This is a genomic window from Janthinobacterium sp. PAMC25594, from assembly GCF_019443505.1.
Classification (GTDB): domain Bacteria; phylum Pseudomonadota; class Gammaproteobacteria; order Burkholderiales; family Burkholderiaceae_D; genus Janthinobacterium.
This window is the reverse complement of the sequence record NZ_CP080377.1, coordinates 3,720,544-3,777,574: the sequence shown is the minus strand read 5'-3', so window position 1 is coordinate 3,777,574 and position 57,031 is coordinate 3,720,544. Positions and strand designations below refer to the sequence as shown.

The following is a 57,031-nucleotide window of genomic DNA, read 5'->3' as shown; positions in this document are numbered from 1 at the left end:
CTACAACGATGAAGTGGTGCGCACGCTGGACAACCCCTTGCTGGCCGATGGCGGCATTTGCGTGTTGCGCGGCAACCTGGCGCCGCGCGGCGCTGTCTTGAAACCATCGGCCGCCTCGCCGCATCTGATGCGGCACCGCGGCAAGGCCGTCGTCTTCGAAGACTTTGAACATTACAAATCGCGCATCCTCGATCCCGACCTGGACGTCGACGCGAACTCCGTGCTGGTGATGAAAAATTGCGGCCCGAAAGGCTATCCGGGCATGGCCGAAGTGGGCAACATGGGCTTGCCGCCGAAGCTGCTGGCGCAGGGCATCACCGACATGGTGCGCATCTCGGACGCGCGCATGAGCGGCACCGCGTACGGCACCGTCGTGTTGCACGTGGCGCCGGAAGCGATGGCGGGCGGCCCGCTGGGCATCGTCAAGGATGGCGACATGATCGCCCTCGATTGCCATGCGGGCAGCCTGAATATCGACATCAGCGATGCGGAAATCGCCGAGCGCCTGGCGAAACGCGAGCTGGGCAGTGCGCCCGGACCGAAGAGCGGCTATCAGCAGCTGTATATCGAACACGTGTTGCAGGCCGACGAAGGCTGCGATTTCGACTTCCTGGTCGGCAATCGCGGTTCCGCCGTGCCGCGCCACTCACATTAAGCGGAGAATCCCATGCTGTTGCTGCAATTTACGAATGAACACGGCGGCCGCCTGGTCGGCCTGCTGCAAGACGACCAGATCCGCGTTATCGAAGGCTACAACACGACGTATGCGTTGGCGCAAGACGCCATCCGCAAGAAGGTCAACCTGGCCGAGCTGGTCAACGCCACCGTCGGCAATACCATGCACTTGTACGCGGACGTGGCTGCCAGCGGCCGCCTGCTGGCGCCGCTCGATCACGCGGACGAAGCGCACTGCTACGTGACGGGCACAGGCCTGACCCATCTGGGTAGCGCCGGCGCGCGCGACGCCATGCACAAGAAGATCGGTGGCGATGCGGAGTCCTTGAGCGATTCGATGAAAATGTTCCGCCTGGGTGTGGAAGGCGGCAAGCCGGCCGATGGCACGGCCGGCGCCCAGCCCGAGTGGTTCTATAAAGGCGATGGCTCCATCGTGCGCCCAAGCGGCCAGCCCCTGCGCATGCCGGACTTTGCCCTCGATGGCGGTGAAGAGCCGGAAATCGCCGGCCTGTACGTGATCGGCGACGACGGCCAGCCCTACCGCGTCGGCTACGCCATCGGCAATGAATTCTCGGACCACGTCACGGAACGCCAGAATTATCTGTACCTGGCCCACTCGAAGCTGCGCATGTGCAGCGTGGGCCCGGCCCTGCTGGTGGGCGAATTGCCCGCACACATCGATGGCGCCTCACGCGTGCTCGACGCTGCCGGCAATGTGCGCTGGGAAAAGGCCTTTGTCAGCGGCGAAGACAATATGTCGCACACGATTGCCAACCTGGAACACCATCACTTCAAGTATCCGCTGTTCAAGCGCCCTGGCGACGTGCACGTGCACTTCTTCGGCACGGCCACCCTGAGCTTTGCCGATGGCGTGAGCGTGGCGCCGGGCGAAACCTTTGAAATCGAAGCGCCGGCCTTTGGCCCTGCCTTGCGCAACCGCCTCGACGTCTTCCCAACCGCATTTGCGAAAGTGAGTACATTATGAGTTTCAATATCACCGGTGATGCATTGATCGGCGGCGCAGCCGTTAGGGGCAATGGCGGCTCCTTCGAAGCGTGGGACCCGGCCGCGCGCGCCCACATCGCGCCCGCCTTCCACATGGTGGACGTAGCGCAAATCGACGCAGCCTGCCGTCTGGCGCAAGCCGCGTTCGACCCGTTCCGCGCCACCAGCGATGCGCAGCGCGCCGACTTCCTCGACACCATCGCCGCGCAAATCGGCGAACTGGGCGACGACTTGATCGTGCGCGCCATGACGGAAAGCGGCTTGCCGCGCGCGCGCCTGGAAGGCGAGCGTGGCCGCACCGTGGGTCAGTTGAAACTGTTCGCCGGCTTGCTGCGCGAAGGCTCGTGGACCGATGCGCGCATCGATTCGGCTTTGCCCGAGCGCACACCGCCGCGTCCTGACTTGCGCTTGCGCATGATCGGCCTGGGCCCCGTCGCCGTGTTTGCAGCCAGTAACTTCCCGCTGGCCTTCTCGGTGGCCGGCGGCGATACGGCCTCGGCGCTGGCTGCCGGCTGCCCCGTCGTACTGAAAGCCCACTCGGCCCATCCTGGCACGTCGGAACTGGTGGCGCGCGCCATCGTCAAAGCCATCGAGATTTGCCAGCTGCCGGCCGGCGTATTTGCCTTGTTGACGGGCACGGGCAACGGCATCGGCCAGACGCTGGTGGCGCATCCGGCCATCCAGGCCGTCGGCTTTACGGGTTCGCGTTCGGGCGGCATCGCCCTGATGAAGGTGGCGGCGGAACGTGCTCAGCCGATCCCCGTATATGCGGAAATGAGCAGCATCAACCCCGTGTTTGTGCTGCCGCAAGCCTTGGCTGCCCGTGGCGCGGCGATCGCCAGCGGTTTTGCCGCTTCGCTGACGATGGGCGTGGGCCAGTTCTGCACCAATCCCGGCCTCGTGCTGGGCCTGGAAGGGGCCGACTTTACGGCGTTTGCCGCCGCCGCAGCAGCAGCGCTGACACCGGCACCGGCCGCCACCATGCTGACGGCCGGCATCGCCAGCAGCTATGCCAAGGGCGTGGCGGCGCTGGCGCAGCATGCCGATGTGACGCCGCTGGTACACAACACGGGCGAGGAAGGCAAGGGCGCCGCCGCCCTGTTCGTCACTTCGGGCGAGGCCTTCCTGGCCAGGCACGATTTGCGCGACGAAGTGTTCGGTCCCGCCTCCTTGCTGGTCGCGTGCCGCGACATCGAGCAATTGCTGGCGATCACGGAAAGCCTGGAAGGCCAGCTGACGGCCACGCTGCAGATGGATGCCGGCGACCTGGACAATGCGCGCCGTTTGCTGCCCGTGCTGGAACGCCGCGTGGGCCGCATCCTGGCCAACGGTTTCCCGACCGGCGTGGAAGTGTCGACGGCCATGGTGCACGGCGGCCCGTTCCCGGCCACTTCGGACGGCCGCAGCACGTCGGTCGGCACGGCGGCCATCAACCGCTTCCTGCGCCCCGTGTCTTACCAGAACCTGCCGCAGGACTTGCTGCCGGCATCGCTGCGCGACGATAATCCGCTCAGTATCTGGCGCCGTCACGATGGTGTGCTGGGCAAACTTTAAGCATCAAAAATAAAAATACACAGGTGGAGACAAGATGAAGCAATTGGCGAAATATGGCAGCTTGCAGGGCAAGCGCGTGTTCATCACGGGTGGCGGCAGCGGCATCGGCGAATCTTTGGTGGCGGAGTTTGCCGCCCAGGGCGCGCTGGTGGCGTTTGTCGACATCGCCGTGGAAGCGAGCGAGGCCCTGTGCCGCCGCCTGGCCGAAGCGGGCTTGACGGCGCCCCTGTTCCGCCATTGCGACATCACGGATATTGCCTCCCTGCAAGCCGTCATGGCGGAACTGGCCGAGAAGCTGGGCGACTTCGATATCCTCGTCAACAATGCGGCCAATGACCAGCGCCATCAGGCGCAGGACGTCACCCTGGAGTACTGGAACGAGCGCATTGCGATCAATCAGCGTCCCATGTTCTTCACGTGCCAGGCCGTCTTCGAGGGCATGAAACGCCAGGGCGGCGGTTCCATCATCAACGTCAGCTCGATTTCCTGGCACATGAAGTCGGGCGGCTATCCCGTGTATGCCACCACCAAGGCGGCCGTCGTGGGCCTCACGCGGGGCCTGGCGCGCGATTATGGCGCCCACAATATCCGCGTCAACACGGTCACGCCCGGCTGGGTCATGACGCAGCGCCAGATCGAGCTGTGGGTCGACGACGCGGCGGAAGTGGAAATCCAGAAAAGCCAGTGCTTGCCAAGCAAGCTGATGCCACAGGACATCGCCGCCATGGTGCTGTTCCTCGCCGCCGATGACGGCGCGATGTGCTCCAGTCAGGAATTCATCGTCGACGCCGGCTGGGTCTGACAAAACGTCCAGGGCGTTGTTGCAGGGTCTCGCCGTACTAGCGTACTGTCTTCGACCCTGCGCCTAGCCCTGGGCGTTTTGTCGGCTGCTGGCCTTCCCGCCTTACCCCCATTCGTGTATGCCTCCAACCCCGCGGCAGGAGAGGCATCGCCATTCCAGATTGCCGGGAGTGATCCCGGCCCTTGCTTTTCACTCAAAAACAGGAGACAGCATGAAATTCATCCATACCAGCATCGTGGCCTTGAGCCTCGTCGTCGGCGGCGCCTTTGCCGCGCCCGTCAAGGTCACCATTGACGTGGCCACGCCCGGTCCCGTGATCAACAAAAACGTCTACGGCCAGTTCGCCGAGCATCTGGGCACCGGTATCTACGAAGGCATGTGGGTGGGGCCGGACTCTGCCATCCCGAATACCAAGGGCTGGCGCAATGACGTGCTGGGCGCGCTGAAACAGTTGCATGTGCCGCTGGTGCGCTGGCCGGGCGGCTGTTTTGCCGATGAATATCACTGGAAGGACGGCATCGGCGCGCGCGAGAAGCGCCCGACCAAGGTCAACACCAACTGGGGCGGCGTGGAAGAGTCGAACGCCGTCGGCACGCACGAATTCTTCGACCTGGCGGAATTGCTGGGCGCGCAAACCTATATCAACGGCAACCTCGGTTCCGGCACGCCGCAGGAAATGTCCGAATGGCTCGAATACATGACGTCGGACAGCAAGTCGACCCTGGCCGAGTTGCGCCGCAAGAATGGCCGCGCGCAGCCGTACAAGGTCGATTATTTCGGCATCGGCAATGAAGCCTGGGGTTGCGGCGGCAATATGCGTCCGCAGTACTACGCCGACCTGTACAAGCACTATCACACCTTCATGAAGACGCCGGAAAGCGCGCGCCCGAAATTCATCGCCAGTGGCGGCAATGACGACGACATCAGCTGGTCCGGCACCCTGAGCCGCGAAATCAAGCCGAACATGATGGATGCCATCAGTTTCCACTACTACACGGTGCCGACCGGCGTATGGGAAAAGAAGGGCGCCGCCACGGGCTTTGGCGAAAATGAATGGATTTCCACCCTGAGCCGCACCCTGCGCATCGATAGCTTGATCAAGAACAATCTCGCCGCCATCGACAAGAACGATCCCTCAAAAAAGACGGGCTTGTACGTCGACGAGTGGGGCACCTGGTACGACGTGGAGCCGGGCACCAACACGGGCTTCCTGTTCCAGCAAAACAGCTTGCGCGACGCACTGGTCGCGGCCCTGAACTTCAATATTTTCCATCAGCACGCGGACCGCGTGCGCATGACGAATATCGCGCAGATGGTCAATGTGCTGCAGGCGATGATCATCACGGACAAGGATAGCTATTTCCTCACCCCCACGTATCACGCGTTTGAAATGTACGTGCCGTTCCAGGATGCCACCTCGCTGCCGGTCGCCATTAGCGGCAATGGCAAGTACAGCCTGGGCAAGGTCAGCATTCCTGAAGTGAGCGCCTCGGCCGCGCGCGGCAAGGATGGCAAGGTGTATCTGTCGCTGGTCAACACGAACCCGCACAAGGCCGTCGACGTGAGCGTGGCGCTGGCCGGCAAGCCAGCGTCCAAGGTGACGGGCCGCGTGCTGACCGCCGGCAAGATGGATGCCGTCAACAGCTTTGCGCAGCCGCAAGCCGTGCAGCCGGTGGCGTTCAATGCCCAGGCGCAAGGCGGCAAGCTGACCGTGTCGGTGCCCGCCAAGGCCGTCGTGGTGGTGGCGGTCGAATAAACCTGCCGATGTTGAGGTATCCGGCCGGCCCGCATGACGGGCCGGCTGGCCATGTGGAGAACACGATGCAATTTTCGATAATGATGGCCTTGGCGGCCATGCTTGCCTTCAGCCCCGCCCAGGCGGCCCAGGTCAGCGTGCACGACCCCGTGATGGCGAAGGAAGGCGACACGTATTATCTGTACAGCACGGGTCCCGGCATTACCTTTTACAGCTCGAAAAATAGGGTCGACTGGCAGCCGGAAGGGCGCGTCTTCGCGGGCCAGCCCACGTGGGCAAAAACGGCCGCGCCATCGTTTGACGACCACATCTGGGCGCCCGACGTGCAATTTCACGACGGCAAGTATTACCTGTACTACTCGGTCTCCGGTTTCGGCAAGAACACGTCCGGCATCGGCGTGACCGTCAACACCACCTTGAATCCCCGTTCGCCCGATTACCGTTGGGTCGACCAGGGCATGCTGCTGCAATCGGTGCCCGAGCGCGACGAGTGGAATGCCATCGACTCGAACATCATCACCGATGCGGCCGGCACGCCGTGGATGGCCTTCGGCTCGTTCTGGAACGGCATCAAGCTGGTCAAGTTGACGCCCGACTGGACCCATATTGCGGAACCGCAAGAGTGGCATTCCCTGGCGCGCCGGGCGCCGCTGCCGCCAAGGGCGGGTGAATTCAAGCCCGCGCCCGAGGAAATCGAGGCGCCGTTCATCTTCCAGCGTGGCGATGACTATTTCCTGTTTGTTTCCTGGGGCCTGTGTTGCCAGAAAGAAAAAAGCACCTACCACCTGGCCGTGGGCAGGTCCAACAGCGTGACGGGACCGTATCTGGACAAGAATGGCCGCGACATGGCGCAGGGCGGCGGCACCGTGGTGCTGCAAGGCGACAAGGACTGGCAAGGCCTGGGCCACAACAGCGCGTACACGTTCGATGGCAAGGATTACCTGGTGCTGCATGCGTATGAGACGGCGGACAATTATTTACAGAAGCTCAAGATCCTGCCCATGACGTGGGACCAGGACGGCTGGCCGCAGGTGGACCCGCGTGACTTGAACCGCTATCAAAGCCGCGAATTGCCGGCCGCCAAACGCTAAGAGACCAGGAGCGGTGGGCCAGGGGATACGCAAATCGGTATCGCAAGCGAAAAAGAATTGATTGGATGGCTATGTTGCTTTCTCCTACCATGGGTTCATAAAAAACCGCCCATCCGGCATCCGGCTGTGATGGTATTCCAATAAAAAACTGGAGACAAGAATGACCTTGAGCCGCCGCACCCTCCTCGCCAGCGCCATGCTGCTGGCCTTTTCCGCCACCACCTTCGCTACCACGTCCGCTTTCGCCGCCAAGCCCCTCGTCATGGGCTTTTCGCAGGTGGGCGCCGAGAGCGAATGGCGCACCGCCAATACCGTCTCCATCAAGGATGCTGCCAAGAAAGATGGCGTCACCCTGAAATTTGCCGATGCGCAGCAAAAGCAGGAAAACCAGGTCAAGGCCCTGCGCTCGTTCATCGCGCAAAAAGTCGACGTGATCGCCTTCTCGCCCGTCGTGGAATCGGGCTGGGATACGGTGTTGCGCGAAGCCAAGGCCGCCAAGATTCCCGTCATCCTGACGGACCGCGCCGTCAACGTGGCCGACAAATCGCTGTACGTGACCTTTATCGGGTCCGATTTCGTGGAAGAGGGCCGCCGCGCGGGCCAATGGCTGCTGGATTATGCCAAGAAAACCCCGGATGCCACCTTGAACATCGTCGAACTGCAGGGCACGGTCGGTTCCGCGCCCGCCATCGACCGCAAGGAAGGCTTCCAGGAAGTCATCGGCAAGAATCCCAAGCTGAAGATCATCCGTTCGCAAACGGGCGACTTTACGCGCGCCAAGGGCAAGGAAGTGATGGAAGCGTTCCTGAAAGCGGAAGGCAAGAAGATCAACGTCTTGTACGCGCACAATGACGACATGGCCATCGGCGCCATCCAGGCCATCGAAGAAGCGGGCATGAAACCGGGCAAGGACATCATCATCATCTCGATCGATGGCGTGAAAGGCGCGTTCGAGGCCATGATCGCCGGCAAGCTGAACGTCACCGTCGAGTGCAGCCCGCTGCTGGGCCCGCAACTGATGTCCATCGCCCGCGATGTGGTGGCCGGCAAGCCCGTGCCGGCGCGCATCACGACGGTGGAAGGCGTGTTCCCTGCCGAGGTGGCCGCCAAGGAATTTCCGAACCGTAAGTACTAAGCTTGCCGCATGATGAAGACGCAAGCGCATCACATGGCCGCGCCAGCTCCCTTGCTGGAGTTGCGCGGCATCAGCAAAGCCTTTCCCGGCGTCAAAGCCCTCAGCGACGTTGCCCTGCGCCTGTATCCGGGTGAAGTGCATACCCTGATGGGGCAAAACGGCGCGGGAAAGTCGACCCTGATCAAGGTGCTGACGGGCGTCTACACGCCTGACAGCGGCCAGATTTTGCTCGATGGCAAGCCCATCGCCCCCGCCTCCACCTCGGACGCGCAGGCGCTCGGCATCAGCACCGTGTACCAGGAAGTCAATCTGTGCCCGAACCTGTCGGTGGCGGAAAATATTTTTATCGGCCGCTATCCGCGCCGCTTCGGCTTCATCGATTGGCGTTCCATGCAGCAGCAGGCGCGTGCCTTGCTGCAGCAATTGCAGATCGATATCGATGTCACGGCGCAATTGTCCAGCTTTCCATTGGCCATCCAGCAAATGGTGGCCATTTCGCGCGCGCTGAATATTTCGGCCCGCGTGCTGATCCTCGACGAACCCACGTCCAGTCTGGACGAGGCGGAAGTCACTCTGCTGTTTTCCGTACTGCGCCGTTTGCGCGAGCAGGGCATGGCGATCCTGTTTGTGACCCACTTTCTCGATCAGACCTACGCCATTTCTGACCGCATCACGGTGATGCGCAATGGCGAGCGCGAAGGAGAGTATGCGTGCAGCGAACTGTCGCGCCTGGCGCTGGTCAATAAAATGATCGGCGTGGCGGCGGATACCCAAGCGCAAGAGCTTGACCTGGCGCAAGAAGCGGGCGCGGTCAGCTTTGGTCCCACCGTGCTGGAAGCAACAGGGCTGGGCCGCAAGGGCGCCTTGCTGCCCATGGATTTCCACATCCGCCAGGGTGAATTGCTGGGCTTGGCCGGCTTGCTCGGTTCGGGCCGCACGGAACTGGCACGCTTGCTGTTCGGCGCCGACAAGGCCGACTCGGGCAATATCACCATGCAGGGCCAGCCGCGCCAGTTCAATGTGCCGCGCGACGCGATTGCCCGCGACATCGGCTTTTGCTCGGAAGACCGCAAGCACGAGGGCGCGATCCTGTCGCTGTCCGTGCGCGAAAACATCATCCTGGCCTTGCAGGCGCGCACGGGCTTGCTGCGCGCCATCCCGTTCAAGCGCCAGCAGGCGCTGGCCGACGAATATGTGAAGGCGCTGGGCATCAAGACGGCCAGCATCGAGACGCCGATCGGCAGCCTGTCGGGCGGCAATCAGCAAAAGGCATTGCTGGCGCGCTGGCTGGTGACCTCGCCCGCCATGCTGATTTTAGACGAACCGACGCGCGGCATCGACGTGCGCGCCAAGCAGGAAATCATGAGCTATGTGAGCAATCTGTGCCGCAAGGGCATGGCGATTCTGTTCATCTCGTCCGAACTGCCCGAAGTGCTGCGCTGCAGCGACCGTATTCTGGTCATGCGCGACCGCAAGGCTTGCGGCGACTATGCGCGCGGCGAGCTCGATGACAGTTCCGTGCTGCAAGTGATTGCCGGAGACGCCACATGAGTTTATCCACGCCCTCCAGCGCGCCCTTGGCGCGTCCGGCTTCTTTTACAGGGAATACCGTCTTGCACCACCCCTTGAGCCGCCCCCTGGCCGCGCTGTTCCTGCTGCTGCTGGTCGATCTTTTTGCCATCCCCGGCTTTTTCCACCTGGAAGTGCGCGACGGCCATTTGTACGGCAGCGTGATCGACATCGTCAACCGCGCCGCGCCCTTGATGCTGGCGGCCCTGGGCATGACCCTCGTCATCGCCACGCGCGGCATCGATATTTCCGTGGGCGCCGTCGTGGCCCTGTCCGGCACCGTGGCCGCCATGCTGATCGGCGGCACCATGGTGATGGACAATGGCGTGGCTACCTATGTGAGCAACATCCCCATGGGCTGGGCCCTGGCGGCGGCCTTGGGCGCGGCCCTGCTGTGCGGCGCCTGGAATGGCGTGCTGGTGGCCGGTCTCGGCTTGCAACCGATCGTCGCGACATTGATATTGATGGTGGCGGGGCGCGGCCTGGCGCAATTGCTGACGGATGGGCAGATCGTCACCGTCTATTATCAACCGTACTTTTTCATCGGCAGTGGCTATTTGTTCGGCTTGCCGTTCTCGCTGTTCCTCGTCGCGGCCGTGTTCATCATCACGGCCGTGCTGATGCGCAAGACCGCATTGGGCCTGTTCATCCAGGCCGTTGGCATCAACCCCGTCGCCGCGCGCCTGGCCGGCATCAGGACGGCTACCCTGATCTTTTTCGTCTACGTCTTTTGCGCCGCTTGCGCGGGCTTGTCGGGGCTGATGATCAGCTCGAACATCAAGAGCGCCGATGCGAACAATGCGGGCCTGATGCTGGAACTGGACGCCATCCTGGCCGTCACCCTGGGCGGCACGTCGCTGGCTGGCGGCAAGTTCAGCCTCGTGGGTAGCATGATCGGCGCGCTCATCATCCAGACCCTGACCTACACGATTTATTCGCTCGGCGTGCCGCCCGAGGTGAACATGGTCGTCAAGTCCGTCGTCGTCTTCCTCGTCTGCCTGTCGCAATCGTCGGAATTCAAGCAATTGCTGCATCGGAGAAAAGCATGAAGGGCTTGCTGCACACCCCGTATTTCACTTCGCTCGTCACGGTCTTGCTGCTGGTGGTGATGCTGGGCCTGGGTGGCGCCGCCTATCCGGGCCTGCTGTCGACGCAAGTGATCTTTAACCTGTTGATCGATAACGCCTTTTTGCTGGTGATCGCCGTCGGCATGACCTTCGTCATTGTTTCCGGCGGCATCGACTTGTCTGTCGGCTCCGTGCTGGCCCTGTCGACCATGATCGCCGCCTGGCTGCTGCACGTGGCGCACTGGCCGCCGCTGCTGGTGATCGTCACCGTGCTGGCGCTGGGCACCGTGTTTGGCGCCGGCATGGGCGCGCTGATCCATTATTTCAAATTGCAGCCCTTCATCGTCACCCTGGCCGGCATGTTTCTGGCGCGGGGGCTGTGCTACTTGATCAGCATCAATTCCATCACCATCGATGACCCGCTGTTCGTCGCCATGTCGCAGACGCAATTGGGCTTACTCGGCGGTTTTGTTTCGCCCGGCGTGGTGATTGCCGTGGTCACTTTGCTGCTGGCCATCTGGCTGGCGCACGCCACGCCGTTCGGCCGCGCCGTGTATGCGATCGGCGGCAATGAGCAGTCGGCCCTGATGATGGGCTTGCCAGTGGGCCGCACCAAGGTCTTCATTTACGCCTTCAGCGGATTCTGTGCGTCCCTGGGCGGCGTGCTGTTTTCGTTCTACATGCTGTCCGGCTATGGCTTGCATGCGCAAGGCACGGAGCTGGACGCGATTGCCGCCGTCGTCATCGGCGGCACCCTGCTCAGCGGCGGCTATGGCTACGTGGCCGGTGCGCTGTCGGGCGTGCTGGTGCTCGGTACCATCCAGACCCTGATCGCCTTCGACGGCACGCTCAGCTCGTGGTGGACCAAGATCGTCATCGGCGGCCTGCTGTTCGTCTTTTGCGTCGTGCAAAGACTGATGGCCATGGGCCAGAAAACCACCAAAGGGAGTTAATCGATGTTCAAGCAACACACACGTGCCGCAGCCATCGGCATGGCGGTGGCGCTCGCCTGCAAGGCATCGTGACCGCTCGTTGACGACGCTCAAAAAGGAGACACACCGATATCTGGAATATCGATATTGAGTTAAAACTGATATCGATCATGATATGATTTATTCATGGATACCCTCAACCCCAACTGGTTCTTGCGAGCCCGCCTGAAGACGCGGCAATTGCTGCTGTTGATCGCCCTTGACGAGCAGCGCAACATCCATCGCGCGGCGGAAGAATTGCACATGACGCAGCCGGCCGCGTCCAAGCAAATCAAGGACCTGGAAGAGATGCTGGACGTGCGCCTGTTCGATAGGTTGCCGCGTGGCATGGAACCGACCATCTACGGCGAAACGATGATACGCCACGCGCGCATGGCCCTGACGAGCCTGTCCTTGGCGCATGACGACATCGTCGCGCTTAAATCTGGCCTGACGGGCCAGGTGGAAGTGGGCGTGATCATGACGCCGGCCATGGCCTTGCTGCCGCGCGCGATTGCCCGCATCAAGCAGCAGGCGCCGCTGATGCGCATCGGCGTGCATTTGGAGCACAGCAACACCCTGATGGACATGCTGCAGCATGGCACGCTCGATTTCATGATCGGGCGCATCCTGGAAAAGGAAAGCAGCGCCGGTCTCATCTACGAGGAATTGACGGAAGAGCCGGCCAGCGCCGTGGCGCGCAATGGCCACCCGCTGCTGTCGCGCAAGAATCTGCAATTGAAGGACTTGGCGGGTCAGCCGTGGATCTTGCCGCCGCAAGGCAGCATCCTGCGCCACCGCTTCGACATGATGTTCCGCCGCGCCAGCCTGGAACCGCCCGTCGACGTCGTCGACACCACCGCCTTGCTGCTGATCACGTCCCTGCTGCAGCAAACGGATTCCCTGCACGTGATGCCGACGGAAGTGGCGCATTACTACGAGTCGTTGAACGTGCTGAGCATCTTGCCCATCGAACTGCCGTGCAAGATGGATGCCTTCGGCATCATCCGCCAGCAGGATCATCTGCTGTCGCCGGGCGCGGACATGCTGTTGAAAGCGGTACGCGCCACGGCGGCGGATATGTATTGAGTGCCGTGCTGGTGTTGTCGGATTACGCGTTCCGCTAATCCGACCTACGCCACATGGTAGGTCGGATTAGCCCGCAGGGCGTAATCCGACAATATCCGTGCAGCATGCTCAATCGGGCACTTCAAAGAAAAACAGCTGCACCAATCGGCCATTCTCCGGCGTGTCGCCAAACACATTGCTGATCGAGTGGAAGTAGTGGCCCTTGTACACGATCAATCGGTTGTGGCGCATCGGCACTTCCAGCAGCGTTTGCCAACTGTCGCGCTGTTCCTGCAAGTCGTTGAATTTCTGCACTTTACTGTTCGGCAGCCAGCGTTTCTGGAAATCCTTGAAGCTGGCGTAGCCGCCCGCTTTCACGTCCGCTTCGGGCAGTCTCCGGTACCAGCCGCTGGGCTGGTGGCGCCAGAACGTGGTGCCGCCCTGGCACTGCTCGGGCGGGTTCAGATACAGCACGCCCGCATAGAAATTGAAGTTATTCCCCGTCTCATTGTCCACGTGGATATCCGTGCGCGCCATCGCGTCCGCATAGCTGAGCCGATACGAGCCATTGTCGGGCGAAATGAAACGGATGGGGCGGCCCAGCGCCGTGGCGATGCGTTCCATGATGGCCTGGCTGGGCTGGCCGGCCGTCTGGCTGCCCGGATAGTTCTGTCCCGCATAGCGCTGCTGCTCGAACGGTAAATTGAGCGCCTGGGCGCGCCAGGCGGCCGGATCGGGCAGGAAGTCGTCGAGGATGTGCAGGTCGGTTTCACGGATAAAATCGTGTATGTCTTCCGGCACATTGAGCGTCGTCAACGTTTCGGCGTGTTCCGCTTGCGGACTGGCAAAGCCGATGCGGCAGGTTTGCGCCAGCGCCGGGTGCAGCGCCAGCGCTTGCGCATAGCGCGCCAAGGCCAGTTCCTGCTGTCCCGTGCGGTAATACAGCTCGGCCAGGCCCTGCAGGGTTTGCCAGCGCTGCGGGCGCAGGGCGTGGGCCCGTTCCAGTTCGGCGATGGTCTCCATCAGCCGCTGTTTTCCCATCAGCAATTCGGCATGAAGAATCGCGAAATCGTGTTCGTGCGGGGCCAGTCGCGCCGCCGTGGCGTAGCTGGCCAGCGCCGCCTCGCTGTCCGTACCGCGCAGCACGTTGCCGAGGTTGTAGTGGAACAGGGCGTTCTCTGGCTGCTGCCTGAGCGACAGTTTTAACAGGCCCAGGCCGATGGTTCCCTGGCCCAGCTCCAGCATGGCCAGGCCCTGGAAATGTTGCGCTTCGGCCAGGGCCGGGTCCTGTTGATACGCGGCCTGGTAAGCGTTGATCGCTTCGATCAGCTTGCCTTGCTGCTGCAGTTGCCGGCCCTTGGCCAGCTGTTGTTCCGCCAGTGTCTGTTCGCCCATGTTTCGATCCCGATGCAATGTGGCGAACAGTGTAACCGAGCTCGTTCTACAGCGCCTGGCTGACAGGAATTTCCTGTCCGTTCAGCTTGATTGCCACCTTGACGATCTGCGCCTTGACCTGGTTGCTGGCCATGTCCGCTTCCTGGGCGTAGGCATACACGACGATGGCGAAATCCTTGTAGCCGCTGCGCGCCGCCTCGATCTTGCGGGCCGCTTCCTGGTCCACTTTCAGCAGCGAGTAGCCGTCGCCATTCGTGAACGCCAGCTTGTAGTCGCCGTTGTCGTACATGTAGTAATACGTGCCCGCTTCGGCGAACTTGGCGGGAAAGGCGGCCTTGTCCATGACGTACGGCGACAGCGCGCCCTGGCCATTGATCTGGTAGCGCAGGTAGCGCTTCGTTTTGGCTTCATTGACCTTGGCGTCGATCTGCGGTTTCAGCGCGTCGAGCACTTCCTGCTTGCGGAAGGCGTCGTTGCTGCCCGCATATTCGCGCGAGATGCGCTGCGCCACGGCCGCATAGTCGGGCGGCACGCCGGACAGGGCGATGTAGCTGTACATCAGCTGGTTGCCGCTGGTGATGTCGATATAGCTGGCGCTTGGCGTGGCAGCGTCCGCTTGCGGCAGGCTGGCGGCGGCCGCCTTGACTTGCGCCTTGGCGGCCATGTCGGCGACATTCGCGGCGACGGGGGCGGAGGCGGCCGGTGTGGCGCTGTCGGTCTTGCCGCAGGCGGACAGGATTACGGCGATGGCAAGCAGGGCGGGGAGGGTACGGTTCATGATATTTCCTTCAGTGAATGTGTGAGGTGACTTAGCCGATGGTTTTGCGCTTGTATTCGCCATAGCCGTAAGCGGCCAGGACGATGGAAGACGCCAGCACCAGGTAAAAACCGATACCGAAGGACAAGCCTTGCCACACTTGTCCCAGCATTTCGCTGGCCATCTGCTCGGCCATGCGGGCCGCGCGGGTACCCATGATGCCGCCCATGGCGTTGCCCGCATCGCTAACGGCGCCCTTGATCTTGATGAACAGCAAGCTGCTGTGGATGACGACGAACAGCAGCGGCGCGCACTTGCCCAGCGCCGCTTTCGGGTGGCTGCTGGCCATGGTGGCGCAGCAGGCGGCAATGGCCAGCAGGAAGAAAAATTGTGCGGAGGTAAAGCCGCCGCCACCATCGCGGGCAAAGCTTTCCAGGCTGTCGGCGGACAGGCCCAGCAGCTGCCAATAGGTGCGCGAGACGGCGGCGAACAGGCGGATGCCGATGGTGTTGAAGATAAAGGCGCCGGCGATCAGCACGCCAAGCGCCCCCAGCACCTGGATGCCGAGCGCCGAGACGGCCTGGCCCCACAGTTGCTGGCCCTTGTCGCGCGCCAGCTTGGCCGCGCCGGCCATCTCTTCCTGTGCCAGTTGCTGCGTTGCCACGGCGCTGACGGTGGCGAGGCTGCCGGCGTCATCGAAGCGCACATCGACGACGGCATTGATGGCGGGCGCCACGTCCGAGCGCCAGTGCGTGGCCACGTCGAAGGCATGTTGAATGCCGGCCACGCTGACGGAACCTTGTCCGCTTGGTTGGTAGGCGAGAATGCGGCCCCGTTGGCCGGTGGTAATGGTTGCTGCTGGGCTGGATGCTTGCATGGGATTTCCCTGGTCACTGTCATGCTGTATTGCATGTACCCACGGATAACGGGGGCAGTTCAGGGAAATCCAAAATTATTTCAAATTATTTTTTCGGCGGCTGTAATACATCCTTGGCGGCGCCCTGGTAATCCTTCATCAAGCCCATGAAGGCATCCTGCAAATGCCGGGCCGCATCCTGCGGCGGCGCGCCCGTGCGGCGGGCCAGGTCGAATTTATACGCGTGCGCGGCCGTATAGCCCGCCTGCGAGGCGGCGTCCAGCAGCACGCCGGCGCGTTTTAATGAGGCCGGGTCGCCCTTGACCATCAGCAATTCGGCCAGATAGGTCTGGGCAATCGGGAAATCCTTGGCGGCCGCCTTTTCCAGCCACTGCATGCCCGCCTTCGGCTGTTTGATGCCGGCATCGCCGCCGCCGATGCCATAGCCGAGGGCCGTCAGCGCCACCAAGTCTCCGCCGCGCGCGCGCTTTTCCAGCTGCTGGCGGGGAAATGGCCGCGCCGCGATCTGCATGCGGATTTCATAGTTGATGTCTTGCAATACATTACCTGGCCACACCTTGGCGCCGGGTGCGGCCGGCTTTTCCACCGCTGGCGCAGGCGCCGGGACCGGTGCGCGCATGCCGCCCTGGGCACCGGCCAGCACGCTGGCTGGAGTCTGGCTGACGCCCTTGCCGCTGCCCATGTTCAGCACCAGGCGCGCCGACGTTTCGCCGAACGAGACGCGCGGCTTTTGCACATCGTGCGTCATGGCGGCGACCCGCGCCGCCACTTGCGAGAAGACGTCGCTCATCGGCAAGCCAGGCGCATCGAGCGCGTCGAGCAGGGCGCTGGTATACGGGCTGTTGCGCGAATCAGGCGACCAGAAATCGCGCGCCAGGGCGCCCGGTCCCGCCGAATAGGCGATCACCACGCCGCGTGGCGCTTGCGTGTCGGCAAAACCGTGGCTGGCCGCACTGCCGCCGGGCACCATCACGGCGCCGCCGCGCGTATATTCCTGACGGCAAGCATCAAGGATCAGCACGGCGCCGCGCGCGCCCGTGCGCTGCAAGTCGCCCGCCAGGCTGGCAACGGACACGCCCTGCGCGGCGATGGCGGCAGCACTGAGCGCATTCATGTTGGCGCCCAGCGGCAGCACGTAATTGGCTTCGCCCGCCTGCGCGCCGTGACCAGCGTAAAACACGAGGGCGATATCGGCGCCGCGCGCCTGCGTGGAAAACTCTGCCGATGCCTTTTGCAGCTGCGCCGCATTGATGTCCGTGCGCAATAGCACTTCAAAGCCCAGGCGGCGCAAGCGCTCGGCCATGGCGCGCGCATCGTTCACGGGATTCAATAGTGGTTGCGGATAGGCCGCGTTGCCGATCACCAGGGCGATGCGCTTGCCGGGAGCCGCCGGCACGGCGGCGTGCGCGATGTTGCTGCCCAGCAAAAAGAACAGGCTCATAAACAGGGGAATCAGGCGATGCATGGGCGTCTCGGGAATTGTCGTGAAAGTAACAAAAGTTAGCGATTTTCACTGTGATATGAGAAAATTGCTTAAATGCATTTTACCTTACTGACAAGTTTCTCTTGTCTGGCCGGCGCACGGCGCGTCGCCGCCGGCCAGTGGCGCGTGGCGCCCAACACACGATCGGACCGGCTGTGCAATCGGAACAATTTGAACGCATTCATGACTTCTGGACGCGCCGCCAGCGGCTGACACAAAGCGAACTGGGCGAGTTTTACCAGCGCGTCATCGCCGCGCTGACCCCATGCCGCCCGCGCGAAGCGGCCTCGCTCGGTGATTCCCTGGCCGATTTGCGCCACCAGTTTTTCATCGAAAAAGTCTTGCATAGCGACAGCGATGCGGCGCCCCACCACGTCGGTGCTTTGTTCCTGTACTTCAAGCGCTTCATCATCGACCAGCTGCGCAAGCAGCGCGATGACGAGGACGCCGATGCGCAAGAAGGCTGCGAGCTGCGCGCGCCCGACGCGTATGCGGAACCGCTGCGCGACTACCAGCTCACGCCGCAGCAAGTGCGCGAGGCGGCCGACAGTTTTATTACCACCTTGCCCCGCGATTTGATCTTGCTGCTGCGCCATTGCGGCTGCGGCGGCATGCCCGTCAGGGAATTGGCCGAGCAGATCGCTTCCGCGCATTATCACGGCGGCAAGCTGGGCCTGGTGCACCGGCAGAAGGGTGATGCGGACAGCGCCGGGCGCCAGATCATCGAAGCGGCACACCGTTCTACTCTGCTGGGCAGCTGGGTCTTGACCCTGCTCAAGCTGCGCGTGGGCGATGCCCTGACCGCGCGCGATATGCAGGCGGCGCAAATAGTTTTGGATATCTTGTGCGTGGCCGCGTTATCCCTGCACTTGGACCCCGTGTCCACCTCCCCGAACCCTGATGAAAGGCCACCGGCATGACTGCATTGACGCCCTCGCTGGCTATCGTTGCCGCGCGCCTGCCATCTCCCCCAGCGTCCGCCGAATTGCTGGACGCGGAGGTGAGCGGCGATACCCCCGACTGGCGCGGCATTGCCGTACCGGAACACTTGATGGAACGCTTTGCGCGCCGCAGCGATGCAGCGCCCTTGGCCGCGCGGCCCATCGCGGGCGGACAGATCCACTTGCTGGCGCGCTGTCCCGGCTTTGGCGCCGTGCTGCTCGATGCCTGGGATAGCGCGCGCCAGCGCTGGCGCGGCTGGCTCGTTACGCCAGATGCTTCGTATGCGGATGCCTGCGGCCTGGTGGTCGAGCAGCGCGACGCGCCCGCCGACCCGCGCGCGGGGCTGGTGTTGTGCGACATGCCGGTGACCCTGGCCGTGACGGACCTGGGCGCCTGCCTGGGCGTGTTCAGCCAGGAGCGCCTGCAGGCGGCGCGCTGGCTGGAAACGCAGGGCCGTGCCAATGCCGCCACGGCGGCGCCCGGCGTCATCGCCCGCGTGGCCTTGCCCGGCGGCGACTATGCGCTGACGGGCACGCCGTTATCTAGCGAACTGGGCAAGGATGGCCGCGTGGCCTACCGGCAATTGCTGCGCCAAGGGCTGCAGCAGTTGCCGATCGCTTCGGCCGATGCCGGCGCGCCACAGATGACGCCAATCAAGCCGGCCAATGCCAGCCGCTGGCTGAAGATCGTCACGGCCGTGGCCGCCAGCGTGATGGTGGTGCAATCGGCCTGGCTGTTCCTGCCGAAAGAGAGTGCTGTCGTCGGTAATGCCGAATTCCGCAACGGCGGCAGCGGCGTCGAGACGGGCGTGCGCACGCGCGTGCTGTTCCGCGCCGAGGCTACCGAGGCGGAAATCCGCACCTGGCTGCAGCGCGAGCAGCTGGAAATCGTTGCCGGACCGGACACGCTGGGCGCCTTTACCTTGCTGTCGCGCGACCGCCAGAAAGTCTTGCCGCCGCCAGGCCCGGGTAATCCGCTGGCCGTGATCAATCCCTGAATTGTGAAATAAGAGAAAGTTATCAAGCATGACAACGTATAAGAACTTTGCATCCGCGCACTGGCGCACACTGGCCCTGAGCGTGGCCGCCGGTATCCTGTTGACGGGTTGCGCCATGACGCCGAACGGCCGTGGCTGCGTGATGGTGGGCCTCGATACTGCCGAGCTGTTCGGCACGCCGCTGTCCACCTTCCGCCTGCGCGACGGCACGGAAGGCACCTTGCGCAAGGACCCGCAAGGCAAGTATTCGATCAAGCTGTCGCAGGCGTTTCGCGTCGTGCCGCTGGCCAATGCCATCACGGCCCGCGTGGCGCGCGTGGAAAACGTGGGCGAGCGCACCGTGGTGATCGTCGAAACGCAGGAGCGCGGCTGCGCCTACCGCTATGAAGTGCTGGCCTTCCAGGGCACGGACGTGCTGCAGTGGACGGTGGGTAATTGCAAGGACCGCCCCCGCGTGGAACTGGCGGCGGACGCGAAATCGCTGAATATCGACTTTCCCAACTACAACCGCCTGTCGCGCATGATCTACACGGACAACCGCTTGCTTAACGCCAGCGTGGCCGTGCCGCCCGGCGTCGATACGCGCGCCCAGCCGTTTGCCGACGACGCCTTGCGCGCCACCGGCCCCGTCATCGCCACCGTGCCTGGCAGCGGCGGCGATAGCGGGCGCGTGATTCCCGCGCCGCCGGCAGCCGCTCCGGCCCCCGCCGCCACGCCGAAAGCGGGCAGCCGCGCCAGCGCCAAGGCGCGCCGCCAGGAGACCCCGGCCAGGGCGGCGACGCCCGCCATCAGCCTGCCTGCAGCGCGCAGCGCGGCGGCTGTCCCTGCGGCGCCGATGATCTTTCAGGCCGAAGAGATCAAGCCCGTCGTCATCGATTTGAGGAAATAAGATGGCCGCGAGTTTGCGCAGTCTGCAAATCCGGCAGACCTTGATCCTGATCGTCCTGACGATCATGTACCTGTGCTTCGAGCTGGGCTTCAATGCCCGTTTGCTCGACGTGGTGGGCGGCGACGTCAAGCCGCACGACGTGGAGGGCGTGGAATTCTATGGCCGCAGCCTGTCGGGCATCGCCGCCGCGCTGGTGGTGCTGCAACTGATGTGGCGCCGCCGGCTGAAGAACAATGACAGCGGCCCCAGCTGGAAAAAGATCATCTTCTGCTGCGTTGCCACGGCGGCGGTCGTGTTCGGCATTTTGAAAACGACGGTCACGGTGCTGGTGGAAACGCGCGATGCGCAATTTCGCCGCCTGGCCTTCAACACCACCCTGATGCAACGCTCGCTGGTGGGCGGCAGCCTGCAATTGCAGGGCCTGGTCGATGATCCCACCCTGTTTGCCAAGCCCGAAGGCAAGGCTTTCCTGGCCCTGTTCCCCTTCCTGGCCGTCTCGGTCGGCCACCTCGACGAGCGTATGGAGCCAGCCAAGGAGCAGTTGATCAATTTTAATGTCCGCAAGATCGCGGGCGGCGCGGCCGGTTACTACGACAAGTACCAGCAGGCGATAGGCGAAGTGCATGACAAGTGGAAATTGTATTCGGGCATCATTCCCGACGACGACGCGGGCTTGCGCCAGCAGCAGGAATCGGCCTGGAACGATTACCGGCAAAGCCTGTCGCGCCATGGCTGGCAACCGGAATCGGTGCCGGCGCGCCGGCGCGCGGCGGTAGTCAACAATGTGCGTAAAAAGGTGCCCGTGTCGGCCAACTGGCATCCTGCCGATCAATTGAGTTTCCGCGCCGCCGTCAAGCGCCGCTACGCGTCGGAAGCGGCCAGCAAGGGTTTGACTATCAAGGGCGAGCGCATTCCGCCGGGCTTGTCCTTCCCCGCCTTCGTGGCGCGCCCCGGCATCCAGGCCGTGCTGCGCGACGGACCGGACGGTGGCGACGGCAGCGAAGCGAGCAAGGGCTTGCGGCTGCCGAAGGGCGCCGTGGTGCAGGACGTGTATGCGAGTCCGGCCGAGTTCAGCCGTCTGTTCGACCAGTTCGCCGCGCGCCAGACGGCGGAAAAGCTGGTGGAATACCGTGCCAGCCGCAGCGACTTCGAAGTGGGCGGCAAGTATTACGCAGAGGGCAAGGAAGCGGCGCGCGCGGCCATCGTGCCGCCCGTGGCCCTGTTTTTCTCCTTGCTGGGCGCCATCGGCCACTTTTCGAAACTGCTGTACCTGATCGCCACCGTGGGCTTGCTGGTGCTGGCGGCGCGCCGCGGCGAGCAGGCGGGCGCCGATGGCCAGCTGAGCCGCCGTTCCGCCTGGATCGCCACGGGCGTGCTGGCCGGCGCCTTCCTGGGAACCTGGGGCATTTTTACCCTGTCAGACAACAATGTCACGAAGAGCGAGCTGTTCCGCCAGATGCTGGACTGGAACCGTCAGGCGGCCGACGACAGCACGCGCTGGCAAATCGCCGGCAAGGGCTTGCTGGCCAATATCACGCACGTCGTCGCGGTGGGGCAGGGCTACAGCTACCCCGTCAACGAAGCGATCCGCATCCATGTTTTGCAAGGAATTCACTATGGCTATCATCCGGAAAAAAAATAAGGCGACCGCCCTGGCCTTGCTGCTCTGCATGGCCAGCACGGCTGTCCAGGCCGACTGCCTGGGCATGAAGGTGCACGCCCACCGGGGTGCCGGCAATGCGCCGGAAAACTCGCTGAGCGCGCTGCGCAACACGTATTTCGGCACCTGGGACGGTGTCGAGACGGATTTGCAACTGCTGGGCGACGGCAGCTGGGTAGTGCACCACGACCTGCTCACGGGTCGGGTCGTCGACACGGGATCGCCCCGCACCGTGAAGCAATTGACGGCCGACGACTGGCGCGCCGCCAGCATGAAGAACCGCGGCGTGCCGACGGCGGAAACGCCGCCCTTCGTCAGCGATGTGGCCGACTTGGCCACGGCCTTCCCGGCGAAAACCCTGAATGCGGAAATCAAGGATGTCGTGGCGTCGTGCGCGCCCATCGCGACCCTGGTGGGGCAGTTGCGCGCCAACATCAAGCACGGCAACTGGTTCCTGACGTCGGGCGTGCCGAACAACCTGGTCTGTGCGCGCCGCGCCGATCCGCAGGGCTATCTGGGTCTGCTCGTGTTTGATGCGCGCAATGCACAGGCGGCCGGCGCGAACCGGGTCAGCCGCTATATCGCGAAAAATGCCCGCCCGCCCAAGCTGGACAAGCCGTGGCTGCAGCGCGTGCAGCAGCAGATCGGCATGCCCGCTGGCGTGCACGTGGACGCGCGCAGTCTCGACGCCAATCCGAATTTGCTGATGGACGCCGCCAGCCTGAACATGCCGGTCTTCGTCTACGCCGTCGATGGCGACTCGGCCCTGGCCGCATCCTTGCTGCGCGCCCAGCAGCGCAGCCACCGCTGGCCCAGCGGCGTCATTCTTGACGGCAATCCCGAAACGTTTTGCGCGATGATGAAAAATTAATGCATGGCGGTGGTGATCTTTATTGACATCGCCTGCTAAAAAAATAGACAGATATTCGCAAGCTTATTTTTTATAAATAATGAAGCGTCGGAATTTATCAACAAACGTAATAAATTTGCAAAATGCATGGTTGTTTTATAGAAAACAAGTTACAATTTATGCTATTTCCATGAGGCAATAGAGGCTGGTCCGTGTGGTCGAAATCCAAGATATATGCAGTTCTGTCATTTCAACTGATTTTCCCCCTGTTCGCGATCCCAGCCTATGCCGCCGATATAGCGGTAGCCGGATTTTCATTTGCCGGTGACTCCGCCACAGCCAGTGTTCGTTTCCCATATTCTCACCAATTGTATATGCGACTGCGCGCCGACAAGTCGGGGCAGAACCTTTCGCGCATTATTAACGACCGTAGTGGCAAGGTGGCCAATCCTGCCCTCAGCCTGTTGCCGCCCGCATCCCTCGTTAATCTCAAGAAAAGTGATCAGGCCTTGATCACGGTGCTGGTACTGACCGGCGAAACGGTATTGACGGAAAATTTCGGCAGTTATTACAAGACCTTTGTCAATTTGCGTGGCGATGCCCTGATATTCGATTACAAGAGCAAGACCGTGGTGCGCAGTTATCCCGTCAATGCCGCCCTGTTTGATGCCACGCCGGACGCACCCGATGCGGCACGTATTAGCGGATTCATCGAACAGTTATTGTTGAAGGAAGAGGGCAAGGGCCTGGTGACGCAATATCTGGATCGCCTGTCGCACGCGACCTTGCCGAGCCCAGGCCAGCGCACGATCCAGATCCGGCGTGCCACAGTGGCGCCCGAAGCGCTGGCAGTCATGCCCGACGCGCTGCGTAGCCAGCCGCAACTGATGGAAAGCATGGTGGTTGACGCCTTTGCTTCAGTGCTATCTGCCAATGCCGGCGTGCCGTTGTTGCCTACCAAGGCTGGTGACGCCTTGGGACGCATGTCGCTGCGGCTTGAGAATGGTGATGATGTCGATTTGAGCATCGGCGAGGGTGATTATGTTTTTGATATTTCTCTGAATAAGTTTGCCAAGATTAAAACGGCGGAAACCGCTGTCGCGATATCGTATGTATATGGTGCCTATGCGCACGTTCAGTTTTCAGAACCGTTGCTCCATTCCGACTTCCTGAATACTGACTTGAAAAACGGCGAAACGGCGATCGTTCCTGCCGGCCGAATCGGCTCCGACGATTTTGCCGCCTATCAGGATGCCTTGCGCGGTTTGTTTTTAAAGCTGACCGCCGCATTTGAAGGCGGCGACATGAAATGGATACAGACCGCGGCAGGAGCCAAGGATATTGGGAAACAAATCGAGGTAACTCGGGTGATATTAAAGGCTAGTAAATAGATGAAAAAATTGATGTTGTTTTGCCTGGGCTTGTTTTTGGCCGGCTCATGTTTTTCCCAGGTTATTCAGATAAAAGGCGCGGCGACGGTGAAATATGCGGCCATGCTGACGGATGCCGACAAGGAAATGGCTTATCAGAAGGCGCAAATGGCGGCGATAGAACGTTATTTCGCTGAAAGCGGCGAAGCCGAATCGGAGAACTTTGAAGCGATCCAGGGAAAAATTGAAGCCAATCTGGATAAATTCTTGCTCAGTACTGTTGTCTTGAACGAGCAAGATCAGGTCAGCCTGCGTAAATATTCCGTGGTAGTGCGTGCCGAACTCAATGTGGCAAAACTGAGGAATACCCTGAAAGGTGCCAGTGCCACCGGTCGGGTATCGAACGGGGAAAAATCGCAGATGGTGTATGTCTTTGTCGGCCGCGAAGTAGCCAGCGTGAAGGCATTTGATGAGCGTGTGGTCAAGCGTGCCGAGTTGACCCTCGACGGTAGCGCGAAAACGAGCGGCAGCGTGAACGGCCGCGAAGGCGAATCGCTGGGCGGCGGCGCCATTGCCACCAGTGCCACCGTGCGCCGGAATGAAAACGTTGCTCTCAAGCAGACTATCAAAGTCGAAACCGGTGGCAGCACCGTGCGCAAAGCAGATGAAACCGACTACCGTGTGTTTTCGCTGGCCAACCAGAAGACGGCCGTGACGAGCGTGTTTTCGCAAGCAGGGTACTTGGTCGCCGATCCTGAGTTCGTACTCGGTGATAAGGACATTCCATCCGTGAATAAAGATTTTTCCAAAGGCAATGATTTGGCGCCTGCGACCTTGCGCTCCATCGTTGCCGCCTTGCGCAAGGCGAATGTGCCCTTGCTGGCATTGGCCACCTTTGACGTCAATCCTGCCGCGACCGATGAAGCGACCGGTTTGCAGCGCGTCGTGGTATCGGTCACCGGCCGCGTACTCGATTTGCGTGGCGCCTTGCCACGTGAAGTGGCGGCCGTGCCACCGGTACAGTATTTTGGCCTCGGTGCGGACAATGCGACAGCCCAGACCAAGGCGTTGAAGGACGCTTCCGCACTGGCGGCCAAGGAAATTATCAGCCGCTTGAGCGCCGCTGGCGTGTATTGACATACCGGTGCGGGCGGCAGGTCGAACGCCCGCATCTTCCATTCCCTCGACTGTTTCCCATTCTTCTTATAAAAGGCAAGTCATGAAGCATATTCGTATTTCCGCATTGTTGGGTGCGACCCTGTTGGCAGTTTCGAGCCTGGCATCGGCTCAATTCGGTGGCCTGTCCGGTGCGCTGGGTGGCGGCAAGGGAGTTACCGCCGAGCAGATCGTCAAGAAATATGTCGGCGGTACGCAAAGCGTCATGAAAGCCGATGCCACCATGCTGGCCGCGTTTGGTTTGAAGGAACAGTCGGATAAGGCCGCCCTGGAAGCGCAGAATCTGACCGAAGGCGCCACCAAGGATAGCCTGCAGGGTGCGAGCAAGATGCAAAGCGAAAACAGCAAACTGCTGGAAGAGCAAATGAAGGGCAAGAAAGTCGCCATGGATGATGCGAGCAAGCAGCGCTTCACGGAAGGCCTGATAGATCTGTCGAAAGGCGTGATCCAGTACGTCGGCATGAGCAAGGATGTCGGTAGTTTCAAGCCATCGATCACTGCTCTGGGCGCATCGGCCAATTCGGCCCTGTTTATCGCGCAAAACCTGCCGTCATCGATCAAGGCCGTCGGCAGCACCTTGAAAGTAGCGATCGATTTTGCCAAGAATAATAATATTCCGCTGCCAAAAGAAGCCAGCGACGCTACTGCATTGCTGTAAGTCAAAAACGGAGTAGGAAAGATAGCAGGGCGACTGGTTCGCCCTTTTTTTTTGGGACAATGGAATTGCCTATGAAGATCACAATGAAATCCAGTATACCAGCCATCATGCTGAGTATCGCCTTGAGCCTGGCTGCTTGCGGCGAGAAAGCTGCGCAGCCGCCTGTTGTGTCAAGCGCGCCTAATCTGACGCAGACACCTGACGTCGGACAGGTCGAACAAGTCACTACGACGGTAACCGGTAGCGGCATTTCGCCGGGTGCCGCGCTCAATGACGCGCTCAAGCTTGCCATCATGCAAGTCAATGGCGCTACGGTGCAAGCCAGTTCAAGCAATGCGAGCATGTTTGAGCAGGTGACGGCAACGCTCGATGTCGATTCAACGGCGGGTTCGGGGAGCGCCAGTATGAAGGCGACCATGCAGGGCCAGGCCTTTGCCGAGCAGATCATCAGTCAATCGAAGGGCGTGGTGTCCTCGTTCAAGGTACTTGACATGTCATCGCCGTTTTCCAAGGGCGGTCTGTACAAGGTGGAGATCGAAGCGCGCATTGCCAAGTTCAAAGCGCCAGCCGATAGTGGCAAGATCAAGATCATCGTGGCGCCGCTGCGTAGCGAGCAAGCCAGCTTCAATATTGGCGGGCGGGCGGTGCCGGCGCAGGAAGTGCTGGCGCCGATACGCCAGCAGATCATTGATGCATTGTCGCAAACGGGCCGCTTTACCGTGCTGGATCGCCAGTTCGAGGGCGAGTTGCAGGATGAATTGAATATGATTACCTCGGGTAATTCCCCGAGTAGCGACCTTGCCAAGTTGGGACAGGCGCTGAGCGCGGATCTGGTGTGGGTCGGCGTGGTCAATGAATTCGCTTACCAGCGTCATGCGCGCAAGCTGCAGACCTCGGACCGCGAACTGGTATCGTATGCTGGCGCTTGGTCGGTCTCGCAACGCATGATCAATCTGGCCACGCGGCAGATCCTGCAATCGACCACCCTGCGCGGCGAGCCGCCAGCGATTGCCGCCACGACCCTGGGCAGTAACTTCAATGAGAGCCAGACGCTGAAGAACATGCAGGCGGAGATCGTCAAGCAGGCCACCGAGGCCATTCTGCTGCGCACTTTTCCTATTTCCATCGTCGAGCGCGATGGTGATAACGTCGTATTGAGCCAGGGTGGCAACGCCGTGGTGGAAAACGGCCGCTATCGTGTGTATCAGCAAGGCAAGGAGATCAAGGATCCGCAGACTGGTCAATCCCTGGGCAATATGGAAAAGCTGTGCTGCGAGGTACGTATCGAGCGCGTGACGCCAAAGCTGTCGTATGGCGTGCTGGAAAACGTCAAGATCAAGCTCGACGGCATCGCGGCGGGCGCGCTGCAGGTGCGGGAAGCGGCACCTGCGGAAAAAACCATCGTCAAGGTGGAGCCTGCGGTGGCGCCGGTGAAAACCGAAGCGAAGCGCAATGCACCTGCGGCTGCCAAAAATTCCGCCGCAGAGGCTGGCGACAAGGATTGGTAAGCCTATCTTGGCCTGGTGAATGCAGGCAAGTCGCCACGGAGCCAGGCAACGGGGGCGTTGCCTGGGTGTCGGAGTAATGTTACCGGCGCCCAGTTTCCCCTGACATATTATTTTGCCATGCAGCACTGGCCCGTCCAACCCCGGTGAATACCTATTGCCAGCGGCTTGCACGGGCCATTTTTCCCGCACCGCAGCATCGATAATGTTTGCATCGCGGGCGCGACTGGCCTATAAATGTAATCGATTACATTTATATGAAAAGCCCCATGCCGCCAGCCGTCCCGTCTTCTTTGCCGACAGAAACCGTCTCCATCAGCGCCGTTGCCGCGCATGCGGGGGTGTCGGTGGCCACCGTCTCGCGCGTGATGAACGAGCAGGCCGGGGTGCGGGCGCCCACGCGCGACAAAGTGCTCGCGTCCGTGGCGGCGCTCGGCTACCGCATGAACCACCTGGCGCGCAGCCTGCGCACGGCCGAGAGCCGCATGCTGCTGACCATGGTGCCCGACGTGGGCAACCCGTTTTATGCGCAGATCGTGCGCGGCATCGATACGGTGGCGCGCGAACACGGCTATTTCGTGTTGCTGTGCGACACGGGCGCCGACGCGGGCCGCGAACGTTCCTACTTTGACTTGCTGCGCATGCACCGGGCCGATGGCGCCATCTGCCTCGACCCGGACACGGTGCAGCATGCGCTGTCGCATGAATCCGTCAGCCTGCCGTGGGTGGCCTGCTGCGAATTCGATCCCGCCGTGGCCGTGCCCTATGTCGGCATCGACAACCACCGCGCCGCCTCCGACGCCGTCGCGCATCTGCTGTCGCGCGGCCATACGCGCATCGGCCTGATCAATTCCGATGAACGCTACCTGTACGCGCGGCAACGCCAGCAAGGCTATCTGGACACCTTGGCGGGGGCCGGCCTGCCCGTGCGGCCGCAGTGGGTGCACACGGTGCAAAGCCTCGATTACGAAGCGGGCACGGCCGCCACCTTGCGCATGATGGAGGGACCGGATGCGCCGACGGCCATCTTTGCCGTGTCCGACACCCTGGCCATCGGCGTCTTGAGCGCGCTGCGCCAGTTAGGAAAACGCGTGCCGGAAGACGTGGCCGTGATCGGCTTCGACGATATCGCCATCGCCGCGCAGATCGATCCGGGATTGACCACCATCGCGCAGCCGATGCGCGAGCTGGGCGAGACGGCGGCACGCTTATTGCTGCAGCGGCTGGCCAACCCGGCGGCCAGCGTGCCTGGCGTGCTGCTGCAACACCGATTAATTCTGCGAGGGAGTGCATAGTGAGCGTTGCCGTCGGTTTCGAGGGGGTGTGCAAGGATTTCGGCCCCGTGCGCGTCTTGCATGGCGTCAGTTTTACCCTGTCGCCCGGGCGCGTGTATGGCTTGCTGGGCGAAAACGGCGCCGGCAAGTCGACCCTGATGAAAATCCTCGCCGGCTACGAGGGCGTGAGCGAAGGGCAGTTGCTGATCGATGGCCAGCCCCGGCGCTTTGCCAGTTCGCGCGCGGCGGAAAGCGCGGGCATCGTGCTGATTCACCAGGAATTCAACCTGGCCGAGCACCTGACGGTGGCGCAGAACATGTTCCTGGGCCATGAGAAAACGCGCGGCTGGCTGCTCGACGAGGCGGCCATGCGCGAAGAAGCGTCGCGCTACCTGAAGCAGGTGGGCCTGGACGTGTCGCCCGAGACAAAAATCCGCGACCTGATCGTCGCCGAAAAGCAGCTTGTGGAAATCGCCAAGGCTTTGTCGCGCCGCGCCCGCTTCCTGATCATGGATGAGCCGACGGCCACCCTGACGTCGTCGGAAACCCAGCGCCTGTTTGCCGTCATGGCACAGCTGAAAAGCGATGGCGTCACCATCCTGTATATCTCCCACAAGCTCGACGAAGTGGAGCGCAACACGGACGAGGTCATCGTCATGCGCGACGGGCGTTTCGTCACGCGCGAGCCGACGGCCAGCCTGACGCGCCAGCAGATGGCGAACCTGATGGTGGGGCGCGAATTGTCCGACATGTTCCCGGCGAAAGTGCCGCTGGCGCCGGATGCGCCCGTTCTCCTGAAAGTCGGGGGATTGTCTGTTCCCGGCTGGTCGAAAGACCTGTCGTTCGAGGTGCGCGCCGGCGAAGTGCTGGGCTTTGCGGGCCTGGTGGGCGCGGGGCGCACGGAATCGTTCGAAGCGGTGCTGGGCTTGCGCCCGCGCAGCGCGGGGCTGATCGAGATCAATGGCCAGCCCGTGGACATCCGCACGCCGCGTGAAGCCATGCAGCACGGCATGACCTACCTGAGTGAAGACCGCAAGGGCAAGGGCTTGCACGTGAACCTGGGCTTGCGCGAAAACCTCACCATGATGACCATGGAGCGCTATGCGCGGCCCTGGCTCGATGTCGCAGGGGAAAAAGCGGCGCTGGCCAAGGCTGTGACGGATTTCAACATCCGCACGGGCGACCTGAACAGCCGCGCGCGCATGCTGTCCGGCGGCAATCAGCAAAAGCTGGCGCTGGCGAAATACCTGCATTCCGATCCCCGTGTCGTCGTGCTCGATGAGCCGAGCCGTGGCGTGGACGTGGGCGCCAAGCGCGACATTTATTTTTTGATCCACCGCCTGGCCGCCGAAGGGCGCGCCGTGATCGTGATTTCATCGGAATTGATCGAATTGATCGGCCTGTGCCACCGCGTGGCCGTGATGCGCGCCGGCACCTTGCAAGCCACCCTGTCTGCTGACCACCTGACCGAAGAGGAGTTGATTGCCCATGCAACCGGCACGCACTGACACCACCGTATCCCCGCTTGCCACCGCCGTTGCCCGCTTCGGCGCGCGCATCAAGGGCTTAGGCCCCGTGCTGGGCTTGTTATCTCTGTGCATCGCGGGCACCTTGCTCAACGGCGACTTCGCCACCCTGGACAACCTGATGAACGTGCTCACGCGCACGGCCTTCATCGGCATCATCGCCGTGGGCATGACCTTCGTCATTATTTCCGGCGGCATCGATCTGTCGGTCGGCTCGATGGCGGCCCTGATCGCCGGCTGCATGATCTATTTCATGAATGCGCTGGCGCAAGGCGCGGGCGGCAACCTGGCGCCCATCACCATGCTGGTGCTGGGCATCGCCATGGCCTTGATCCTCGGTGCCGGTTTCGGCCTGATGCACGGTTTATTAATCAGCAAGGGCAATATCGAACCGTTCATCGTCACCCTGGGCACCCTGGGCATCTTCCGCGCCGTGCTCACGTACCTGGCCGATGGCGGCGCCCTGACCCTGGATGCCACCCTGTCCGAGCTGTACAGCCCTGTGTATTACACGAGCGTGCTGGGTGCGCCGATTCCGATCTGGATCTTTCTGTTCGTCGCCGCGGCCGGCGCCGTCATCCTCAACCGTACGACCTTTGGCCGCCACGTGCAGGCGATTGGTTCCAACGAGCAAGTGGCGCGCTATGCGGCCATCAACGTCGACAGAGTCAAGATCGCCACCTACATGCTGCTGGGCGTCTGCGTGGGCATCGCCACCGTGCTGTACGTGCCGCGCCTGGGCTCGGCCACGCCGACGACGGGCTTGCTGTGGGAACTCGAAGCCATCGCCGCCGTCGTCGTCGTCGGCACCGCGCTGAAGGGCGGAGAGGGACGCATCGTCGGCACCGTGATCGGCGCCATCCTGCTCTCCGTGATCAGCAATATCCTGAATTTGACCAGCATCATCAGTGTCTACCTGAATGCCGCAGTGCAAGGCGTGGTGATCATCGCCGTCGCCTTCCTGCAGCGAGGCCGCAAATAAAAACACAGCGGCGTTCTGAAAGGGCAGCCAACGGGCGCCCACAACCTTGGAGGAGAGCAGCATGAAGAGCTTTATACGGGTAGCAGGGATGGCAGTGCTGGTGATGCAGGCGTGGGCCTTGCCGAGTGCGCAGGCGCAGGCGGCCGAGAAGCTCGTCGTCGGCGTGGCTATTCCCACGGCCACGCACAGTTTCACGTCCGGCATCGTGTGGTGGGCGAACCAGGCCAAGGCGGAGCTGGAAAAAGCCCATCCGGGACTAAAAATCATCGTCAAGACGGCCGCCACGGCGCCCGAGCAGGCGAACCAGTTGCAGGACATGTTGACGGTGAACAAGATCAACACCCTGGTGATCTTCCCCATCGAGTCGGCGTCCCTGACGCAGCCCGTGGCGCAAGTGAAAAACAAGGGCGTGTACGTAACGGTGGTCGACCGTGGCTTGACGAATACGCAGTCGCAGGATGCGTACATCGCGGGTGACAACACGGCCTTCGGCAAGCTGCCAGCCGAGTATTTGGCGAAAAGCTTGAATGGCAAGGGCAATATCGTCGTGCTGCGCGGCATGCCGACCACGCTCGATAACGAGCGCTACGATGCGTTTTCCGCCGTCATGAAAGGCCATCCCGAGATCAAGGTCTTGGACGCCAAGTATGGCAACTGGAACCGCGACGATGCCTTCAAGGTCATGCAGGATTATCTGACGCGCTTCAAGCAGATCGACGCCGTCTGGGCCGCCGATGACGACATGGCCATCGGCGTGCAAAAGGCCATCGCGCAAGCCAAGCGCACGGACATCAAGCAAGTGTTCGGCGGCGCGGGCGCGAAGGGAGCCGTCAAGAAGATCATGGACGGTTCCGACCCGCTGATCGTGGCCGACGTGTCGTACTCGCCCAAGTTCATGTACGACGCCATCAAGCTGACGACGGAAGCGCGCCTGAAAGGGGATAAATTGCCGGCCAACACCATCATCCCGTCGGTGCTGATCACGCGCGAGAATGCCAAGCAGTTTTACTTTCCGAACTCGCCTTTTTAATTTAAGTCATACCCCGAAGGGCAAGAATCCGGGGTCGGACCCTAAGGGTCCGACCCCAGAACTTTGCCTCAAGGGTTAATTTTTACAGGATACCCATGAAAACCATCCAGGGCCCGGCCATTTTCCTGGCCCAGTTTCTCGGCGACGAGCCGCCGTTCGACTCGCTCGAGCACTTGGCGCAATGGGCGGCCGGCCTTGGTTACAAGGGCTTGCAGCTGCCGACGGCGCCGCGCCTGTTTGATCTGGAACAAGCGGCCAATAGCCAGCAGTACTGCGACGACGTGAAAACCCTGCTGGCGCGCCACGGCTTGCAGGTGACGGAATTGTCGACGCATTTGCAGGGCCAGCTGATCGCCGTGCATCCCGCCTATGACGCCCTGTTCGATGGCTTTGCGCCCGAGCACGTACGTGGCGACAGCGCCGCGCGCACGGCCTGGGCCACGCAGCAGCTGCTGTGGGCGGCCAGCGCCTCGCAGCGCCTGGGGCTGAAGGCGCACGTGACGTTTTCCGGCGCGCTGGCCTGGCCCTACCTGTATCCGTGGCCGCAGCGTCCGGCGGGCCTGGTGGAAACGGCATTTGCGGAACTGGCGAAACGCTGGCTGCCCATCCTCGATGCGTTCGATGCGGCTGGCGTGGACCTTTGCTATGAATTGCATCCGGGCGAGGACTTGCACGACGGCGTGACCTTCGAGCGTTTCCTGGCCGCCGTCCACGATCACCGGCGCGCGTCGATTCTGTACGACCCCAGCCACTTCGTGCTGCAGCAGCTCGATTACCTGGCCTTCATCGACATCTATCACGCGCGCATCAAGGCCTTTCACGTCAAGGACGCGGAATTCAGGCCCAACGGGCGCCAGGGCGTGTATGGCGGCTATGGCGACTGGCAAGACCGGGCCGGGCGCTTCCGCTCGCTCGGTGACGGGCAGATCGATTTCAAGGCGATTTTCTCGAAGCTGGCGCAGTACGACTTTCCAGGCTGGGCCGTGCTGGAGTGGGAATGCTGTTTGAAACACCCGGAGGAAGGGGCGGCCGAAGGCGCGCGTTTTATCCGCGAACATATCATCCACGTGGCCGAACGCGCGTTCGACGATTTCGCGGGCAGCGCCGTGGATCAACATCAAATCCATCACTTGCTTGGCTTGAAATAAGGAAACGACATGCAGCGACGCTTACGGCTGGGCATGGTAGGGGGCGGGCAGGGCGCTTTCATCGGCGCCGTGCACCGCATCGCGGCGCGCATCGACGACCAATATGAACTGGTGGCGGGCGCCCTGTCGTCCGACCCGCAGCGCGCGCGCGACAGCGGTGCCGCGCTGCACCTGGCGCCCGACCGCTGCTACAGCGATTACCGCGCCATGGCGCAGGCGGAGGCTGCCAGGGCGGACGGCATCGAGGCCGTGGCCATCGTCACGCCGAATCACTTGCACGCACCCGTCGCCACGGCGTTCATGGAAGCGGGCATCCACGTGATCTGCGACAAGCCGCTGGGCATCTCTCTGGCGGAAGGCCAGGCGCTGGCGGCGCTGGCCAAGCAGAAAAACTTGCTGTTTGCGCTCACGCATACCTACAGCGGCTATCCCTTGCTGCGTCATGCGAAAGCCATGGTCGAGGCGGGCGACATCGGCGAATTGCGCCTCGTGCAGGTGGAATACTCGCAAGACTGGCTGGCCGACGCCATCGCGGCCGGCGGGTTGAAGCATGGCAACTGGCATAACGACCCGCACAAGGCCGGGCCCGGCGGCACCCTGCTCGACGTGGGGCTGCACGCGTATCACCTGGCGCAGTTCGTCAGCGGACTGACGCCGCATGCCGTGCTGGCGGAATTGTCGACCTTTGTTCCGCAGCGCACGCTGGACGACCATGTGCAGGTGATGCTGCGCTATGCGAATGGCGCCAAGGGCACCCTGTGGGCCAGCCAGGTGGCGACGGGTTGCGAAAACACGGTGCGCTTGCGTTTGTTCGGCAGCAAGGCGCAGCTGGATTTCGATCAGGAACAACCAAACGCGCTGTGGTACACGCCGCAGGGCGGCAACCGCCAGCTGCTGCGTCCGGGCCGGGTCGACAGCGCCGCCGCGCGCCACGCCACGCGCGTGCCGGCCGGCCATCCGGAGGGGTATCTGGAAGCGTTCGCCCAGCTGTACCTGGATGCGGCCCTGGCCATCCGCGCCTTGCAGGCTGGCTTGCCCGTGCCCGAGGAAGCCAGCTGGCTGCCGACGGTGATTGACGGCGTGGCGGGCCTGGCCTTTGCCGAGGCCGTGCTGCGCAGCCATGCGGCTGGCGCGCAGTGGACGACCTTGGCAAGCTGACTGTTACACTGGGGCATGTGCTCCTTTACCATCACCATCGTTCCGCAAGGCTGGCAATTCACGGCCGAGGTCGGCACCACCGTGCTGGCCGCCGCCGAACTGGCCGGCATCCGCCTGCTCAGCTCCTGCCGCAACGGCACCTGCCGCACCTGCCTGTGCCACATGCCCGAAGGAAAGATCCGCTACACGGTGGACTGGCCCGGCATCAGCCCCGATGAGCGGCTCGACGGCTACATCCTGCCCTGCGTGGCCGTGGCCGAAAGCGATCTCACCGTGCAGGCGCGGGCCGTGCGCACGGGCAATTAATTCACGATGGCTTGCCGCCCTTCAGCCGCTGCAGCAGCGCGTCCACGCTGTCGCTCACGGGCAAGCCGTGGCGGCGCAGCAGCTGCACGTGCAGCACCAGGTTTTCCAGCACCAGCTTGGCCGCCACGGCCAGCAGGGCCAGGTTGCGGTCTTCCGGGCTGAAACTTTCCATGGCATCGGCCATCTCGCACAGGTGGTTGGCGATCAAGCCGCGCAATTCCTGCTCGTCGAAGGGCAGGTCGGCAAAATCGATGGGATCGGCCACTTCCACTTCCTGCATCAGCACCGCTAGTTCTTCCGGGGTAATCGTCATGCCTGGCCTCCTTGTGTGCTTGCCGCTATTTTAATTGTATTGGCCGCAAAGCGGACTAGAATGAGTCGAGACCGACGACGTCGAAGGGCAGCATGGCGCATCTGCATTTTACGCAACAACTGGCACGCTACCTGGACGTCCCCACCGTGGACGTGGTCGCGCCACGCCTGCGCGCCGCTCTCGATGCCGCGTTTGTGCTGCAGCCACGCCTGCGCGGCTACGTGCTCGACGAGCAAGGGGCCTTGCGCCCCAACGTGGTGATCTTCATCGACGGCGTGCGCTGCCGCGAACGGCGCGTGCTGGACGACGTCTTGCAGCCCGACAGCCAAGTGTATATCTTGCAGGCACTTTCCGGAGGTTAATCATGGGACCAGGCATGGCTCAACGCGCGTATCTTGGCACCCGCAAGGGCTTGTTCCAGTTCGATGTCGATGCGGCCGGCGCCTGGCAGCTGGCGCTGGTGCAGTTTGCCGGCGACCCCGTCTCCATGCTGCTGCACGATGGCCGCGACGGCACCTTGTATGTCGCCCTGAACCTCGGGCACTTCGCCGCCAAGCTGCACCGCCTCGACGCGGGCGCCAGCGCGTGGCAAGAAGTCGCCGTGCCCGCCTATCCCGCCAAGCCCGAGGACAGCAGCGATACGGTGCACTGGACCTTGCGGCAGATCTGGTCGCTGGCGGCCGGTGGCGCGGACCAGCCCGGCGTGCTGTGGGCCGGGACTTTACCTGGCGGCCTGTTCCGCTCAAGCGACCGCGGCGACAGCTGGCAGCTGGTCGAGTCCTTGTGGCACGTGCCGCAGCGGGCGCAATGGTTTGGCGGCGGCTACGACGTGCCCGGCATCCACAGCATTTGCGTCGATCCGCGCGACAGCCATACCGTGCTGGTCGGCGTGTCCTGCGGCGGCGTCTGGCAAACGCTTGATGGCGGCGCCAGCTGGGCCTTGAGCGCGACGGGCATGCGCGCCGACTACATGCCGCCCGGGCTCGATGAAAACGAGGCCGTGCAAGACCCGCACCGCATCGTGCGCAGCGCCGGCACGCCCGAGGCGCTGTGGTGCCAGCACCATAACGGCATCTGGCGCTCGCAGGACGCGGGCTGGCACTGGCAGGAAGTGAGCACGGCGCCGCTGTCGCATTTCGGCTTTGCCGTGGCCGTGCATCCGCGCGATGGCGACACGGCCTGGTTCGTGCCCGCGCAGGCGGACGTGCTGCGCATACCCATCGATGGCGCGCTGGCCGTGACGCGCACGCGCGATGGTGGCAAGACGTTTGAGGTGTTGCGCGCGGGATTGCCGCAGCGGCATTGCTACGACCTCATCTACCGCCACGGGCTGGCGCTGGCCGACGATGGGCGCGGTTTATTGATGGCGTCGACGACGGGCGGCGCCTGGTATTCGAGCGACGAGGGCGAGCATTGGCAGAGCATCTCTGCTCACTTGCCGCCCGTTTATGCCGTCTGTTTTGCCACGCCGTAGTAGCACAGGAAGATATCGACGGCCAGTTCCGCCACTTCGCGCTGGCGTGCCGGGCCCAGCAGAGGCTCACCGAGGGTGATCTGTGGCCAGAAGGCAAAGGTTTTTAATGGCGACATCAGCAGGTGCGCCACTTCCACCGTCTCGCCCGCCTTGATGCGCCCATCTTGCTGCGCCGCGCGGATCCAGAGATACAGGCCCGTTTCCTTTTCATTCAGGCGCGCCACCATCGCTTGCGCGCGCGCGGGCGAGTGAATGGTTTCACCAAAGATCACGCGCGCCAGGTCGATGAAGGCCGGGTCGCACAGCAAGCCCATTTTCTGCTCGACCAGGGCCAGCACCTGCGGGCGCAGCAACTGGTCCGCAAGATAGGGTACGGCGGGCTGGGCCACGCTGCTTTCCCACATGCGCCGCAGGATTTCCGCGAACAGTTCGTCCTTGCTGGGGAAATGGTTGTACACGGTGCGCTTGGAAACGGCGGCCGTGGCGGCGATCCTGTCCATGCTGGTCGCGTCAAAACCGTGCTCGCGGAACTCGGCGATGGCGGCATCGACGATGGCGACGCGCTTGCGGTCGGTGAGGCGTTGCGGTGCGGCCATGGCGGGAAATCTCCTTTGAAAACAATATTTTACACCTCCTGGTTTACTTTGCCAGAAATAGGAACTACACTGTGTAGTGTAATTCAATCCTTGTGCTTTATTGAGCGGATCGCATATGCATCGCATCTTATTCTTGGGAGTCCTGATCATCATGAGTTCTTGCACCTTGCGCGCCGCGCCTGTCGCGCCCGCTTCTTCCTCAACCTTGTCGCCACAACGCCACGACGGCAAGTTCCGCAATCCCGTGCAGATGCACAAGCTGGGCACGGCGGCCACGCTCAAGCTGATGTGGACCTTTTTCTTTGACAAGCCCGACAGCACAGTGCCGGCCGCTGCCGTGCCCGTGCAAGCCTTGAGCCAGGCGCAATTGCTGGCCGCACCGGACAACAGCCTGTTTCGCCTCGGCCATTCGACCCTGCTGTTGAAACTCAACAACGAATTCTTCCTCACCGATCCCGTGTTTTCCGAGCGTGCCTCGCCCGTGCAATGGGCAGGGCCGAAGCGTTTTCACCAGCCGCCCATCAGCATCGCTGACTTACCGCCGATCAAGGCCGTCATCCTGTCGCATGACCATTACGACCACCTCGACCATGCCGCCGTGCTGCAACTGGCCGCCAAGACCGAACATTTTGTTGCGCCGCTGGGCGTGGGCGATACCCTGCTTGCCTGGGGTGTGCCGAAGGAGAAGGTGCAGCAATTCGACTGGTGGCAGGGCACCACGATAGCCGGCGTGAAACTCGTCGCCACGCCCTCGCAGCATTTCTCGGGACGCGGCTTGTTTGATGGCAATCAAACCCTGTGGGCGTCGTGGGTCATCGACGCGCCGGACGTGCGCGTGTTTTTCAGTGGCGACTCCGGCTATTTCGGCGGTTTCAAACAGATCGGCGACAAGTACGGGCCGTTTGACGTGACCATGATCGAGACGGGTGCCTACGACAAGCTGTGGCCGGACGTGCACATGCAGCCGGAGGAAACCCTGCAAGCCCACCTGGACTTGCGCGGCAAGTGGCTGATGCCCGTGCATAACGGCACCTTTGACCTGGGGCTGCATGCCTGGCATGAACCGTTCGACCGCATCACGGGGCTGGCGGCCAAGCAGGGCGTGCACCTGGCCACGCCGCAAATGGGCGAGACGGTGGATTTACGGCAGCCGAAGCAGGGCGAGAAGTGGTGGTTGGCGATGCTGGAAGAAGAGATGCTTCGGTAATTTAGGCCGTCACGTCGATCAGGCGGCCCAGGGTCTGGCCATAGCTGTTCAGCTGGGGCGTGCTTTGCGGCGTGGCGGGGAGCGCTTGCCGCGGCACGGCCACCTTGATCGCCTGGTCCAGCTGCGGCGCCTTCACGGTGGCAGGGGCATCGGCCTGGGCTTGCTGGCTGCTGCGCTGCGTCTGGCTCAGCGACTCCTGTTCCCGCGCCAGCGACTGGCGGCTTTGCGCCAGCTGTTCGCTGTCGCGCTGTACCTGGTTCTGGCCTTGCTCGACCCGGCGCTGCGCCGTGGCCAGCGAGGCTTGCAGATTGTTGACGGACGTTAGCGTGACCACATTGTTCACCTTTGAAAGTATGTCCAGGCGTGCGCAGAAGAGGAAGAATGCGGCCCGGGGGGCGCGACATGTCTGCAGGTAATCTTTACCTGAATCAAGAGTAGGACAAATTCTCGCACAGTTCCAGTTAATTATGTTTTCTTGATAATTTTTTGTGTGCTCTCTGTGTTGCCGAACTGGCATGCCGAAGCTGGCGACGCTATGCTCAAAGTGAGTGCACGCTTCCTTTACTTTCCCGTGCCAGTCTGCCACGGACGATGGCCCGCTGCGAAGATGGCAGGACTGGTCACATTTAAAACATTGCTTTTTAAATAGTCAATATGTTGTTGTTTTTCTACCATGGCGACGCACGGTAATGCGCGGCCTGCTTGGCGCTCTGGGCTATAATTGACGGTCAGAGTTGGTTTTTTTTGCCATACAGACAGGTAGTTAACACATGAATCTCAAGAGCCTCGCAATTGCCCTCGGCATGTCGAAAACGACAGTCAGCAGGGCGTTGAACGGCTATCCGGAAGTCAATTCCCGCACCCGTGAAATCGTCCTGGCCGCCGCCAAGAAAGTCGGCTATCGGCCCAACCCGCTGGCGCGCAGCCTGGCCGTCGGCCGTACCAATGTACTGGGCATGATCTATCCCCTGCTGCCCAGCGACCTGGGCGACAGCGTCTTCCTTTCCGTGGTGAATGGCATGTCGGACGCCGTGGAAGCGTCGAAGATGAGTCTCATCATCGCCCCCGTGTCGCCGCAGAACGAACAGCCCTCGTATGAAAACATGGTGCGCGGGCGCCAGGTCGATGGCCTGGTGGTGGGCCGCACCAAGGTGGTCGACGAGCGCATCGCCTACCTGACGAAGGTGGGCTTTCCCTTTGTCGCGAATGGCCGCACGCGCATCGACGCGCCGTATGCGTATTTTGATTACGATAACGACACGGGCATCGACCTGGCCGTGTCCTTCCTGGCGGCGCACGGCCACCAGCGCATCGCCCTGCTGAGCGCGCCGCTGGACTTGCATTTCGCCTATGAGCGCAAGGAAAGCTTTATCCGCTGCATGGCGCAAGCGGGCTTGCCGCTGGACCCCGCCTATCTGCTCGACAACACCTTCGATCGCCGCAGCGGCTACCAGGCCATGCAGCAATTGCTGGCTTGCTCGCCCCGTCCCACGGCCGTCATCGTCGACAACCACCTGTCCGGCGTGGGCGTGGTGCGCGCGCTGATGGATGCGGGCATCGAAATCGGCAAGGAAATCTCCGTCATCGTCTGGGGCAATGTGGAAGACACCTTGATCGGCATCAACGTCACCACCATCGACCAGCCCGACCTGCGCCGCGCCGGCGCCAAGATGGTGGAAATGCTGCAGTCGCTGCTGGCCGGCACGCCGCCAGAACGGCTGCAGGAAATCTGGCAACCGGTGCTGTTGCCGGGGGCCACCGTGGGGCGCTGTCCAGAATAAAAAACGCAGAGCCGAGGCTCTGCGTTGTCTTTTATGCCGCGTACTTGCTTCCATCCGCCAGCACCGCCAGCAACCTCGCCTTGTCCTTGCGGTAAGTATCGACAGCCGCTTCCTTGACGTGGCCGAAGCCGCGGATTTTTTCGGGCAAGGATGCCAGTTCCACGCAGGTGCCGAGGTTGTCCGCCGTCAGGTTCGCCAGCAGGCCGGCCAGCAGTTCGCGGTACTCGACGATCAGCGCGCGCTCCATCTTGCGTTCAGCTGTGTAGCCGAAGACGTCGAAGGTGCCGCCGCGTAAGCCTTTTGCTTTGGCCAGCAGCTGGAAGGCGCGCCACATCCAGGAACCGAACTCCGCTTTCACCAGGTGCCCCTTTGCATCTTTCTTGGCGAACAGCGGTGGCGCGAGGTTGAATTTGACGGAGAAATTCCCCTCGAACTGCTGCTGCAACTGCTCCACGAAACGGCCATCCGTGTACAAACGCGCCACTTCATACTCGTCCTTGTAGGCCAGCAATTTGAAGTAGTTTTTCGCCACGGCCGTCGACAGCTTCTGGCCCAGTCCCAGGGTGTTTTCCCGGTCGCGCACCTGTTTGACCAGGGTCAAATAACCGTCCGCATACGCGGCATTTTGATACGCGGTGAGGAACTCCACGCGTTTCTTGATGACGCTATCGAGGCTTTGCGGCATTTGCACGATGATCGCCTGCGACGGCGTGGCGATCTGCGTGACACGGCGCACGTCGACGGCGGCGCGGCGGCCCCACAAAAAGCTCTTCTTGTTCGACTCGATGCCCACGCCATTGAGTTCAATGGCGCGCAGCAGCGCCGCTTCCGTCAAGGGGATGCGGCCCTTTTGCCAGGCGTAACCGAGCATGAACAGATTGGCGGCAATCGAGTCGCCCATCAGCGCGGTAGCCAGTTTCGTGGCGTCGATGAAGTCGGCCGCGTCCGCGCCGCCCACGGATTCCTCGATCAACTGGCGCACCTCGGCCGTCGGATATTGCCAATCGGCATTTTGCGCAAACGTGCCGGGCGGCTGCTCGTGCAGGTTGACGACGGCCAAGCTGCGGCCTGGACGCATTTTCGACACGGCATCCTGCGCGCCGGCCGTCAGCATGTCGCAGCCTAAAATCAGGTCCGCTTCGCCCGTGGCGATGCGCTGCGCGCGGATGTGCGCGGGTGACTTGGCGATTTTCACGTGCGAAGTGACGGAACCGTTCTTTTGCGACATGCCCGTCATGTCCAGCACGGAGGCGCCCTTGCTTTCCAGGTGCGCCGCCATGCCCATCAGTGCACCCACGGTGATGACGCCCGTGCCGCCGATGCCATTGATCAGGATGTTGTACGGCGCGTCGCAGGCGGGTAATACAGGTTCCGGTAGCGGGCCGAAGTTGTCCGTCTCGCCCGGCTTGCCGGCGCCCGTCTTGGTTTTCTTCAGACTGCCGCCTTCGACGGTGACGAAGCTGGGGCAGAAACCCTTGGCGCACGAATAATCCTTGTTGCACGAGGATTGGTCGATGGTGCGCTTGCGGCCAAATTCCGTTTCCTTCGGCAGGATCGATACGCAGTTCGATTGCACGCCGCAGTCGCCGCAGCCTTCGCAGACGGCGTCGTTGATGACCATGCGTTTGGCCACGTCAGGATACTCGCCTTTTTTTCTTCTCCGGCGTTTCTCGGCGGCACAGGTCTGGTCGTAGATCAGCACGGACACGCCTTGCACTTCGCGCAGTTCGCGCTGCACGGCATCCATGTCCTTGCGGTCGTGCAAGGTCACGTGGGCGGGCAGGTTGCTGCGGTCGCTGTAGCGTGATAAATCTTCCGTGACCAGCGCGATGCGGGCGATGCCTTCGGCGGCCACCTGCTGCGCCATCATGGGCACGGTGATGAGGCCGTCCACGGGCTGGCCGCCCGTCATGGCGACGGCGTCGTTGTACAGGATTTTGTAGGTGATGTTGACCTTGGCCGCCTGCGCGGCACGGATGGCCAGATAGCCGGAATGGAAATACGTGCCGTCACCGAGGTTCTGGAACACGTGCGGCAGTTCCGAGAAGGCGGCCTGGCCGATCCACGGCGCGCCTTCGCCGCCCATGTGCGTGGTCAGCTTGTTCATTTCCGGGTAAATCGAGGTGGCCATCACGTGGCAGCCGATGCCGGCCAGGGCCAGGCTGCCATCCGGCACCTTGGTCGAGGTATTGTGCGGGCAACCGGAGCAGTAAAAGGCGGGGCGGAACGGCGTGTTCACGGCTTTCTTTAATACCGCATCCTTGGCGTCGAGGAAACTGAGTCGAGCCTTGATCAGGTCGCAGGTGACGGGATCGGAAATCAGGCGCGCGATGCGGCTGGCGATGACCCGTGCCACTTGCGAGACGGAAAAGTCGGCCTTGGACGTCAGCAGCCATTCGCCGCGCGGCGCCACCCATTCGCCCTTCTCGTCGAACTTGCCGATCACGCGGGGGCGCACGTCGTCGCGCCAGTTGTACAGCTGCTCTTTTAATTGGTATTCGACGATTTGCCGCTTCTCTTCGACCACGAGAATTTCATCGAGGCCTTGCGCGAATTCGCGCACGCTGTCCGGTTCCAGCGGCCACGGCATGGCCACCTTGAACAGCCGCATGCCGACATCGGCCGCCATCTGCTCGTCGATGCCCAGCTCTTCCAGCGCTTCCAGCACGTCCAGGTAGGACTTGCCGGACGCGATGATGCCCAGCTTGGCGTTCGGGCTGTCGATGGTGGTGTGGTTGAGCTTGTTTTCGCGCGCGTAAGCCAGCGCCGCATAGATCTTGTAGTCCTGCATCAGCGCTTCCTGGTTGCGCGCCTGCTGGCCCAGCGGGATGCTCGACAGGCGCGCGTTCAGGCCGCCTTCGGGCATGATGAAATCTTGCGGAATCTTGACTTCCACGCGGAACGGGTCGGCATCGATGGAGGCCGACGATTCGACCGTGTCGGCCAGGGCCTTGAAGGCCACCGTGCAGCCGGAAAAGCGCGACATGGCCCAGCCGTGGATGCCCAGGTCCAGGTATTCCTGCACATTGCACGGATACAGGACGGGGATCATCGAGGCGGAGAACAAATGGTCGGACTGGTGCGGCAGGGTCGACGAGTATGCGCCATGGTCGTCGCCGGCCACCAGCAGCACGCCGCCCAGTTTCGATGTTCCCGCATGGTTCATGTGCTTGAAGACATCGCCGCAGCGGTCCACGCCCGGGCCCTTGCCGTACCACATGGCGAACACGCCGTCGTACTTGGCCGGGCCGATCAGGTCCACCTGCTGCGAACCCCAGACGGCCGTGGCAGCCAGGTCTTCGTTGACGCCGGGCACGAACTGCACGTGGTGCGCTTCCAGCTGTTTCTTGGCTTTCCACAGGTTCTCGTCGAGGCCGCCCAGGGGCGAGCCGCGGTAGCCGGAGATGAAACCGGCCGTGTTCAGTCCGGCGGCCTGGTCGCGCAGGCGCTGCATCATGGGCAGGCGCACGAGGGCCTGGATGCCGGACAGGAAGATGGCGCCGGAAGTGGCCGTGTATTTGTCGTCGAGGCTGACGCTGGTCAAACGGGAAGTGTCGGGGGGCGTAGATGGCGCGGCACCGGCGTTTCTAACGAACGCTGCGGAGCCGTTTTCCGTGGTCACGGACATGGCTGTCTCCAAAAGGGTGTTTCAGATAGCGGCTGTACAAGGGGCGCACCCGGTAAGGCGCGCGCTGTGCAGACGGGATGGCCGCGTGTGGGCGGCACATAACTATTTTAAATTTAAAATAGTTAATGTGGTCAGTGTAGAACGACCGAGGGGAAGGGGCAAATACGCTTTGACGATGGGGGTATAAGAAATACTTATGCCATAGGCGAGAGCACGTGCGCCCCCACCCAGCGTCCGCTGCCGCACAGCTCTGTAGCCACTTGCAGCACGAGGTTTTTCACGGCGTTGCCCGCGTTCGTCAGGGGAATGTTCTTCGACGCACACAGGGCCACGGTGCGCGACAGGACGGGGCTGTGGATGGCATAGCTGCGCATGGCGCCGCTGTCGAGTTCGGCCAGCAGGGGCGCGGCGGGCAAGATGGTGGCGCCCATGCCGGCCAGGATGGCCGATTTCAGGATGGCGATCGAGTTGATCTCGATCACGTTCGCCGTCTCCAGGCCCAGTTCGCGGGCGCGGCTGTCGATGCGCGGCCGCACGCCATGCTGCAAGCCCGGCAGGATCAGGGTGGCGCTCAACGCTTGCGGGAACGACACGGCATGGCCGGCGGGCGCGAACGGCGAATCGCTGCGGCAAATGAAACGCATCTCTTCTTCCACCAGCGGGCAGCAGGAAAACGGCGTCAGCTGGCCATCGTCGAACAATACGGCCAGGTTGATGCGGCCCGATCTGAGCTGTTCATTGAGGTTGCCCGTGATTTCTTCCGTCAGCTGCAGGGTGATTTCGGGGTAGCGTTCGCGCGCTGCCAGCAGCAGGGGCAGGGCCAGCGCGCCGGAGATACTGTGCGGCAAGCCCAGGGTGACATTGCCGGACGGGCGCGTGGCGCTTTGCGTGACGGCCGAGCGGGCGTCGGCCACCTGTTTCAGGATCGCTTGCGCGTGTTCGTAAAATACCTTGCCCGCGTCCGTGCTGAGCACGCCCTGGGCCGAGCGGTGCAGCAGCTGCACCCCCAGTTCTTCTTCCAGCTGGCGCAGCTGCTGCGTCAGGGCCGGCTGCGCCACATGCAGCACCAGGGCCGCGCGCGACAGCGAGCCGTGGTCAACGATAGCAACAAAGTAACGTAATTGGCGCAGTTCCATGGGTCCCAAGAGCGGTGCGTTGAGGGTGCGGTGATCGGAAAAAACAGGATGTTGCGCCGCAGCGCCGAACGCGGCCAGCAGAATAACAATTTTGTTATACTCATTCTAGCGCCTTCGGTGCTCCAGACGCGTACTTGTGGGATGACAGCATGCTCAAGAAAGTTGATTCGTCTCAATTAAAAGTGGGCATGTATGTCCACGACCTCAGCTGCGACTGGATGACCCATCCGTTCGTGCGCAACCGTTTCCTGTTGCGCAGCGATGATGAAATCCGCAAGATCGTGCAAGCCGGCATCCACGACGTGGTGATCGACAGCGGCAAGGGCCTCGATGTGCAGGATGCGCCCACCGTGGCCCAGGCGCGGGCCGAGACGGAACGCGAACTGGTGCAGATCGCCGCGGCGGCGCCGCAGGTGGTCACGCGCGTGTCGCTGAGCATGGAACTGGCGCGCGCCACGCAGGTGCGGCGGCAGGCATCGAGCCTGGTGCGCACGGTGATGGCCGATGTACGCCTGGGCAAGGCCGTCGAGATCGACCGCGTGCAGCACACGGTGCAAGATATTACCGAATCGATTCTGCGCAATCCCGGCGCCCTTGTCGGCTTGTTGCGCATCAAGAACAAGGACGACTACACCTTCCTGCACTCCGTCAGCGTGTGCGCGTTGCTGGTGGCGTTTTGCCGCTCGCGGGGCATCGATGGCGCCACCACGCACCAGGCGGGCCTGGGCGGCTTGCTGCACGACACAGGCAAGGCGCTGGTGCCCGATAGCGTGCTGAACAAACCCGGCCCCCTGACGCCGGAAGAATTTGCCCTGATCAAGCGCCATCCGCGCGATGGCTACGATATCCTGTGCCGCTCGCCCGAGCTGGGCGCCATTCCCCTCGACATCGCCTTGCACCACCATGAGCGGCGCGACGGCAGCGGCTACCCGGACAAGCTGGCCGGCGACGCCATCAGCGAGCTGGCGCAGATGGCCGCCATCGTCGACGTGTATGACGCGCTGACGTCCGACCGCAGCTACCACAAGGGCATCGCCGCCGCCGAAGCCTTGCGCAAGATTTATGAGTGGAGCAAATTCCATTTCAACCCCGTGTTTGCACAGGATTTCATGCGCTGCGTGGGCATCTATCCGGTGGGCACCATGGTGATGCTGGAATCGGGCCGCCTGGCCGTCGTCATCGAGGCGCACGAAAGCAACCTGCTGGCGCCGAAGGTGAATGTGTTTTTCAGTACGAAGAGCAATGCCTACATCAAGCCCGAGACAGTCGACCTGTCGCGCGGCTTCGGCTTCGGCGGCGGCGACAAGATCGTCGGCCATGAGTCGGCTGCCAAGTGGCAGGTCGATCCCATGCGCTTTTTATCGCTGGCGGATGCCTAGAAGAACTCTGCCGTATCGTTCGAGGCGATAGTCGTTAACAGGCCCTTGGCGACCAGTTCATCGTAGTGGCAAGCCAGGTTGCGGCCATGGCTTTTCGCGTAATACAGGGCCTGGTCGGCGCGCCCGAGAATGATGACGGGCGCCTCATAGGCGTTGATGCTGACGAAGCCCACGCTGACGGTGACTCTGCCCACTTGCGGGAAGTCGTGCGCTTCGACATTGGTGCGGAAGCGGTCGATGATTTTCTGCGCATTTTCCAGGGTGATCGAGCGCAGCAGCACGACGAATTCCTCGCCGCCGAAGCGGAAGATGCGGTCTTGCGAGCGGAACGACGATTGCAGCTGGTTGGCGATCAGGATCAGCACTTCATCGCCATACAGGTGGCCAAATTTATCGTTGACCAGTTTGAAATGATCGACGTCGATCACGGCCAGCCATTGCCGTTCCGTGTCCGTATGGTGGCGCCGTTCTTCATCGATGGGACGCGGCTTCTCCGCTTCCGGTTCGCCGCGGCTTTGCAGGATTTTCGCCAGCTGGTCGTCGAAGGTCTTGCGATTCAACAAGCCGGTGAGCGAATCGCGTTCGCTGTAGTCGAGCAGGTTCTGGAAATTGCGGTACACGCTGACGATGCCGCCAATCACCTGGATGGTGGCGCCCGTGTAGGGCGTGGGGTTGGTGATTTCCAGGCAGGTGGTGACCTGGTCGCCGATCCAGATGGGCAGCCACAGCAGGTGGCGGCCGTCGGCGCACAGGGTATCGGCGCTCGCTTCATGGCGCGCGATGCAGGTGGCCAGCGCCGGATAGTCGGACAGCGGTTCGCCTGGCAGGGTAGGGTCGTTATGCTCTTCCATGCGGGCCACGCTGCCTGCCACGATGATGGCCCGCGACCGCACGAACACCTGGCCACGCACGCTGGTCAGGGCCAGCACACGGGTCTGCGACGCGGCAGCGAGCTCCTGCACCGCCGAGATCACGGAGATGTCGAGCATCGTGTGGTCGCGGTGCCCGGTCATGTCCACCATGTGTTTCAGTAGGGAATCCATTGTCGATCTCTGGAAAGTAGTCACACAAGTGTCGTCATAGCAGCATTGCATCAAGCAAGAGCATGTTCGCGTCCGTCTACAAGAAGCCAAGATTTATTTGGTGGCATGACGCTCTTTACCGCAGGGCGAGAGGCCTTTCCAAAGAAGAGCTAAGCAGGATAATGTCTTTTTGCCTAATAGGCAATTAACGTATGCAATATTTCATGTAAATACATGAGATTCATGCATGGCGTTGCAAAAAACTTGCCTTGACGCAGACTTTCAATCCTGATCGCAACATTTGTTTGCGTCAGCCGTCATTTCAACAAGGTTTGATAATTTCCATATGGAAACTTGTGGCGCGTCAATTTGCCAAACCGTGGACGCTTTATAGTCAATGCAATGGCGCAGAAATTTACGGCAGGAAACATATTAGCAGGAATGGGCAATGTTTCACACCCGATTGCGCCAGGGACTTGTGATTCACTTTTGGGAGCTTGTCATGCATACCTTCCTGTCGGCAGTACAGCAGTTTGTCCAAGATGAGGACGGGATTACGGCAATCGAATACGGCTTGATTGCGGCCTTGATGGCGACCGCCATCACGGCCGGTTTCTTGCTGATCAAGACCAACCTGCTGAACGTCCTCACCGAAATTTCGTCGAACCTGGTGTTGACGCCCTAAGCGGGTGCCCGCCGCTGGCCGGCCGGTGGCGGGTTTTTTTTCAGGAGGTATGCCATGCCTGCAACTGCCTTGTGCGACCTGCTGTTGTTGTGTTTTGTGACGGGGGCCGCCGTCAGTGATTTGATCCGCCGCAAGATACCGAATGGTTTGGTACTGTCCGGCATCCTCGCCGCGCTGGCCTTGCACCTGTGGCTGTGGCCGCACAGCGTGCCGTCGTTGTGGCTGGGCGGCATGGCGACGGGTTTCTTCCTGTTTCTTCCTTTATATGTGCTGCGCGGCATGGCCGCCGGCGACGTCAAGCTGATCGCCATGGTGGGCGCCTTTGCCGGCCCGTGGCCCGTGCTGCAGATCTGTTTCGCCACCTTTGTGCTGGGCGGCCTGATGGCCGTGCTGATGATCACGTACCAGGGCAAGTGGCGCGCCTGCCTGGGCAATCTGCGCCAGCTGCTGTGGCCGATGATCGCGCGCATGGCCGGCATTCCGCTGGCGCCCGCTGCGCTGGGGAGCGGCGCCAGCGTGGGCAACATGCCGTACGGACTGGCCATTGCCCTGGGTTGCCTGGTGGTGCAAGGGCGGCATTATTTCTGATTGTCATTCATTGCTCTTGATCAATGGGCGCCAGTCCCCGCTGGCTAGAATGAATTCTGTTCAATGCAGTCTTAACCGGCTTGGAGACACAGGATGACCGAGGTCGACTATTCCATGAGCACCGAGAGTGCGCCGCGCCCCGCCGACGCGAACCTGATGCCGCCCTTGCCGCCGCAGCCGAAGAGCTTGCGCGAAACGGGCCTGGAGCGGCCGCTGGTGGTTGAACTGATCGCCAAGCTGATGTTTGTGAGCGGCAAGACGCACCTGTCCGCCATGACGACGCGCTTGCGCCTGTCGATCAATGTCTTGCGCGAAGTGCTCGATTTCATGGTGGCCGAGCAGATGGCCGAAGTGGCCTGGCGCGGCGAATCCGAGATCGACGTGCAGTACCAGCTGACGGGCGCCGGCAAGCAGCGCGCCAGCGCCTTCCTTGAGCGCTGCGCGTATATCGGCGCCGCCCCCGTCACCCTGGAAGCATACCGCGCCATGGTGGCGCGCCAGTCGTGGCTGGCACAGGAACAGCGCATCGGCAGCGACGACCTGGCCGCCGTGCTGGGTAGCGCCCATGCGGGGCCGGGCATGCTCGACGTGGTCGGCGCGGCCCTGCATTCGGGGCGCTCGCTGCTGCTGTACGGTCCGCCCGGCAGCGGCAAGTCGACCCTGGCGCTGCAACTGGGCCAATTGCTGCACGGTCTCGTCGCCGTGCCCTACGCCATCGTCGTCGGCCAGGACATCATTCAATTGTACGATCCGGCGCAGCACCTGCCGCCCGCGCCGCAGCATGTCAGCCATGCGCGCCAGGCGCTCGAGCGGCGCAGCACCGATATTCGCTGGGTGTTGTGCCAGCGTCCCGTGATTCACGTGGGCGCCGAGCTCGACGCGGGCATGCTGGAGCTGCGCCATGACGCCAGCGGCGGCTGCTACCAGGCGCCGCCCCATGTGCGGGCGAATAACGGCATGCTGATCATCGACGACCTGGGTTGCCAGCGCCTGGGCGCGCAAGAACTGCTGACGCGGCTGATGCAGCCGCTGGCACGGGGCAGCGACCAGCTGGGCCTGCCCGGCGGCGTGCAGATCAGCGTGCCGTTCGACAATGCCCTGGTGCTGGCCACGAACGTGCCGCCGGGCGAACTGTTCGATCCTGCCTTGCTGCGCCGCATCGGCTACAAGGTGCAGGTGGGGCCGCTGGCCGAGAGCGCCTATCGCGCCCTGTTCCGCCAGCAATGCCGTCTGGCCGGCATGGCCATCGACGAGCTGGTCCTGCATCACCTGCTGCAGCTGCATGGCGCACAGGGACGGCCCTTGCTGGCCAGCTATCCTGGTGAATTGCTGGCGCGCATAGGCGACTTTGCGGGCTTTGCCGGCTGCGAAGCGCGCCTGACGGTGGCCGCCCTGGAACAGGCCTGGAGCAGCCTGTTTGCCAGCTGCGACATGCCGGCCGCCAGCCTGTGCGAGCGTATCGCATGAAAAACCGGCGCGCCCTCCTGATGATGGGTCTGGCTGTGGTGCTGGGCCTGCTGGCCGTGTTGCTGGCCTCGCACTGGCTGCTGCGCCAGACGCCGGCCGGCAAGGGCAAGATCGTCGTCGCCGCCAGCGATGTCAACCTGGGCCAGCGCCTGACGCCCGAGATGCTGCGCCTGGCCGAATGGCCTGCGGAAAGCTTGCCGCAAGGCGCGCTGCAAGACCCGGCGCCACTGGCGGGACGGGTGCTGAAAACCAGCGTGCTGCGCGGCGAACCGCTGAGCGAAGCCAAGCTGGCACCGGTGGGCACCCTGGGCGGCCTGTCGGCCCTGATCACGGAAGGGCGGCGCGCCATCACCGTGCGCGTCAACGACGTGATCGGCGTGGCCGGTTTCGCCTTGCCGGGCAACTATGTCGACATCATCGTGAGCACCCAGCAGGATGCGGGCGACCGCGCGTTTCCGCAAAGCCGCAACATTTCCAAGATCGTGCTCGAACGCATCCTGGTGCTGGCCGTGGCGCAGGAGGTGGGGCGTGACGAGACCAAGCCGCGCGTAGTCAATGCGGTGACCCTGGAAGTGACGCCGGAACAGGCTGAAAACCTGGACCTGGCGCGCAGCGTGGGCAGCCTGTCGCTGGTGCTGCGCAACCAGGTCGACCCGCAGCCGGGTGTGACGGCGGGCGCCACCAAGCTGACCCTGCTGGGTGGGCCGCACGAAGCCGAGCCCGCTCCTGCCGCTGTCCCCGTGCTGGCCGTGGCACCGCGCCCGGTGCGCGTGGCGAAGGCGCCGGCGGAGCCACAGCGCCAGTGCAGTGGCGTCATCGACGGGACGCGCCAGTCGCGCGAATGTTTTTAGCCAACCATGGACACGCTCATGAACCGCGCCCTGCTGACACTGTGCTGCCTGTTGTTGCCGCTTGCCGGCGCGGCGGCCGATCCTGGCCCGCGCTGCGGCGGCGAAGCGGCTACCCCCGGCAACTTGCAGCTGCAGGTGGGCAAGTCGAGCATGCTGCGTCTGCCTGAAGCGGTACAACAGCGCAGCGTCGGCAATCCGGCCGTGCTGCAAGCCATGCTGGTGGCGCCCGACACTTTATATGTGGTCGGCGTCGATGTGGGCAGCACCAACATGATCATCCAGGGCAAGAGCGGCGTGTGCAGCGTGGTGAATGTCAGCGTCAGCATGGACCCGGCCGGCTTGCAAGCGACCCTGGCGGCCCTGATGCCGGAAGAAAAAGCCATCCGCGTGACGGCCGTGGCCGATACCCTGGTGCTGTCGGGCACGGTGCAGGATGCGGGCGCCGTGCTGCGCGCCGTCGAGCTGGCGCACGCGTATGTGCGCCGCGCTACGCATCCGCTGGCGTTGCCCAAGCCCGCCGATGGCGCCGCCTTGCCTGTCGCCGCAGCGGCGCCCGGTGGCGGCACGGGCGGCGCGAGCAGCCGCATCATCAATATGCTCGACGTCAGTGCGCCGCAGCAGGTGATGCTGGCCGTGCAGATCGCCGAAGTATCGAAGTCGCTGCTGGAACGGCTGGAAGTGGGCGCCACCCTGCGCTTCGCCTCCGGCAGCTGGGCCACCACCTTGCTGTCGAATTTCCTCAGCGGCACGGCCAATGGCTTGCTCGACGTGCGCAAGTCGAATGGCCAGCAGCTGACCATCGAGGCGCAGAAACAGGATGGCCTGGTGCGCATCCTGGCCGAGCCGACGGTGATGGCGATCAGCGGGCAGGAAGGCAGTTTTTTGGCTGGCGGCAAGATCTTCATTCCCGTCGGCCAGGACAACAACAAGATCACGCTGGAAGAGCGCGAGTATGGCGTCGGCTTGCGTTTTACGCCCACCGTGCTGTCGGGCGGGCGCATCAACCTGAAGGTGGCGCCGGAAGTGTCGGAACTGTCGCGCGAGGGGGTGGGCATTTCCGCCGCCGGCGTCAGCGGCCGCTCGATTTTGCCCGTCATCACCACGCGGCGCGCCTCGACCACGGTGCAGCTGTACGACGGCCAGAGCTACGCCATCGGCGGCTTGATCAAGAACAACCAGGTGAGCAACATCACGGGCGTGCCCTGGCTCAGCGAAGTGCCCATCCTCGGCGCGCTGTTTCGCAGCACGGATTTCCAGCATGACCGTACGGAATTGCTGTTCGTCATTACCGCGCACCTGGTCAAGCCCTTGCCGGCGGAGGCCGTTCTGCCGACGGCGCAGCTGGCGCCCCCTTCGCGCACGGACTTGATGTTGGGCGGCAAGATGGAAGGGACGCTGGCGCCGCCGCCCGTGCCGCCACTGCGCGCGGCCAACGGTTTCGAGCTGAAATGAGACGGGGAGACATGCCATGCCGAACTCGCTTTTGATGTCGCTGTGGCGCCTGGCGGCGCTGCTGCTGGTACTGCAGTTGGCCGCCTGCGCGCACGGCAGCACGCCGCAGCAGGACGGGCGCTTTGGCGACGCCGTGCGCCTGGCCATGGCGCAGCAGGTGCGCGATCCGGCCAGCGCCGGCAATCGCACCCCGGCCGATGGCCTCGATGGCCCCAGCGCGCACGCCGTCATGCAGCGCTACCGCGCCTCGTTTGCCGAACCGAACGGCCAGGCGCCGCAGCCGGTGCAATTCATGCTGGGAGGCGGCAATGGCAAATAGACGCCAGCGCGGGGCGATGCTGATCGCCTTTTCCATCCTGCTCATCGTGGTGCTGGGCTTTATTGGCCTGGCGCTCGACGTGGGGCAAGTCATCGGCCGCAAGACGGAACTGCAGAACCTGGCCGACAACGCGGCGCTGGCGGCGGCGGAACTGGCGGGCACGCCTGAAGGCTTGCTCGCTGCCGTGGACAAAGCCAAGCACAGTGCGGCCGACAAGAGCGCGTGGCGGCGCCGTATGGAGGGCGCCATTCTGTCGGACGCCAGCATCCGCTTCGCCAGCACGCCCGATGCGACCGCCAGCGAGTGGCATGCGGCGGGCGCCGTGCCCGATGCCGCCAGGGCGCTGTTCGTGCGCGTCGATACGCAGGCCAATGACCCGGCGCTGGGCCGGGTGGCGACGGCGTTCCTGGGCGCCTGGTCGCCGGCCCTGCGCACGCTCGATACGGGCGCGCGCGCCGTGGCGGGGCGGACCAGCTTGCACCTGACGCCGCTGGCCGTCTGCGCGCTGTCGGCCAGCGCGGCCAGCCCGCGCACGAATGCGGCGCTGCTGCCGGCCGTCGAGTTGCTGGAATATGGCTTCCGGCGTGGCGTGGCGTATAACTTGTTGAAGCTCAACCCGCAGGGCGCCACGGCCGAGCATTTCGTGCTCAATCCGCTGGGCCAGCCGGGGACGGTGGGCGCGTCGGCGCAGGTCAGCGATGCCGCCATCCTGCCCTTCGTCTGCTCGGGCAGCGTGCTGTTCCCGCGCATCGGCAGCGCGCAAGTGCACGTGCACCGACCCTTTCCCGCCGCGCTGTGGCCAGCTTTCAATGCGCGCTTCAACCAGCATGCGGGCAGCGGCTGCCATGCCGTCACGGCGCCGCCCGACACGAATATCCGCGGCTATCCGAATACGGCGGTGAACTGGTGGATGACGAACACGCCCGACGCTCCCAGCGCCCTGAGCACCGGCAATCCGTTGCTGTCCGTGGCCGACCCGGTGTCGAACGCGACACCGCCCGCGGTCGGCAGTTATGGACCGTTGTGGTCGTTTGCCAAGGCGGTCAAGTACAGCAGTGTGAAGCCGGCGGACGGCTACGTGCCGTTTGCCACCAGCGACTGGCCCAAGCTGTATCCGGCTAGCCCGGCCGCGCCGGCTGCCAAGTCCGTCTACCCCGCCAGCAGTACTCCCTACCTGACGCTGGGTTTCCAGACTGCGCCGAGCGGCAACACGGGCGTGGCGCAGCGGCGCCTGTTGCATATCGCCTTGCTGGCCTGTCCTGTGCCGGCCGGCAGCGACGTGCTGGCCCAGGTGTGCGGCATCGGCCGCTTCTTCATGACGGCGCCGGCCAGCAATGGCGTGCTGAGCGCTGAATTTGCCGGCATCGTGCCGGAGCAGGCGCTGGGCAGTCCCGCGGAGCTGCTGCAATGAGGCCGCCTTGCCGCAGGCCCCGTCGCCAGGACGGCGTGGCCGCCATCGAGCTGGCGCTGATCCTGCTGTTTTTCATGGCGCTGCTGCCCTTCGTGCTGCTGTTCGGCCGCGCGCTGCTGGTGTACACGGCTCTGCAAAAAAGTACGCACGATGCGGCGCGCTACCTGGCCACCATGCCGCTGCCGCAGATGGCCAAGTTCGACACGGCGAACCAGGGCGTCGCGTTTTCCCGGCAGATGGTGGTCGATGCGATGGCGGAAAGCTGGCCGCATATGGAGGCCGCCCGGCTCACCGTGGAATGCGTGTATGCCGACGATTCCTATGGCTGCGGCAACTATGCGACGGCACCGCTGCAGGTGCGCGTCAAGGTGGCCGTCTACATGCCGGTCGATGTCCTGCCCGAGCTGACGCGCAAGTGGCTGCCGCAGCTGGCGCCGATTCCGCTGCGTGCCAACGCGACATTGCACTATGTTAATTAACCTGCGTCCCCAGCGGCAGCGCCAGGGCGGCGTCTTCGCTGTCGAGTTCGCCATGCTGGCGCTGTTGTTCTTTCTGTTCCTGTTTGCCCTGCTGGAAGTGGCGCGCGCCGTGTATTTGTGGAACATGGTGCACGAGATCACCCGGCGCGCCGCGCGCGGCGCGGCCGTCACCGATTTCAGCAATGCCGGCGCGCTGCAGGCCGTGCGGACGCACGCCGTGTTGCGCGCCGCACCGGGCGCGCTGCCGCTCGGCGGCGGCATCAGCGACGCGTATGTGCGCATCGATTATCTGTCGCTGTCCGACAGCGGCGCGGCGCTGGCGGCGCTGCCGGTCAGCGTGATGCCAGGCTGTCCGCAGCGCAACCGCATCAATTGCATCGACAACCCGCATGGCGCCAGCTGCATCCGCTTCGTGCGCGCGCGCCTGTGCGTGCCCGGCGATGGCGCGCGCTGCGAAAGCGTGCCGTACCGGCCCGTCCTGCCCCTGCTTGGGATGATGTTTCCCTCCGGTGCAAGGGCCGTGCGTTTGCCCAGCGGGAGCACCATGGCGGTGGCCGAGTCGCTGGGCTATCCGGGCAATCCGAATTCCTGTCCCTGAGCGCCGCGTGGCGGCGCAGCCGACTGTGTAGACCTGAAAGAAGCGAGGAAGTGCGATGAAAGCCTTGATGATTAGCCGCGACGCCAGCTTGCACGAAGAAATCGCCGCGCAAGGCGCGGCCCGCATGCCGGTGCTGCGTCTGCTGGAGCGGCGCAGCGGCCTGCGCGACGCCGTCGAACGCATGCTGCCCGAAGCGCCCGAGCTGGTGATCGTCGACGCCAGCGGCCTTGACGCCGAGGAGGCGGACTTGCTGGAGCGGCTGGCGCGCCAGTATCCGCTGGCCGTGCTGATGCTGCTCACGCGGGGCCAGCAACAGGATGTGCTGATCCGCGCCATGCGCGCCGGCATGCGCGAAGTGCTGCAGCTGCCGCTGGTGCACAAGGCCTTTCACGAGGCGATGGACCGGGTCGACATCCAGGCCGGCGTGACGCAGATGCGCGACGGCAAAGTGCTCGCCTTCATCTCGTGCAAGGGTGGCAGCGGCGCCACCTTCCTGTCGACGAATTTTTCCTACGCGCTGGCCAGCCTGGCCGGCTGCAAGGTGCTGCTGATCGACCTGCACGGCCAGTTCGGCGACGCCACCCTGTACGTGTCGGACCAGAAGCCGGCCATGACCTTGTCCGACATCTGCGCGCAGATCGCGCGCATGGATGGCGCCTTTCTCGCCTCGTGCCTGGTGCACGTGACGCCGAACTTCGGCGTGCTGGCGGCGGCCGACGACCCCGCGCACAAGGTCGACATGCAGCCCGAGCACATGGACCGCATCCTGGCCGTGGCGCGCCAGCACTACGACTACATCGTGCTCGACGTGGGGCGCCAGATCGATGCGCTGTCGCTGCGCGCGCTCGACAACGCCGACGCCATCTATCCGGTGCTGCAACTGGCCCTGCCCGACATCCGCGACGGCCGGCGCCTGCTCGACATCTTTCGCTCGCTCGGCTATCCGGGCGAGCGCCTGCGCCTGATCGTCAACCGCTATGAAAAGGGCGGGCGCCTGCGCCTGGCGGACCTGGAGCAGGCGCTGGGCGCGGAAGTGGTGCACACGGTGCCCAACGATTACATCGCCGCCACCGATTCCGTCAACCAAGGCATTCCGCTGCTGCAGCTATCGCGCACCAGCGCCGTGGCGCGCAGCCTGGCCGAGCTGGTGGAGCTGGTGACGGCGCGCCGCGTGACGGAAAGCCGCGGCCTGTTCGACCGCCTGTTCAGCCGCAGCGAGGCTTGACGGGGCGGCAGCTGAATTGTGTCAAGGCTCCCGCCGGGAGCCATCATGGGAGCCGAGATGACTTTACGCGAACGCCTGGCGGCGAATGAAACGGTGCGCCCCGCCACGAATAGACAGGGCGCGCTGGCGCTGCACGCCTACCAGGAACTGAAAAAGACCATGCACCAGACGATACTCGACCGTATCGACCTGGAGCGCCTGAAACGCCTGACGGCGGAGCAGTTCAAGCACGAGCTGGCGCTGCTGGTGCAGCGCGTGATCGAGGAAGAGCGCATCGTGCTGAACCAGCACGAGCGGCATAGCCTGGTGCTCGATATCCAGCACGAGATGCTGGGCTTTGGCCCGCTCGAACCCTTGCTGGCCGACGCCAGCGTGTCCGACATCCTCGTCAATACCTGCGACAAGGTGTATGTGGAGCGGGGCGGGCGGCTGCAGCTGACGGACGTGACGTTCCACGACAATGCGCACCTGATGAAGATCATCGAAAAGATCGTCTCGCGCGTGGGACGGCGCGTCGATGAATCGAGCCCGATGGTCGACGCGCGCCTGCCGGACGGATCGCGCGTGAATGCCATCATTCCGCCGCTGGCCGTCGATGGCCCGATATTGTCGATCCGGCGCTTTGCCGTGCAGCCTTTGAGCATCGCCAACCTGCTCGACTACAAAAGCCTGACGCCGCCCATGGTGCAGGTGCTGCAGGCGCTGGGCCAGGCCAAGGTGAATATCCTGATCTCGGGCGGCACG

The 57,031-nt window shown here is 63.0% G+C and carries 53 protein-coding genes (2 of these 53 running past the window's edge); 43 read left to right on the top strand and 10 right to left on the bottom strand.

The features are described from left to right. The 11 genes from KY494_RS16990 to KY494_RS16940 all read left to right on the top strand — a co-directional run. Positions 1 to 655 carry the 3' portion of an IlvD/Edd family dehydratase gene (locus KY494_RS16990; RefSeq protein ID WP_219887611.1) on the top strand. The gene continues 1,088 nt to the left of window position 1, outside the view, so only the last 655 of its 1,743 coding nucleotides appear in the window; its start codon lies beyond the left edge, outside the window; its stop codon occupies positions 653 to 655. A gap of 12 nt (positions 656 to 667) precedes the next feature. Further along, entirely contained in the window at positions 668 to 1,660 is a 993-nt protein-coding gene (gene araD1, locus KY494_RS16985; protein ID WP_219887610.1) for an AraD1 family protein, read from the top strand. Next, positions 1,657 to 3,234, top strand: a complete 1,578-nt coding sequence (locus KY494_RS16980) for an aldehyde dehydrogenase (NADP(+)) (protein WP_219887609.1) — start codon at positions 1,657 to 1,659, stop codon at positions 3,232 to 3,234. The genes araD1 and KY494_RS16980 overlap by 4 nt, the downstream gene beginning before the upstream one ends. Before the next feature lie 34 nt (positions 3,235 to 3,268). After that, positions 3,269 to 4,036, top strand: coding sequence for an SDR family NAD(P)-dependent oxidoreductase (locus KY494_RS16975; RefSeq protein ID WP_219887608.1), 768 nt, complete (start codon positions 3,269 to 3,271; stop codon positions 4,034 to 4,036). 211 nt (positions 4,037 to 4,247) lie between these two features. Then, positions 4,248 to 5,792: an alpha-N-arabinofuranosidase gene (locus tag KY494_RS16970; RefSeq protein ID WP_219887607.1), complete on the top strand. Its 1,545-nt coding sequence runs from the start codon at positions 4,248 to 4,250 to the stop codon at positions 5,790 to 5,792. Between the two features lie 65 nt (positions 5,793 to 5,857). Beyond that, on the top strand, positions 5,858 to 6,883 hold the full coding sequence (locus KY494_RS16965) for an arabinan endo-1,5-alpha-L-arabinosidase (RefSeq protein WP_219887606.1): 1,026 nt from the start codon (positions 5,858 to 5,860) through the stop codon (positions 6,881 to 6,883). A gap of 160 nt (positions 6,884 to 7,043) precedes the next feature. Further along, the gene (locus tag KY494_RS16960) at positions 7,044 to 8,018 is read left to right on the top strand and encodes an ABC transporter substrate-binding protein (protein ID WP_219134016.1); all 975 of its coding nucleotides are present in this window, start codon (positions 7,044 to 7,046) and stop codon (positions 8,016 to 8,018) included. A 9-nt stretch (positions 8,019 to 8,027) separates the two neighbouring features. Next, on the top strand, positions 8,028 to 9,569 hold the full coding sequence (locus KY494_RS16955) for a sugar ABC transporter ATP-binding protein (RefSeq protein ID WP_258194285.1): 1,542 nt from the start codon (positions 8,028 to 8,030) through the stop codon (positions 9,567 to 9,569). Further along, positions 9,566 to 10,636: an ABC transporter permease gene (locus KY494_RS16950; RefSeq protein WP_219887605.1), complete on the top strand. Its 1,071-nt coding sequence runs from the start codon at positions 9,566 to 9,568 to the stop codon at positions 10,634 to 10,636. The genes KY494_RS16955 and KY494_RS16950 overlap by 4 nt, the downstream gene beginning before the upstream one ends. Further along, positions 10,633 to 11,607, top strand: coding sequence for a galactofuranose ABC transporter, permease protein YjfF (gene yjfF / locus KY494_RS16945; RefSeq protein ID WP_219887604.1), 975 nt, complete (start codon positions 10,633 to 10,635; stop codon positions 11,605 to 11,607). Before KY494_RS16950 ends, yjfF begins: the two co-directional genes overlap by 4 nt. 165 nt (positions 11,608 to 11,772) lie before the next feature. Beyond that, complete coding sequence (locus tag KY494_RS16940) at positions 11,773 to 12,714, top strand: LysR family transcriptional regulator (protein ID WP_035823672.1); 942 nt, start codon at positions 11,773 to 11,775, stop codon at positions 12,712 to 12,714. A gap of 108 nt (positions 12,715 to 12,822) precedes the next feature. On the opposite strand, the gene KY494_RS16935 is transcribed toward KY494_RS16940, so the two are convergent. The 4 genes from KY494_RS16935 to KY494_RS16915 all read right to left on the bottom strand — a co-directional run bounded on the left by KY494_RS16935 (position 12,823) and on the right by KY494_RS16915 (position 17,187). After that, the gene (locus tag KY494_RS16935; protein WP_219887603.1) at positions 12,823 to 14,088 is read right to left on the bottom strand and encodes a DUF6445 family protein; all 1,266 of its coding nucleotides are present in this window, start codon (positions 14,086 to 14,088) and stop codon (positions 12,823 to 12,825) included. 46 nt (positions 14,089 to 14,134) lie between these two features. Beyond that, entirely contained in the window at positions 14,135 to 14,866 is a 732-nt protein-coding gene (locus KY494_RS16930) for a hypothetical protein (RefSeq protein WP_258194284.1), read from the bottom strand. 31 nt (positions 14,867 to 14,897) lie between these two features. Further along, positions 14,898 to 15,722 carry a hypothetical protein gene (locus KY494_RS16920; RefSeq protein WP_219887601.1) on the bottom strand — a complete coding sequence of 275 codons (825 nt, stop codon included), beginning with the start codon at positions 15,720 to 15,722 and terminating at the stop codon, positions 14,898 to 14,900. 85 nt (positions 15,723 to 15,807) lie between these two features. Then, a complete protein-coding gene (locus KY494_RS16915; protein WP_219887600.1) occupies positions 15,808 to 17,187 on the bottom strand; it encodes a caspase family protein in 1,380 nt (459 codons plus the stop codon). 173 nt (positions 17,188 to 17,360) lie between these two features. Here KY494_RS16915 and KY494_RS16910 point away from each other — a divergent pair, with 173 nt between their 5' ends. From KY494_RS16910 to KY494_RS16835, 16 genes are all read left to right on the top strand, one after another. Further along, entirely contained in the window at positions 17,361 to 18,125 is a 765-nt protein-coding gene (locus KY494_RS16910; protein WP_219887599.1) for a hypothetical protein, read from the top strand. Beyond that, positions 18,122 to 19,144 (top strand): hypothetical protein, encoded by a 1,023-nt coding sequence (locus KY494_RS16905; RefSeq protein WP_219887598.1) that lies wholly within the window; start codon positions 18,122 to 18,124, stop codon positions 19,142 to 19,144. The genes KY494_RS16910 and KY494_RS16905 overlap by 4 nt, the downstream gene beginning before the upstream one ends. A gap of 28 nt (positions 19,145 to 19,172) precedes the next feature. After that, the gene (locus tag KY494_RS16900) at positions 19,173 to 20,033 is read left to right on the top strand and encodes a hypothetical protein (protein ID WP_219887597.1); all 861 of its coding nucleotides are present in this window, start codon (positions 19,173 to 19,175) and stop codon (positions 20,031 to 20,033) included. Between the two features lies 1 nt (position 20,034). Next, entirely contained in the window at positions 20,035 to 21,675 is a 1,641-nt protein-coding gene (locus KY494_RS16895) for a hypothetical protein (protein ID WP_258194283.1), read from the top strand. After that, positions 21,650 to 22,564 carry a glycerophosphodiester phosphodiesterase family protein gene (locus tag KY494_RS16890; protein ID WP_258194282.1) on the top strand — a complete coding sequence of 305 codons (915 nt, stop codon included), beginning with the start codon at positions 21,650 to 21,652 and terminating at the stop codon, positions 22,562 to 22,564. The genes KY494_RS16895 and KY494_RS16890 overlap by 26 nt, the downstream gene beginning before the upstream one ends. Before the next feature lie 191 nt (positions 22,565 to 22,755). Beyond that, complete coding sequence (locus tag KY494_RS16885) at positions 22,756 to 23,934, top strand: hypothetical protein (protein WP_219887596.1); 1,179 nt, start codon at positions 22,756 to 22,758, stop codon at positions 23,932 to 23,934. Beyond that, positions 23,935 to 25,050, top strand: coding sequence for a hypothetical protein (locus KY494_RS16880; RefSeq protein WP_219887595.1), 1,116 nt, complete (start codon positions 23,935 to 23,937; stop codon positions 25,048 to 25,050). Positions 25,051 to 25,132: 82 nt separating this feature from the next. Continuing rightward, a complete protein-coding gene (locus KY494_RS16875) occupies positions 25,133 to 25,747 on the top strand; it encodes a hypothetical protein (RefSeq protein WP_219887594.1) in 615 nt (204 codons plus the stop codon). Between the two features lie 83 nt (positions 25,748 to 25,830). Next, positions 25,831 to 27,255 (top strand): CsgG/HfaB family protein, encoded by a 1,425-nt coding sequence (locus KY494_RS16870; protein WP_219887593.1) that lies wholly within the window; start codon positions 25,831 to 25,833, stop codon positions 27,253 to 27,255. A 254-nt stretch (positions 27,256 to 27,509) separates the two neighbouring features. After that, positions 27,510 to 28,547: a LacI family DNA-binding transcriptional regulator gene (locus tag KY494_RS16865; RefSeq protein WP_219887592.1), complete on the top strand. Its 1,038-nt coding sequence runs from the start codon at positions 27,510 to 27,512 to the stop codon at positions 28,545 to 28,547. Further along, positions 28,547 to 30,034 carry a sugar ABC transporter ATP-binding protein gene (locus tag KY494_RS16860; RefSeq protein ID WP_219887591.1) on the top strand — a complete coding sequence of 496 codons (1,488 nt, stop codon included), beginning with the start codon at positions 28,547 to 28,549 and terminating at the stop codon, positions 30,032 to 30,034. The genes KY494_RS16865 and KY494_RS16860 overlap by 1 nt, the downstream gene beginning before the upstream one ends. Next, the gene (locus tag KY494_RS16855; RefSeq protein WP_219887590.1) at positions 30,015 to 31,034 is read left to right on the top strand and encodes an ABC transporter permease; all 1,020 of its coding nucleotides are present in this window, start codon (positions 30,015 to 30,017) and stop codon (positions 31,032 to 31,034) included. The genes KY494_RS16860 and KY494_RS16855 overlap by 20 nt, the downstream gene beginning before the upstream one ends. 103 nt (positions 31,035 to 31,137) lie before the next feature. Beyond that, entirely contained in the window at positions 31,138 to 32,064 is a 927-nt protein-coding gene (locus KY494_RS16850) for a substrate-binding domain-containing protein (protein WP_375143486.1), read from the top strand. Positions 32,065 to 32,159: 95 nt separating this feature from the next. Then, positions 32,160 to 33,212: a sugar phosphate isomerase/epimerase gene (locus KY494_RS16845; protein WP_219887588.1), complete on the top strand. Its 1,053-nt coding sequence runs from the start codon at positions 32,160 to 32,162 to the stop codon at positions 33,210 to 33,212. Positions 33,213 to 33,221: 9 nt separating this feature from the next. Further along, complete coding sequence (locus tag KY494_RS16840) at positions 33,222 to 34,370, top strand: Gfo/Idh/MocA family protein (RefSeq protein WP_258194278.1); 1,149 nt, start codon at positions 33,222 to 33,224, stop codon at positions 34,368 to 34,370. Positions 34,371 to 34,385: 15 nt separating this feature from the next. After that, on the top strand, positions 34,386 to 34,676 hold the full coding sequence (locus tag KY494_RS16835) for a 2Fe-2S iron-sulfur cluster-binding protein (protein ID WP_219887587.1): 291 nt from the start codon (positions 34,386 to 34,388) through the stop codon (positions 34,674 to 34,676). Position 34,677: 1 nt separating this feature from the next. Here the strand turns inward: KY494_RS16835 and KY494_RS16830 are convergent, their stop codons facing one another. Further along, entirely contained in the window at positions 34,678 to 34,989 is a 312-nt protein-coding gene (locus KY494_RS16830) for a hypothetical protein (protein WP_070258491.1), read from the bottom strand. A 92-nt stretch (positions 34,990 to 35,081) separates the two neighbouring features. Here KY494_RS16830 and KY494_RS16825 point away from each other — a divergent pair, with 92 nt between their 5' ends. Together KY494_RS16825 and KY494_RS16820 are read left to right on the top strand one after the other, a co-directional pair. Further along, positions 35,082 to 35,351: a MoaD/ThiS family protein gene (locus KY494_RS16825; RefSeq protein WP_219887586.1), complete on the top strand. Its 270-nt coding sequence runs from the start codon at positions 35,082 to 35,084 to the stop codon at positions 35,349 to 35,351. 14 nt (positions 35,352 to 35,365) lie between these two features. Next, positions 35,366 to 36,463, top strand: a complete 1,098-nt coding sequence (locus KY494_RS16820; RefSeq protein ID WP_219887585.1) for an exo-alpha-sialidase — start codon at positions 35,366 to 35,368, stop codon at positions 36,461 to 36,463. Here KY494_RS16820 and KY494_RS16815 read toward each other — a convergent pair. After that, positions 36,436 to 37,059, bottom strand: a complete 624-nt coding sequence (locus tag KY494_RS16815) for a TetR/AcrR family transcriptional regulator (protein WP_219887584.1) — start codon at positions 37,057 to 37,059, stop codon at positions 36,436 to 36,438. The two genes, KY494_RS16820 and KY494_RS16815, sit on opposite strands and share 28 nt — an antisense overlap. Before the next feature lie 151 nt (positions 37,060 to 37,210). Here KY494_RS16815 and KY494_RS16810 point away from each other — a divergent pair, with 151 nt between their 5' ends. Further along, positions 37,211 to 38,266 carry an MBL fold metallo-hydrolase gene (locus KY494_RS16810; RefSeq protein ID WP_219887583.1) on the top strand — a complete coding sequence of 352 codons (1,056 nt, stop codon included), beginning with the start codon at positions 37,211 to 37,213 and terminating at the stop codon, positions 38,264 to 38,266. Between the two features lies 1 nt (position 38,267). Here KY494_RS16810 and KY494_RS16805 read toward each other — a convergent pair whose 3' ends face one another. Then, positions 38,268 to 38,600 carry a hypothetical protein gene (locus KY494_RS16805; RefSeq protein ID WP_219887582.1) on the bottom strand — a complete coding sequence of 111 codons (333 nt, stop codon included), beginning with the start codon at positions 38,598 to 38,600 and terminating at the stop codon, positions 38,268 to 38,270. Positions 38,601 to 39,036: 436 nt separating this feature from the next. On the opposite strand from KY494_RS16805, the gene KY494_RS16800 reads away from it, so the two are divergent. Next, positions 39,037 to 40,047 (top strand): substrate-binding domain-containing protein, encoded by a 1,011-nt coding sequence (locus tag KY494_RS16800; RefSeq protein WP_219887581.1) that lies wholly within the window; start codon positions 39,037 to 39,039, stop codon positions 40,045 to 40,047. Positions 40,048 to 40,078: 31 nt separating this feature from the next. Here KY494_RS16800 and KY494_RS16795 read toward each other — a convergent pair whose 3' ends face one another. Together KY494_RS16795 and KY494_RS16790 are read right to left on the bottom strand one after the other, a co-directional pair. After that, entirely contained in the window at positions 40,079 to 43,675 is a 3,597-nt protein-coding gene (locus tag KY494_RS16795) for an indolepyruvate ferredoxin oxidoreductase family protein (RefSeq protein WP_219887580.1), read from the bottom strand. Between the two features lie 194 nt (positions 43,676 to 43,869). Beyond that, on the bottom strand, positions 43,870 to 44,811 hold the full coding sequence (locus tag KY494_RS16790) for a LysR substrate-binding domain-containing protein (RefSeq protein WP_219887579.1): 942 nt from the start codon (positions 44,809 to 44,811) through the stop codon (positions 43,870 to 43,872). Positions 44,812 to 44,960: 149 nt separating this feature from the next. On the opposite strand from KY494_RS16790, the gene KY494_RS16785 reads away from it, so the two are divergent. Continuing rightward, the gene (locus tag KY494_RS16785; RefSeq protein WP_219887578.1) at positions 44,961 to 46,190 is read left to right on the top strand and encodes an HD-GYP domain-containing protein; all 1,230 of its coding nucleotides are present in this window, start codon (positions 44,961 to 44,963) and stop codon (positions 46,188 to 46,190) included. On the opposite strand, the gene KY494_RS16780 is transcribed toward KY494_RS16785, so the two are convergent. Beyond that, positions 46,187 to 47,233 carry a GGDEF domain-containing protein gene (locus KY494_RS16780; protein WP_219887577.1) on the bottom strand — a complete coding sequence of 349 codons (1,047 nt, stop codon included), beginning with the start codon at positions 47,231 to 47,233 and terminating at the stop codon, positions 46,187 to 46,189. The genes KY494_RS16785 and KY494_RS16780 overlap by 4 nt on opposite strands. A 481-nt stretch (positions 47,234 to 47,714) precedes the next feature. Between KY494_RS16780 and KY494_RS16775 the strand changes: the two genes are divergently transcribed. The 11 genes from KY494_RS16775 to KY494_RS16725 all read left to right on the top strand — a co-directional run. Continuing rightward, positions 47,715 to 47,897 (top strand): Flp family type IVb pilin, encoded by a 183-nt coding sequence (locus KY494_RS16775; RefSeq protein WP_100876789.1) that lies wholly within the window; start codon positions 47,715 to 47,717, stop codon positions 47,895 to 47,897. Positions 47,898 to 47,951: 54 nt separating this feature from the next. Continuing rightward, a complete protein-coding gene (locus tag KY494_RS16770) occupies positions 47,952 to 48,485 on the top strand; it encodes a prepilin peptidase (protein WP_219887576.1) in 534 nt (177 codons plus the stop codon). Between the two features lie 93 nt (positions 48,486 to 48,578). Beyond that, complete coding sequence (locus KY494_RS16765; RefSeq protein WP_219887575.1) at positions 48,579 to 49,952, top strand: ATP-binding protein; 1,374 nt, start codon at positions 48,579 to 48,581, stop codon at positions 49,950 to 49,952. Next, positions 49,949 to 50,803 (top strand): Flp pilus assembly protein CpaB, encoded by an 855-nt coding sequence (gene cpaB, locus KY494_RS16760; protein ID WP_219887574.1) that lies wholly within the window; start codon positions 49,949 to 49,951, stop codon positions 50,801 to 50,803. Before KY494_RS16765 ends, cpaB begins: the two co-directional genes overlap by 4 nt. Before the next feature lie 18 nt (positions 50,804 to 50,821). Further along, positions 50,822 to 52,255 carry a type II and III secretion system protein family protein gene (locus tag KY494_RS16755; protein ID WP_219887573.1) on the top strand — a complete coding sequence of 478 codons (1,434 nt, stop codon included), beginning with the start codon at positions 50,822 to 50,824 and terminating at the stop codon, positions 52,253 to 52,255. A 16-nt stretch (positions 52,256 to 52,271) separates the two neighbouring features. After that, positions 52,272 to 52,574: a hypothetical protein gene (locus KY494_RS16750; protein ID WP_219887572.1), complete on the top strand. Its 303-nt coding sequence runs from the start codon at positions 52,272 to 52,274 to the stop codon at positions 52,572 to 52,574. Continuing rightward, a complete protein-coding gene (locus KY494_RS16745) occupies positions 52,564 to 53,985 on the top strand; it encodes a pilus assembly protein TadG-related protein (protein WP_219887571.1) in 1,422 nt (473 codons plus the stop codon). Before KY494_RS16750 ends, KY494_RS16745 begins: the two co-directional genes overlap by 11 nt. Continuing rightward, positions 53,982 to 54,464 (top strand): TadE/TadG family type IV pilus assembly protein, encoded by a 483-nt coding sequence (locus tag KY494_RS16740; RefSeq protein WP_219887570.1) that lies wholly within the window; start codon positions 53,982 to 53,984, stop codon positions 54,462 to 54,464. The genes KY494_RS16745 and KY494_RS16740 overlap by 4 nt, the downstream gene beginning before the upstream one ends. Further along, positions 54,454 to 55,062 carry a TadE/TadG family type IV pilus assembly protein gene (locus tag KY494_RS16735; protein ID WP_219887569.1) on the top strand — a complete coding sequence of 203 codons (609 nt, stop codon included), beginning with the start codon at positions 54,454 to 54,456 and terminating at the stop codon, positions 55,060 to 55,062. The genes KY494_RS16740 and KY494_RS16735 overlap by 11 nt, the downstream gene beginning before the upstream one ends. A gap of 55 nt (positions 55,063 to 55,117) precedes the next feature. Then, positions 55,118 to 56,287 (top strand): AAA family ATPase, encoded by a 1,170-nt coding sequence (locus tag KY494_RS16730; RefSeq protein ID WP_099761020.1) that lies wholly within the window; start codon positions 55,118 to 55,120, stop codon positions 56,285 to 56,287. 57 nt (positions 56,288 to 56,344) lie between these two features. After that, a protein-coding gene (locus KY494_RS16725; protein WP_219887568.1) for a CpaF family protein crosses the window boundary here: on the top strand, positions 56,345 to 57,031 show its 5' portion. 660 nt of this gene lie beyond the right edge of the window; 687 of the gene's 1,347 nt are visible here — the first part of the coding sequence; the start codon lies at positions 56,345 to 56,347; its stop codon lies beyond the right edge, outside the window.

Coding starts and splice junctions, on each gene's coding strand:
- araD1 (WP_219887610.1), top strand. CDS start 668: ATGCTGTTGCTGCAATTTACGAATGAACACGGCGGCCGCCTGGTCGGC.
- KY494_RS16980 (WP_219887609.1), top strand. CDS start 1,657: ATGAGTTTCAATATCACCGGTGATGCATTGATCGGCGGCGCAGCCGTT.
- KY494_RS16975 (WP_219887608.1), top strand. CDS start 3,269: ATGAAGCAATTGGCGAAATATGGCAGCTTGCAGGGCAAGCGCGTGTTC.
- KY494_RS16970 (WP_219887607.1), top strand. CDS start 4,248: ATGAAATTCATCCATACCAGCATCGTGGCCTTGAGCCTCGTCGTCGGC.
- KY494_RS16965 (WP_219887606.1), top strand. CDS start 5,858: ATGCAATTTTCGATAATGATGGCCTTGGCGGCCATGCTTGCCTTCAGC.
- KY494_RS16960 (WP_219134016.1), top strand. CDS start 7,044: ATGACCTTGAGCCGCCGCACCCTCCTCGCCAGCGCCATGCTGCTGGCC.
- KY494_RS16955 (WP_258194285.1), top strand. CDS start 8,028: ATGATGAAGACGCAAGCGCATCACATGGCCGCGCCAGCTCCCTTGCTG.
- KY494_RS16950 (WP_219887605.1), top strand. CDS start 9,566: ATGAGTTTATCCACGCCCTCCAGCGCGCCCTTGGCGCGTCCGGCTTCT.
- yjfF (WP_219887604.1), top strand. CDS start 10,633: ATGAAGGGCTTGCTGCACACCCCGTATTTCACTTCGCTCGTCACGGTC.
- KY494_RS16940 (WP_035823672.1), top strand. CDS start 11,773: ATGGATACCCTCAACCCCAACTGGTTCTTGCGAGCCCGCCTGAAGACG.
- KY494_RS16935 (WP_219887603.1), bottom strand. CDS start 14,088: ATGGGCGAACAGACACTGGCGGAACAACAGCTGGCCAAGGGCCGGCAA.
- KY494_RS16930 (WP_258194284.1), bottom strand. CDS start 14,866: ATGAACCGTACCCTCCCCGCCCTGCTTGCCATCGCCGTAATCCTGTCC.
- KY494_RS16920 (WP_219887601.1), bottom strand. CDS start 15,722: ATGCAAGCATCCAGCCCAGCAGCAACCATTACCACCGGCCAACGGGGC.
- KY494_RS16915 (WP_219887600.1), bottom strand. CDS start 17,187: ATGCATCGCCTGATTCCCCTGTTTATGAGCCTGTTCTTTTTGCTGGGC.
- KY494_RS16905 (WP_219887598.1), top strand. CDS start 18,122: ATGACTGCATTGACGCCCTCGCTGGCTATCGTTGCCGCGCGCCTGCCA.
- KY494_RS16900 (WP_219887597.1), top strand. CDS start 19,173: ATGACAACGTATAAGAACTTTGCATCCGCGCACTGGCGCACACTGGCC.
- KY494_RS16895 (WP_258194283.1), top strand. CDS start 20,035: ATGGCCGCGAGTTTGCGCAGTCTGCAAATCCGGCAGACCTTGATCCTG.
- KY494_RS16890 (WP_258194282.1), top strand. CDS start 21,650: ATGGCTATCATCCGGAAAAAAAATAAGGCGACCGCCCTGGCCTTGCTG.
- KY494_RS16880 (WP_219887595.1), top strand. CDS start 23,935: ATGAAAAAATTGATGTTGTTTTGCCTGGGCTTGTTTTTGGCCGGCTCA.
- KY494_RS16875 (WP_219887594.1), top strand. CDS start 25,133: ATGAAGCATATTCGTATTTCCGCATTGTTGGGTGCGACCCTGTTGGCA.
- KY494_RS16870 (WP_219887593.1), top strand. CDS start 25,831: ATGAAATCCAGTATACCAGCCATCATGCTGAGTATCGCCTTGAGCCTG.
- KY494_RS16865 (WP_219887592.1), top strand. CDS start 27,510: ATGAAAAGCCCCATGCCGCCAGCCGTCCCGTCTTCTTTGCCGACAGAA.
- KY494_RS16855 (WP_219887590.1), top strand. CDS start 30,015: ATGCAACCGGCACGCACTGACACCACCGTATCCCCGCTTGCCACCGCC.
- KY494_RS16850 (WP_375143486.1), top strand. CDS start 31,138: ATGCAGGCGTGGGCCTTGCCGAGTGCGCAGGCGCAGGCGGCCGAGAAG.
- KY494_RS16845 (WP_219887588.1), top strand. CDS start 32,160: ATGAAAACCATCCAGGGCCCGGCCATTTTCCTGGCCCAGTTTCTCGGC.
- KY494_RS16840 (WP_258194278.1), top strand. CDS start 33,222: ATGCAGCGACGCTTACGGCTGGGCATGGTAGGGGGCGGGCAGGGCGCT.
- KY494_RS16835 (WP_219887587.1), top strand. CDS start 34,386: ATGTGCTCCTTTACCATCACCATCGTTCCGCAAGGCTGGCAATTCACG.
- KY494_RS16830 (WP_070258491.1), bottom strand. CDS start 34,989: ATGACGATTACCCCGGAAGAACTAGCGGTGCTGATGCAGGAAGTGGAA.
- KY494_RS16825 (WP_219887586.1), top strand. CDS start 35,082: ATGGCGCATCTGCATTTTACGCAACAACTGGCACGCTACCTGGACGTC.
- KY494_RS16820 (WP_219887585.1), top strand. CDS start 35,366: ATGGCTCAACGCGCGTATCTTGGCACCCGCAAGGGCTTGTTCCAGTTC.
- KY494_RS16815 (WP_219887584.1), bottom strand. CDS start 37,059: ATGGCCGCACCGCAACGCCTCACCGACCGCAAGCGCGTCGCCATCGTC.
- KY494_RS16810 (WP_219887583.1), top strand. CDS start 37,211: ATGAGTTCTTGCACCTTGCGCGCCGCGCCTGTCGCGCCCGCTTCTTCC.
- KY494_RS16800 (WP_219887581.1), top strand. CDS start 39,037: ATGAATCTCAAGAGCCTCGCAATTGCCCTCGGCATGTCGAAAACGACA.
- KY494_RS16795 (WP_219887580.1), bottom strand. CDS start 43,675: ATGTCCGTGACCACGGAAAACGGCTCCGCAGCGTTCGTTAGAAACGCC.
- KY494_RS16790 (WP_219887579.1), bottom strand. CDS start 44,811: ATGGAACTGCGCCAATTACGTTACTTTGTTGCTATCGTTGACCACGGC.
- KY494_RS16785 (WP_219887578.1), top strand. CDS start 44,961: ATGCTCAAGAAAGTTGATTCGTCTCAATTAAAAGTGGGCATGTATGTC.
- KY494_RS16780 (WP_219887577.1), bottom strand. CDS start 47,233: ATGGATTCCCTACTGAAACACATGGTGGACATGACCGGGCACCGCGAC.
- KY494_RS16775 (WP_100876789.1), top strand. CDS start 47,715: ATGCATACCTTCCTGTCGGCAGTACAGCAGTTTGTCCAAGATGAGGAC.
- KY494_RS16770 (WP_219887576.1), top strand. CDS start 47,952: ATGCCTGCAACTGCCTTGTGCGACCTGCTGTTGTTGTGTTTTGTGACG.
- KY494_RS16765 (WP_219887575.1), top strand. CDS start 48,579: ATGACCGAGGTCGACTATTCCATGAGCACCGAGAGTGCGCCGCGCCCC.
- cpaB (WP_219887574.1), top strand. CDS start 49,949: ATGAAAAACCGGCGCGCCCTCCTGATGATGGGTCTGGCTGTGGTGCTG.
- KY494_RS16755 (WP_219887573.1), top strand. CDS start 50,822: ATGAACCGCGCCCTGCTGACACTGTGCTGCCTGTTGTTGCCGCTTGCC.
- KY494_RS16750 (WP_219887572.1), top strand. CDS start 52,272: ATGCCGAACTCGCTTTTGATGTCGCTGTGGCGCCTGGCGGCGCTGCTG.
- KY494_RS16745 (WP_219887571.1), top strand. CDS start 52,564: ATGGCAAATAGACGCCAGCGCGGGGCGATGCTGATCGCCTTTTCCATC.
- KY494_RS16740 (WP_219887570.1), top strand. CDS start 53,982: ATGAGGCCGCCTTGCCGCAGGCCCCGTCGCCAGGACGGCGTGGCCGCC.
- KY494_RS16735 (WP_219887569.1), top strand. CDS start 54,454: ATGTTAATTAACCTGCGTCCCCAGCGGCAGCGCCAGGGCGGCGTCTTC.
- KY494_RS16730 (WP_099761020.1), top strand. CDS start 55,118: ATGAAAGCCTTGATGATTAGCCGCGACGCCAGCTTGCACGAAGAAATC.